Here is a 57,471-nt window from a genome sequence, read left to right as displayed (position 1 = left end):
GCACGCCCAGGCGCTTGCGCAGCCGCGACACCTGGGACTGCAGCGCGTTCGCGGTCCCCGCGGGCGGCCGCTCGCCGTACAGGCCGTCGGTCAGCCGCTCGACGGGCACGGTACGGCCCGCGTCCAGGAGCAGCAGGGTGAGCAGGGCCCGGGGCCGGGGGCCGCCCGGGTCGACGGGGTCGTCGCCGGGGGTGCGTATGTCGAGGGGGCCGAGGATGCCGAACCGCATCCGCCTGATTCTGGCAGGGCGGGACGGGCACGCGAAAAAGCCGGCCCCCGAGGGGACCGGCTTTTTCGGTAACCGGCCAGGTGGCCGCGCAGAACTACGTCAGCGCGAGACCTTGCCGGCCTTGATGCACGAGGTGCAGGCGTTGAGCCGCTTCGGCGTCCCGCCGACCACGGCACGCACGCGCTGGATGTTCGGGTTCCAGCGACGGGGCGTACGGCGGTGCGAGTGCGAGATGTTGTTGCCGAAGCCCGGCCCCTTGCCGCAGACGTCGCAGTTGGCAGCCACGGGTCACTCCAAAGACTTCAGATGCTCTTACGGTTAAACCCGGCATGCCGGGATCAGAGCGATGATCTGGGTGGCGTTGCCAGGGGAATGGCCCGATGGGTATCGGGCAACCGGAGCAGCATACAACGACTGCTTCGGTACAACGAAACTACCATGCTTCCCCCGGGGGCCGCCCCGGCCACCCCTCCCGCCCCCACCCGCCCATCGGTCTACGCTGCGTCCCATTCCGCAGTCCCGGCCGTCCGGACGCTATCTAGGAGGCGACAGTTGCCGCAGAACCTCGACGCGGTCGCGATCCGCGCGTGGAGCGCACTGGCTCTGGACGCGCTGGGACAGGCCCGCGAGGAGATCGACGCGATCAACGTCTACCCGGTCGCGGACGCGGACACCGGAACGAACCTCTACTTGACGATGGAGTCGGCGGCCCAGGCCGTCGACGCGGTGTTCACGGGCCTGGAGCCGTCCCGGCCCGCCCTGGCCGAGGCGGTGCGCGCGCTCGCGCACGGAGCGCTGATCGGGGCCCGCGGCAATTCGGGCACGATCCTCGCGCAGCTGCTGCGGGGGATGGCGCAGGTGCTCGCCGAGCGGCCCGGCGGTGGCGCACTTCACACGGAACCAGGCCCGGAGTCGGAGGGCGAGCGCCTGGCGTCGGCCCTGCGGCACGCGGCCCGGTCCGCGTACACGGCGGTCGCGCACCCGGTGGAGGGCACGGTCCTGACGGTCGCCGGGGCCGCCGCCGACGCCGCCGAGGCCGTGGGGGCGACGGACGACTGCGGCGCGGTGGCCCGCGCGGCCTACGGCGGCGCCTGCGCGGCCCTCGACGCGACCCCCGGCCAGCTGGCCGTGCTCGGCCGCGCGGGCGTGGTGGACGCCGGGGGACGCGGGCTCGTGGCGGTGCTCGGCGCGCTCGTGGGGGCGCTGTCCGGCGAAACCGTCACCCCCTGGAGCCGGGGGAGCGCCCACGCGCGCGTGGACGACGACGGGAGCACGGCGCCCGCGGCCTTCGGCGACGGGCCGGTGGCCGCGGCCGTCCCCCAGGAGTGCGCGGACACCCCCGCCGACGGCTCCGGCCCCGCCTTCGAGGTGATCTACCTCCTGGAGGCGGGCGACGACGCCGTGGCCCGGCTGCGGACCCGGCTCGACGCGCTCGGCGACTCCCTCGTCGTGGTCGGCGGCGACGGGCTGTGGAACGTCCACGTCCACGTGGACGACGCGGGCGCGGCCGTGGAGGCCGGGGTCGAGGCGGGCCGCCCGTACCGCATCCGCATCACCCACTTCGGCGTCGGCGACGCCCACGCCGCGCGCGCCGCGCGCCGCCCCCGCGAGCGCGTGCAGCGCGGGATCGTGGCGGTCGTACGGGGTCAGGGCCTCGCGGAGCTCTACGGCGAGGCCGGGGCGACCACCGTGCCCGCCCGCGCGGGGGAGCCGCCCGCCAGCGGCGAGCTCGTGGAGGCCGTGCGGCGCGCCCACGCGCGCGAGGTGGTGCTCCTGCCCAACGACGCCGAGCTGCGCCACACCGCGGCGGCCGCCGCCGAACAGGCCCGCTCCGAAGGCGTACGGGTCGCCCTGATCCCCACGCGCTCCGCGGTCCAGGGCATCGCCGCGCTCGCCGTGCACGAGCCGGACCGCCGCTTCGACGAGGACGTCGTCGCGATGACGGCGGCCGCCGGGGCCACCCGGTACGCGGAACTGGCCGTCGCCGAGCGGCAGTCCTGGACGACGGCGGGCATCTGCCAGGCCGGGGACGTCCTCGGCCTCATCGACGGCGACGTCGCGGTCATCGGCTCCGAGACCGCGGCCACCGCCGCGGCGGTCCTCGACCGGATGCTGGCCGCGGGCGGCGAGATGGTGACGCTGGTCCTGGGCGACGAGGTGCCGGACGCGGTGGCGGAAACCCTCCAGAAGCACGTACGCGACGGCCACCTGGCCGTGGACACGATCCTCTACCGGGGCGGGCCCCATGCCCCCCTGCTGCTCATCGGCGTGGAGTAGCCCTCTTCCCCGCCGAAGGTTTCAGCCCGTCCGGCGTTTGAGGACGAGGCGCGGAGCGCCAATGCGGTTGAGCGGGGGGCCGGGGGCGGCCAGCACCCGGTTCGGGAAGGGGCGGGCCTGGGGCGCGCCGCGAGGCCCCCGCAGCAGGATGTCAGTCCCGTGGTGTGCAATGGACCACGTGCCCGCGCTCCAAGAACCGCTGAAGAACGCCCTAGGCCAGGCCACCGCGAAGGTCATGGCCGAACACCTCGCCCTGCACACGGTCGGCGACCTCCTCCACCACTACCCCCGCCGCTACGCGGAGCGGGGCGAGCTCACCACCCTCGCCGACCTCCCCCTGGACGAGCACGTCACGGTCGTGGCCCAGGTCGCGACCGCCCGCGTCCTGACGTTCAACGGCGGCCGGGGCCAGCGCCTGGAAGTCACGATCACCGACGGCAGCGGCCAGCTCCAGCTGGTCTTCTTCGGCCGCGGCATCCACAAGCCGCACAAGGACCTGCTGCCCGGCACCCGCGCGATGTTCGCGGGCAAGGTCTCCGTCTTCAACCGCAAGACACAGCTCGCCCACCCCGCGTATCAGCTGCTGCACGCCGACGGCGACTCCGCGGCCGAGGCCGTGGACTCCTGGGCGGGTGCCCTCATCCCGATCTATCCGGCCACCGCCAAGCTGGAGTCCTGGAAGATCGCCAAGTCCGTGGACGCGGTGCTGCCCAGCGCCCAGGAGGCCCAGGACCCGCTGCCGCACACGCTGCGCGAGGGCCGGGGCCTGATCCCGCTCCCCGAAGCCCTCCTGAAAATCCACCGGCCGCACACGAAGGCGGACATCGCCACCGCCCGCGACCGCCTGAAGTGGGACGAGGCCTTCGTCCTCCAGGTCGCCCTGGCCCGGCGCCGGTTCGCGGACTCCCAGCTGCCCGCCGTGGCCCGCAGGCCCCGCCCGGACGGCCTCCTGGACGCCTTCGACGCCAAGCTGCCCTTCGAGCTCACGGACGGCCAGCGCCGCGTCTCCGGGGAGATCTTCACCGACCTGGCGACGGAGCACCCCATGCACCGCCTCCTCCAGGGCGAGGTCGGCTCCGGCAAGGCGCAGCCGCTCGACGCGCTGGTCCTGACGCCTGAGGGGTTTCGGCCGATGGGTGACATGAGGCCGGGAGACTCAGTCGTCGTGCCCACGGGGGAGATCGCTGTGGTCGACGGAGTGTTCCCGCAGGGCGAGCGTGACGTCTGGCGCCTGACGTTGTCGGACGGCAGTTCCGTCGAGTGCGACGACGAGCACCTGTGGATCGTCGGCACGAGCGGCGGGTGGCACCGCGGTCAAGCCCCCGAGGTCCTGACGACCAGAGAGATCCGGCTCGATCTCGTCCAGGCGGACGGATCGTCGAAGTGGTATCTCCCCGCTGCGACCCCCGTGGACCTGGGAGGCGATGAAGGGCTGCCCCTCGACCCCTACTTCTTCGGGCTTCTGCTGGGCGGCGGGTCGTTCCGGCACGATCTTCGGCTGTCCACCGTCGATGCCGAGATCCATGACGCCGCGGCGGCCGCTGTGGCGCCGGACTGCCGCTTGGCTCCCGTCGCGGGCTCTGCCTGCGACTACACGATCCAGCTCGCCCAGCGCGCCGGAGGCGTTCGCCACCCCGTCATTCAGGCTCTGCGGGACGTGGAGCTGTGGGGTGTCACATCCCACGGCACGTTCATCCCCGACGTGTTCAAGAACACGTCGGTCAAGAACCGACTGGCTCTGTTGCAGGGTCTTCTGGACACGGACGGCACGGTCGAATCGGACGGTGTGAGCATCTCGCTGTGCTCGGCCTCCCGGAGGCTCGCGGAAGACGTCGCCTGGTTCGTTCGCTCCCTGGGCGGCCGGGCACGCGTCCTGCCGAAGGAGGCGGCGTTCGACGTGTCGGTCGCCTTGCCCGCTGAGTACGCCCCTTTCCGGCTGACCCGCAAGGCCGAACGCGTCCGCGAGCGCCCGAAGTACGACACCTTCCGTCGCGCCGTCCGCAGCGTGGACTTCGTCGGACGCGAGCCGGTCCAGTGCATCAGCGTCGCGCACCCGACGCGGGCGTACATCACCGACAACTTCACGGTGACGCACAACACGATGGTGGCCCTGCGCGCCATGCTCGCCGTGGTGGACGCGGGCGGCCAGGCCGCGATGCTCGCGCCCACGGAGGTCCTCGCCCAGCAGCACCACCGCTCGATCACCGAGATGATGGGCGAGCTCGCCGAGGGCGGCATGCTCGGCGGCTCCGAGCACGCCACGAAGGTCACGCTGCTCACCGGCTCCATGGGCACGCCCGCCCGCCGCCAGGCCCTGCTCGACCTGGTCACCGGCGAGGCCGGCATCGTCATCGGCACCCACGCGCTGATCGAGGACAAGGTGCAGTTCCACGACCTGGGCCTGGTCGTCGTCGACGAGCAGCACCGCTTCGGCGTGGAGCAGCGCGACGCCCTGCGCGGCAAGGGCCAGCAGCCGCCGCACCTGCTCGTGATGACGGCCACACCCATCCCGCGCACGGTCGCGATGACGGTCTTCGGCGACCTGGAGACCTCCGTCCTCGACCAGCTGCCCGCGGGCCGCTCCCCGATCTCCACCCACGTCGTCCCGGCCCAGGACAAGCCGCACTTCCTCGCCCGCGCCTGGGAGCGCGTCCGCGAGGAGGTGGAGAACGGCCACCAGGCGTACGTGGTCTGCCCCCGCATCGGCGACACCGAGGACGGCGCCGAGACGGCCGGGGCGGCCAAGAAGGGCGCGAAGAAGAAGCCCGCCGAGGCCGCGGACGAGGCGGAGAAGCGCCCGCCGCTCGCCGTCCTCGACGTCGCCGAGCAGCTCGCGCACGGCCCCCTGAAGGGGCTGCGGGTCGAGGTCCTGCACGGCCGCATGCAGCCGGACGACAAGGACGCGGTGATGCGCCGCTTCGCCGCGGGCGAGACCCACGTCCTGGTCGCCACCACGGTCATCGAGGTCGGCGTGAACGTGCCGAACGCCACCGCGATGGTGATCATGGACGCGGACCGCTTCGGCGTCTCCCAGCTGCACCAGCTCCGCGGCCGCGTCGGCCGCGGCTCCGCCCCCGGCCTGTGCCTGCTCGTCACCGACATGCCCGAGGCGAGCCCGGCCCGCGCCCGCCTCGGCGCGGTGGCCGCCACGCTCGACGGCTTCGAGCTCTCCCGCATCGACCTGGAGCAGCGCCGCGAGGGCGACGTGCTCGGCCAGGCCCAGTCCGGCGTCCGCTCCTCGCTGCGGATGCTCGCCGTCATCGACGACGAGGAGATCATCGCCGCGGCCCGCGAGGAGGCCACCGCGGTGGTGTCCCGCGACCCCGGTCTGGAGCACCTGCCCGCGCTCCGCACGGCCCTGGACGCGCTCCTGGACGAGGAGCGCGAGCAGTACCTCGACAAGGGCTGAAGCCCCCGCACGACATATCGTGAGGGCAAGCCCCACCCCCAGCCGAAGGACGCAGAGACCCTATGACCCGCGTGATCGCCGGCGTGGCCGGCGGGCGCCGCCTGTCCGTCCCGCCGGGAGGCGGCACCCGGCCCACGTCGGACCGCGCCCGCGAAGGCCTGTTCTCCACCTGGCAGGCCCTCCAGGGCCCGCTCGACGGCACCCGCGTCCTCGACCTGTACGCGGGCTCGGGAGCCGTCGGCCTGGAGGCCCTGTCCCGGGGCTCCGCGCACACCCTGCTCGTGGACGCCGACGCCCGCGCGGTGCGCACCATCCGCGAGAACGTGAAGGCGCTCGGCCTGCCCGGCGCCGAGGTGCGAGCGGGCAAAGCCGCTCAGGTCATCCGGGACGCGGCCCCTACCGCCCCCTACGACCTGGTGTTCCTGGACCCCCCCTACGCCGTCAGCGATGACGATCTTCGGGAGATCCTGCTCACACTCCGCTCGACGGGCTGGCTCACGGACGACGCGCTCGTCACCGTTGAACGCGGTACGAGAGGCGGACCCTTCGGCTGGCCCGAGGGATTCGAGGGCCTGAGGTCCCGTCGCTACGGCGAAGGGACGTTTTGGTACGGTCGCGCCGCCTCTACGTACGACGAACAACAAGACGAACAAGAGATCGCGCCATGACCCGACCGGAGAGCGAGGGACTTCCGTTGCGCCGCGCCGTCTGTCCGGGGTCGTTCGACCCCATCACCAATGGGCACCTCGACATCATCGCCCGCGCCTCCAAGCTGTATGACGTCGTGCACGTCGCGGTGATGATCAACAAGTCGAAGAAGGGCCTCTTCGAGATCGAGGAGCGCATCGACCTGATCCGCCAGGTCACCGCCGAGTTCGGCAACGTGGAAGTCGAGTCCTTCCACGGCCTGTTGGTGGACTTCTGCAAGGAGCGCGACATCCCGGCCATCGTCAAGGGCCTGCGCGCGGTCAGCGACTTCGACTACGAGCTGCAGATGGCCCAGATGAACAACGGCCTGTCCGGCGTCGAGACGCTGTTCGTGCCCACCAACCCCGCCTACAGCTTCCTGTCCTCCTCGCTGGTCAAGGAGGTCGCCTCCTGGGGCGGCGACATCGCGCACCTGGTTCCCCCGGTCGTGCTCGAAGCCCTCAACAAGCGCCTCGCGAAGGGCTGATCAAGGGCTACAGTCGTCCCGTCCGTCTCCTCAATCCCTGTAGAGAGTGGCGAGCCAGCGGTGGACGTGCAGAAGAAGATCGACGAGATCGTCGAGGCGGTCGGCAGCGCCAAGTCCATGCCCATGTCCGCCTCGTGCGTGGTCAACCGCGCGCAGCTCCTGTCGATGCTCGAAGAGGTGCGCCAGGCTCTGCCTGGCTCGCTCGCCCAGGCCCAGGAGCTGATCGGCGGCCGCGAGCAGCTCGTCGAGCAGGCCCACCGCGAGGCCGAGAGGATCATCGAGTCCGCGCACGCCGAGCGCGGCTCGCTGATCTCCGACACGGAGGTCGCCCGCCGCTCCCAGAACGAGGCCGACCGCATCCTCGGCGAGGCCCGCGGCCAGGCCGAGGAGATCCGCGCCGAGGCCGATGACTACGTCGACTCCAAGCTCGCCAACTTCGAGGTCGTCCTCACCAAGACCCTCGGCTCCGTCGGCCGCGGCCGCGCGAAGCTCCTCGGCACCGGCCCGGGCCTCGACGGACAGGGCTACGGGGACGCCGAAGACGACGACGCCCCCGAGCGCAGCCACGACCCGGAGACGCTGCGCCGCGACGCCGACGCCTACGTCGACGCCAAGCTCGGCGCCTTCGAGGCCGTCCTCGCCAAGACCCTGGACGCCGTCGGCCGCGGCCGCCAGACGCTGCACGGCCGCGCCCCCGCCGACGAGCTGAGCGAGCTCGGCGCCCACACCGGCGCCGAGCGCACCTCGGACACCGACTTCCTCGCCGACCTCGCAGACCCGGCCAAGGCCGCCGAGCCGCCACGGCCCGCCGCCACCCCCCGCGTCCCCGCCCAGGAGCCGTACGCGCCCCCGCGCCCCGACCACCAGCCGGATCCGTACGCGTACGACCAGCAGGCGGCCTACGGCCAGCAGGCGCAGTACGGCCAGCCGGACCCGTACGCCTACCAGCAGCCCTACGGCCAGCAGGATCCGTACGGCTACCCCCAGGACCCGTACGCCTACCAGCAGCAGGGATACGGCCAGGCGCCGCAGCAGCAGGCGTACGGCCAGCACGTTCAGGAAGGCCAGCCGAGCCCCGCGCCCGCCGTGCTCGACGAGACCAGCCTCTTCGACACGACGATGATCAGCGCGGAGCAGCTGCGCCAGTACGAACAGGGGCGCTAGCCGGTCGGAAGCCGGAGCGGCCGGTTCGCTCGGCCCGGATTGGGCCGATGGCGAAAGGTCCAGTATCCTGGCTCTTCGGTCGCGCGTATGTCCGCGATCAGTGCTGCCCGCTCAGGCCTCAGTCGTGAGGCGTCCGCGTGGCGGCCCCCTTGCCTCACCCTCGGATCTCGAAAGCAGGAAACGCCCTGAGTACGCGCCTCGACCACCGCAACCCCCTCGTGTTCGACACGCACGAGCTGGGCCGGCGTCCCGGTGCCATGCAGCGGCTGACCCGGACCATCGACGCCCCCGGTGCCCCGGCGCCGTTCGGCGTCGAAGGTGTCGTCGGAGTGCCCGAGGGCGCTCCGGTGGAGCTGGAGATCCGCCTGGAGTCGGTCATGGAAGGGGTGCTTGTCACAGGCACCGCCCGTGCATCGGCCGAGGGGGAGTGCGTAAGGTGTCTGGAGCCGCTCGAGCTGGAGCTCGACGCGGACTTCCAGGAGATGTTCTCGTACCCTGACGCCGACGACCGGGGCCGCAGCGCGGAACCGGCCGACGACGCCGAGGAAGACGAGGGCAGGCTCTTTCTCGAGGACGGCATGTTCGACCTCGAGCCGGTGCTGCGTGACGCGGTGGTGCTCGCACTGCCGCTGCAGCCGGTGTGCCAGGAAGACTGTCAGGGACTGTGCTCCGACTGCGGAGCGCGGCTCGCGGACGACCCGGACCACCACCACGATGCCGTCGACATCCGTTGGGCGGCACTGCAGGGACTCGCCGAATCCGTCAAGGGCGGCGAGAAGGACAAGATGAGCGGCGAAGCGCCTCGTTCAGCACGCGCCGCCGAGAAGCAGGAGAAGTAGCCGTGGCTGTTCCGAAGCGGAAGATGTCGCGCAGCAACACGCGCCACCGCCGGTCGCAGTGGAAGGCTGCGGTCCCCAACCTGGTGTCGTGCGAGCGCTGCCAGGAGCCGAAGCTGCAGCACATCGCGTGCCCCGCTTGCGGCACCTACAACAAGCGCCAGGTCCTCGAGGTCTGAGCGGCTGGTGAGAGGCGCTGTGTCTAGCCCGAAGAAGGCGGAAGACGCCAAGATGGCAGACAGTAACAACGCGGCCTCGTCCCACACGCTTCTGGAAGGGCGGCTCGGGTATCAGCTCGAGTCCGCCCTTCTGGTGCGCGCGCTCACCCACCGTTCGTACGCGTACGAGAACGGCGGCCTGCCGACGAACGAGCGGCTGGAGTTCCTCGGGGACTCCGTGCTCGGCCTCGTCGTCACGGACACGCTCTATCGCACCCACCCCGACCTGCCCGAAGGCCAGCTGGCCAAGCTGCGGGCCGCGGTGGTCAACTCGCGTGCGCTGGCGGAGGTGGGCCGTGGCCTCGACCTCGGCTCCTTCATCCGGCTCGGCCGGGGCGAAGAGGGCACGGGCGGCCGGGACAAGGCGTCCATCCTCGCCGACACCCTGGAAGCGGTGATCGGCGCGGTGTATCTGGACCGCGGTCTGGACGCGGCGAGTGAGCTGGTGCACCGGCTCTTCGACCCGTTGATCGAGAAGTCCTCGAACCTCGGTGCGGGCCTGGACTGGAAGACCAGTCTCCAGGAGCTCACCGCGATGGAGAGCCTCGGCGTGCCCGAGTACCTCGTCACGGAGAGCGGCCCCGACCACGAGAAGACCTTCACTGCTGCCGCCCGCGTCGGAGGCGTCTCGTACGGCACCGGCACCGGCCGCAGCAAGAAGGAAGCGGAGCAGCAGGCCGCGGAGTCCGCCTGGCGGGCCATTCGCGCCGCCGCGGACGAGCGGGCCAAGGCTGACGAGGCCGCCGCCTCGTCCGCTCCCGACGCGGCTTCCGCCTGACGTTGCGTTTCCCCTGGCGCCCGCCCGGTCGTTCGTCGACCGCGGCGGGCGCTTCGGTTTGTTTCTCCCGCCCGCTCACCCGTGGCCGCGCACCGGTAACGTAGGGCCGTCGCCCACCGCGCCCCCGGAGGAACCCGCATGCCCGAGCTGCCCGAAGTCGAGGTCGTGCGGCGCGGGCTCGCCCGCTGGGTGGCGGAGCGGACCGTCGCCGACGTGGAGGTCCTGCACCCCCGCGCCGTCCGGCGGCACCTCGCGGGCCCCGACGACTTCACGCACCGCCTCAAAGGCCACCGCATCGGCGAGCCGAGCCGCCGCGGCAAATACCTGTGGCTGCCCGTCGAGGACACCGGCAGCGCCGTGCTCGCCCACCTCGGCATGAGCGGGCAGCTGCTCGTAAAGACCCAACAGGCCCCGGACGAGAAGCACTTGCGCGTCCGCGTGCGCTTCGACGACGCGCTCGGCACCGAGCTGCGCTTCGTCGACCAGCGCACCTTCGGCGGTCTCTCCGTGCACGACACCACCCCGGACGGCCTGCCCGACGTCATCGGGCACATCGCCCGCGACCCGCTGGACGAGCGGTTCGACCCCGAGGCCTTCCACCAGGCGCTGCGCCGCGGCCGCAGCACCATCAAGCGCGCGCTCCTGAACCAGTCGCTGATCAGCGGCGTCGGCAACATCTACGCCGACGAGGCGCTGTGGCGCGCCCGGCTCCACTACGAGCGCCCCACCGCCGCCTTCACCCGCCCGCGCACCATGGAACTCCTCGGTCATGTGCGGGACGTGATGAACGCCGCGCTCGCCGTCGGCGGCACCAGCTTCGACAGCCTGTACGTGAACGTGAACGGCGAATCCGGGTACTTCGACCGCTCCCTGGACGCCTATGGCCGCGAGGGCGAGCCCTGCCGCCGCTGCGGAACGCCCGTGCGGCGGCGGCCCTGGATGAACCGCTCCAGCTACTTCTGCCCGCGCTGTCAGCGCCCGCCGCGGCTGTCGTAGCCCGCCTGTGCCGCCAGGACGTCGTCCTGGCGGCTCTCCACGAAGCGGATGAGGGCAAGCAGCCGCTCGGCGACCTCCTGGCCGAGGGCAGTGAGCCGGTAGTCGACGCGCGGCGGGTTGGTGGGCTGCGCCGCGCGGTCCACCAGGCCGTCGCGCTCCAGCGCGTGCAGCGTCTGGGACAGCATCTTCTCGCTCACGCCGTCCACGCGGCGGCGCAGTTCGTTGAACCGGAACGTGCCGTCGTGCAGCGCGCCAAGGGTGAGCGCGCCCCAGCGCCCGGTGACGTGCTCCAGCGTGGTCCGCGAGGGACAGTTGCGCGCGAACACGTCGTACGCCAGGTCCTGGTCGGCGGCGTTGTCGGCGGGTGTTACGGAGTCCATGCCTAGAGCCTACTCCGGCACAGCGCTATCTGTCGGGTTGCGCTTCCTAAAAGTTAGTGCTTTCCTTTCGTGTGTCAGCCCGGCCGCCGTGCCGCGAGCACACCCGTCCCCAAGGAGCGCCCCCATGCCCAGCCCTGTTGTCGCCATCGCCTACCACTCCGGCTTCGGCCACACCACCGTCGTCGCCGAGGCCGTGCGCGCCGGTGCCGCCGAGGCCGGCGCCACCACCCACCTGATCAAGGTCGACGAGATCACCGAGGCCCAGTGGGAGATCCTGGACGGCGCCGACGCGATCGTCTTCGGCTCGCCCACCTACATGGGCACCGCGTCGGGCGCCTTCCACGTCTTCGCCGAGGCCTCCTCCAAGCGCTGGTTCACCCGCGCCTGGCAGGACAAGCTCGCCGCGGGCTTCACCAACTCCGCCTCCAAGAGCGGCGACAAGCTGCACACCCTGCAGTACTTCCAGACGCTGGCCGCGCAGCAGGGCATGCACTGGGTGAACCTCGGCCTCTTCCCGGGCTGGAACTCCACCGAGGGCTCCGAGAACGACCTCAACCGCCTCGGCTTCTTCTCCGGCGCCGCCGCCCAGACCAACTCCGACGAGGGCCCCGAGGCCGTCCACAAGGCCGACATCGCCACGGCCGAGCACCTTGGCCGCCGCGTCACCGAGACCGCGCGCGCCTTCGCCGCGGGCCGCGCGGCCGTCGCCGCCTGAGCCCCGGCCCGCGGCTTCCTCAGAAGCCGAAGTCCTGCGTCCACCAGGGGCCGCCGGGCGCGAAGTGCGCGCCGACGCCCAGGGTCTTGTAGTCGCAGTTGAGGATATTCGCCCGGTGGCCCGGGCTGTCCATCCAGGCGTCCATCACGGCCTGGGCGTCGGCCTGGCCACGGGCGATGTTCTCGCCGCCGAGGTCCTTGATCCCGGCCTTCTCGGCGCGGTCCCAGGGGGTCGCCCCGTCCGGGTCGGTGTGCGCGAAGAAGCCGCGCGCGGCCATGTCCGCGCTGAACGTCTCGGCCAGCGAGGCGAGCCGGTCGTCCGCGCGCACGGGACGGCACCCCACCTTGGCGCGCTCCTCGTTCACCAGCGCGAGGACCTGGGCCTCGGGGGAGGCGTCACCGGCGGACGGCTTCGGCCGCGTGGCCGGAGGCGTGGGCTTGGGGGTCTCGGTGCGCGGCGGGGCGGAGGCCGGCTGCTCGTCCTTGACGTCGTCGCGGTCGGCCCGGTCGCCGTCCCCGCCGCCGTCCCGCTCCTCGGGCTTCGACCGCGAAGGACCGGACGACGGCTTGCCCTCGGGCTTCTCCGAGGGGCGCGCGCTCGGCTTCGAGGGCGCCGGTGCCGGGGCGGGGCCGTCCGCGCGGCCGGGCTCCGGCGTGGCCGAAGGGCCGCCGTCGGCGGCGCCGGACTGGCCGCCTTGCGGGTCCAGGCCCGAGGGGGAGCTCGTGGAGCGGATCGCTCCGGTGTCGTCGCTCCCGCCGAAGGAGTAGGTGTCGCCACCGGGGAAGAGCCCCGAAGCGACCGCGACGGCCCCCATCGCGACCGCCGCCGAGACCCCGAGCAGACCGGTGCGCACCGGCGTGGCCGCGCGTCCCTTGCGGCGGTGCGAGCGCGCGCGAGAGCGGCCCGTGGCACCGAAATCGGCATCCGAGGGCGCTGCCGGGGCGCCGGGGTCAGTCCCGGCGGCAGGGCCGTAAGAAGCAGGGTCGTAAGAAGGGGCGGAAGGGGCGGACGGGTTCGCGTGATCGGCTCGGCCGGTGGCGGCGCGGCCGGCGGCGGAGCGTCGGTGGCGTCCCATCTCCTGGCCTTTCGTCGAGACGCCCGGTCGTGTGCCCCGGCGTCGTCCTGACGGTCCACGTGGCTCGCCCATACGGGTGAGGCGCGTCGAGTCGCGACTGTACGCGATGGCGCAAGGGGGCGAAGTGCCCCAAGAGTATTTGGCCGGTTAGCGTGCACCTTATGAACGAAGAAGTCCGGCTCACCGCATGGGTGCGGGGCCGTGTGCAGAACGTGGGATTCCGCTGGTTCACGCGGGCCAGGGCGCTGGAGATCGGGGACCTGAGTGGTTTTGCTCTCAATCTCGACGACGGCCGGGTGCAGGTCGTCGCCGAGGGGCCCCGAGCCGGGTGCCAGGCGCTGCTCGACTGGCTGCGCACGGGCGACACGCCCGGCAGGGTCGACGGCGTGACTGAGATCTGGGACACGCCGCGCGGCGGCTACGACTCGTTCGCGATTCGCTGAGGCGCCCCCGCTTCCCCGGGCCGGGACGGGTGGTCCCGCTGGGGCCCCGGCGCTCGCCCGGGACGGGAAACGCCTGGTGGTTGCCAAGAAGAGCTTGCCGTGGCAGGCTCCCGGGGTAAGGATGATCTCCACGCCCCCAGGGCCCCGCAGGAGAGACGCGACCGCGGTTCCGACCGCCGTGCGCCCCCGGGATGCCCGTCAATACGGGGCGTGATCGTGTTGACCGTCAAACTTTTTGGTGAGACGCTGGAAGCCCCGCGCATCCTCGCTGTTTGGCATGTGAGAACGGCCAAGTAAGACCCAGCAAGAACGCAGTGTGCCAAGCGCCGCGGGTGCGATTCCCTCACGACCCACACCGATTCGGTCGGTCACTCAGTGTGGAGGACCATCCATCATGGCAAAGGCGCTTCTCGGTTACGTCGGCGGCAGCGACCCGCGACTTCTCGCCGAGATGCGACGGCTCCAGCAGCGCGTCCAGGACCTGGAATCCGAGCTGGTCAGGATCCAGGCGGAGAACGACGCGCTGACGGCTGCCGCTTCTCACGAATCGCTCCTCGAGAGCCTCGACGTACCCCAGGCGGAGCCTGCGCTCACCTGACCCACGCCACGCCGGGCCCGGCACCTCGTGCGTCACCCCGACACACCCCCGCGTACCGCTCAGTACGCGGGACGTCAGCACGGCCGGACGCTCGGCACGACATGGTCAGGCTGCCCGTATCAGCCGCTTGACCCTAGAGATCTGCAAGGGACGCTTCGGCGTCCCTTTTTCTTGCCCGGACCGGCCTTCCCGCCCGGAGCCGTCCTGACCCGCCCGGACCCGCCGGGAAAACCGCTTCCGCCCGGCCCTGAACCCGTACCCAGAACGTTCCCGCCCGGACCCGGGAACGGGGCCGTTCCTTAACTCTGATGTGCCCTGCACCTTCCTCGGTGAAACAGCGCGCACGTTCCCTCCGTGAAACAGCCCGCACCTTCCTCGGTGAACTCACGGCGAAAGGTAGAGTCCAGCGGCGTGCACCTCAAGGCCCTGACACTGCGCGGCTTCAAGTCCTTCGCGTCCGCCACGACGCTGAGGTTCGAGCCGGGCATCACCTGCGTCGTCGGACCCAACGGCTCCGGAAAGTCCAACGTCGTGGACGCGCTCAGCTGGGTCATGGGCGAGCAGGGCGCCAAGTCGCTGCGCGGCGGCAAGATGGAGGACGTCATCTTCGCGGGCACCACCGGGCGCCCGCCGCTCGGCCGCGCCGAGGTCTCCCTCACCATCGACAACTCCGACGGCGCGCTGCCCATCGAGTACGCCGAGGTCACCATCACGCGGATCATGTTCCGCAACGGCGGCAGCGAGTACCAGATCAACGGCGAGACCTGCCGCCTGCTCGACATCCAGGAGCTGCTCTCCGACTCCGGCATCGGGCGCGAGATGCACGTCATCGTCGGGCAGGGCCAGCTCGACTCCGTGCTGCACGCCGACCCCATGGGCCGCCGCGCCTTCATCGAGGAGGCCGCGGGCGTCCTCAAGCACCGCAAGCGCAAGGAGAAGGCGCTGCGGAAGCTGGACGCGATGCGGGCCAACCTCGCCCGCGTGCAGGACCTCACCGACGAACTGCGCCGTCAGCTCAAGCCGCTGGGGCGGCAGGCCGCGGTCGCGCGCCGTGCCGCCGTGATCCAGGCCGACCTGCGCGACGCCCGCCTCCGGCTGCTCGCCGACGACCTCGTGCGGCTGACCGAGGCCCTCAGGACCGAGGTCGCCGACGAGGCGGCGCTCAAGGCCCGCAGGGACGCCGCCGAGGCCGAGCTGAAGGCGGCCACGGCGCGCGAGGCCCAGCTGGAGGACGAGGTGCGCCGCCTCACGCCGCGCCTGCAACGCGCCCAGCAGACCTGGTACGAGCTCTCGCAGCTGGCCGAGCGGGTGCGCGGCACCGTCTCGCTCGCCGACGCCCGGGTCACCAGCGCCACCTCCGCGCCCACCGAGGAGCGGCGCGGCCGCGACCCGGAGGACATGGAGCGCGAGGCCGCCCGCGTCCGCGAGCAGGAGGCCGAGCTCGCCGCCGCCCTGGAGGCCGCCGAGCACGCCCTGGACGACACCGTCGGGCACCGGGCCGAACTGGAGCGCGATCTTGCCGCCGAGGAGCGCCGCCTGAAGGACGCGGCACGGGCCATCGCCGACCGGCGCGAAGGGCTCGCCCGGCTCGGCGGCCAGGTCAACGCCGCCCGCTCGCGGGCCGCGTCCGCGCAGGCCGAGATCGACCGGCTCGCCCTGGCCCGCGACGAGGCACGGCAGCGGGCGGTCGCGGCGCAGGAGGAGTACGAGCAGCTCAAGGCGGAGGTCGACGGGCTCGACGCGGGCGACGCGGAGCTCGCCGAGCGGCACGAGGAGGCGCGGCGCTCGCTCGCCGACGCCGAGGCCGCCCTCAGCGCCGCCAGGGAAGCGGCCACCGCGGCCGAGCGGAAGCGGGCGGCCGTGGCCGCGCGGCACGACGCCCTCGCGCTCGGCCTGCGCCGCAAGGACGGCTCGGGCGCGCTGCTCGCGGCCCGAGACCGGCTCTCCGGAGTCCTCGGCCCCGCCGCCGAACTCCTCTCGGTGGCGCCGGGCTTCGAGGTGCCCCTCGCCGCCGCGTTCGGCGCGGCCGCGGACGCCATCGCCGTGACGACGCCCGCCTCCGCCGCGGAAGCGATCCGCCTGCTGCGCAAGCAGGACGCCGGGCGGGCGGCGCTGCTCCTCGCGCACGGCGCCGGGCAGGAGCCGGAGCAGCATGAGCCCGGAGCGCCCGGAGCGCCCGGCGGCGACGGCCCCCCGCGCGCGGCCGACCTCGTGCGCGGCCCCGCCGAGCTGCTGCCCGCCGTGCGCCGGCTGCTGCGCGGGATCGTGGTCGTCGGCACCCTGGAGGACGCCGAGGACCTGGTGTACGCGCACCCCGAGCTCACCGCCGTCACCGCCGAGGGCGACCTGCTCGGCGCGCACTTCGCGCAGGGCGGCTCCGCGGGCGCGCCCAGCCTCCTCGAGGTGCAGGCCTCGGTCGACGAGGCCGCGGCCGAGCTGGAGGAACTCGGGGCGCGCTGCGAGGAGCTCGCGCGGGAGCAGCGGGGCGCCGAGGAGCGGCGCCGGGAGTGCGCCGCGCTCGTCGAGGAGCTGGGGGAGCGGCGCCGCGCCGCCGACCGGGAGAAGTCCGCCGTCGCGCAGCGGCTCGGCGGTCTCGCGGGCCAGGCGCGGGGCGCCGCCGGTGAGGCAGAACGTTCCGCCACCGCCGCCGCCAAGGCCCAGGAGGCCCTGGAGAAGGCGCGCGAAGAGGTCGAGGAGCTGGCCGAGCGGCTCGCCGTCGCCGAGGAGATGCCCGCCGACGAGGAGCCGGACACCGGCGTGCGCGACCGGCTCGCCGCCGACGGCGCCAACGCGCGGCAGACCGAGATGGAGGCCAGGCTCCAGGTGCGGACGCACGAGGAGCGGGTGAAGGGGCTCGCCGGGCGCGCGGACTCCCTGGACCGGGCCGCGCGCGCCGAGCGCGACACCCGCGCGCGGGCCGAGCGCCGCCGGGCGAGGCTCCGGTACGAGGCCGCCGTCGCCGAGGCCGTCGCCTCCGGCGCCCGTCAGCTGCTCGCCCACGTCGAGCTCTCCCTCGGCCGGGCCGAGGCGGAGCGGGCCGCCGCCGAGCGGGCCAGGGAGGCGCGCGAGCGGGAGCTGGCCGGGGCGCGGAACGAGGGGCGCGACCTCAAGGCGGAGCTGGACAAGCTGACGGATTCGGTCCACCGGGGCGAGGTACTCGGCGCGGAGAAACGGCTGCGGATCGAGCAGCTGGAGACCAAGGCGCTGGAGGAACTCGGTGTGGAACCCGCGGGGCTCGTCACGGAGTACGGGCCCGACCAGCTCGTGCCGCCCTCGCTCCCCGCCGAGGGCGAGGAGCTGCCCGAAGACCCCGCGCACCCGCGCCATCAGCCGCGGCCCTACGTCCGCGCCGAGCAGGAGAAGCGGCTGCGGTCGGCGGAACGGGCGTACCAGCAGCTCGGCAAGGTCAACCCGCTGGCCCTCGAGGAGTTCGCGGCACTGGAGGAACGCCATAAGTTCCTCAGCGAGCAGCTCGAAGACCTGAAGAAGACCCGCGCGGATCTGCTCCTGGTCGTGAAGGAGGTCGACGAGCGCGTCGAGCAGGTCTTCACCGAGGCCTACCGGGACACGGCACGGGAGTTCGAGGGGGTCTTCAGCAGGCTCTTCCCGGGCGGTGAGGGACGGCTGATCCTGACCGATCCCGACAACATGCTCGCCACGGGCGTCGACGTCGAGGCCCGCCCGCCCGGCAAGAAGGTCAAGCGGCTCTCGCTGCTCTCGGGCGGCGAGCGGTCACTGACCGCGGTGGCGCTGCTCGTGTCGATCTTCAAGGCCCGGCCGAGCCCGTTCTATGTGATGGACGAGGTCGAGGCGGCGCTCGACGACACCAACCTCCAGCGGCTCATCCGCATCATGCAGGAGCTCCAGGAGGCCTCGCAGCTCATCGTGATCACGCACCAGAAGCGCACGATGGAGGTCGCCGACGCGCTGTACGGCGTGTCCATGCAGGGCGACGGCGTCTCGAAGGTGATCAGTCAGCGGCTCCGCTAGCCGCGCGGCCGCCGATCCCGTATCCCTTGATCAACTTTCCTTGATCGACTCTCTATAGCTTCAAGTCATGAAGCCAAGCCGTGATCGATGGGGTTCTCTTTCGTTCCTAACGAACTATTGACTTCGAAACTTGAAGGCATAGTCTCTGCAACGTTGCTTTTACCTTCAGGTGGTGGGCGGCGTGAAGTTGTGCGCCACTTGAAGAGCTCGCCCCCACCCCGGCAGCGACGCCGGTGGCCCGAGGAGTACACGTGACCAGCACAGCGGCACCCGATTCCGGCGCCCGAGACGCCCAGCCCGATCACCTCGGGCACGTCATCTTCATCACGGCCGCCGCCGCGATGGGCGGCTTCCTGTTCGGCTACGACAGTTCCGTGATCAACGGGGCGACCGTGGCCATCAAGGACCGGTTCGACGTGGACGCCAACCTGCTCGGCTGGATCATCGCGACCGCGCTGCTCGGCTGCGCGGTCGGCGCGGCCGTCGCCGGACGCATCGCCGACCGCATCGGCCGCATCCGCTGCATGCAGATCGCCTCGGTCCTCTTCGCCGCCAGCGCCGTCGGCTCGGCCCTGCCGTTCGCCGCCTGGGACCTGACGGTGTGGCGCCTGATCGGCGGCGTCGGCATCGGCATGGCCTCGGTCATCGGCCCGGCCTACATCGCCGAGGTCGCGCCGCCCGCCTACCGGGGCCGCCTCGCCTCCTTCCAGCAGGCCGCCATCGTCATCGGCATCGCCGTCTCCCAGCTGGTCAACTGGGGCATCCTGAACATGGCCGACGGCGACCAGCGCGGCAAGCTCGCCGGCCTGGAGGCCTGGCAGTGGATGCTCGGCGTCATGGTCGTCCCGGCGGTCCTCTACGGCCTGCTGTCCCTGGCGATCCCCGAGTCGCCGCGCTTCCTCATCTCCGCCGGGCGCTCCACCGAGGCCCGCACGGTGCTCGCCGAGGTCGAGGGCACGGACGTCGACCTGGACGCCCGCGTCGCCGAGATCGAGCAGGGCATGCGCAGGGAGCACAAGTCGTCGTTCAAGGACCTGCTCGGCGGCAAGTTCGGCTTCCTGCCGATCATCTGGATCGGCATCGGGCTCTCCGTCTTCCAGCAGCTCGTCGGCATCAACGTGATCTTCTACTACTCGAACCAGCTGTGGCAGTCGATCGGCAAGGACCCGTCCAGCTCGTTCCTGTACTCCTTCGAGACCTCGATCGTGAACATCGTCGGTACGGTCATCGCGATGGTCCTGGTCGACCGCATCGGCCGCAAGCCGCTGGCCCTGATCGGCTCCGCGGGCATGGCCGCGGCCCTGTTCACCATGGCCTGGGCGTTCTCGTACCGGACCGGCTCCGGTGACGACGTCTCGCTGCCGCACGCCCAGGGCCTGACCGCGATCATCGCCGCCAACGCCTTCGTGCTCTTCTTCGCGCTCTCCTGGGGCGTGGTGGTCTGGGTGCTGCTCGGCGAGATCTTCCCCAACCGCATCCGCGCCGCCGCGCTCGGCGTGGCCGCCTCCGCGCAGTGGCTCGCCAACTTCGCGATCACCAAGACCTTCCCGAGCATGTCCGAGTGGAGCCTGACCGGCTCGTACGTCATCTACGGCGCCTTCGCGACCCTCTCGATCCCCTTCGTCATGAAGTTCGTCAAGGAGACGAAGGGCAAGGCCCTGGAGGAGATGGGCTAAACCCCGCTGCCCCCTCCTCCCGCGGGAAGCTGCCCCGGCCCAAGGCGTCAGTCCTTGAGCCGGGGCAGTACCTTTTCGCCGAACAGGCGCAGGCCGCGCCACCCCTCGTCCAGCGGCATGCCACCCGCCAGCGGATGCAGTACGAGGCTGGGGGCGCCGCCGCGCGCGTACGCCACACACTCGTCCGGCGTGAGGATCCGGTACACGCCCTCCGCGCGCAGCTCCGCCACCGTCGTGGCCGCCGACCGCACCGCCGAGCGGACGCCACCGGACTGCCAGGAGGCGTAGGTGCGGGCCTCGTGCAGGAAGTGCTCGCCGCACACCGCCCAGGCGCGGTCCGGGTCCTCGGCGATGTGCAGCAGCGGGGTCTCAGCCGCTGGCATCGTCGTCCAGCCCTCGGTGCCGTACTCCGCGAGTCGGCTCCGGTAGTAGGCCTCGAGATCCGGCAGGTGCGCGCTCGGGAAGAACGGCAGGCCGAGCCGCGCGGCACGCCGGGCCGCCGCCTTCGACGAGCCGCCCACCAGGAGCGGCGGATGCGGCCGGGTGCCCGGGCGCGGCGTGACGCGCACGCTGCGGCCGCGGAAGGTGAACTCCTCGCCGGTCCAGGCCTTCAGGAGGGTCTCCAGGAGCTCGTCCTGCAGCGCGCCGCGCCGCGACCAGTCGACGCCGAACGCCGCGTACTCCTCGGGCCGGTAGCCGATCCCCGCGACGGTGACCAGGCGGCCGCCGCTCAGCAGGTCGAGGACGGCGATCTCCTCGGCCAGGCGCAGCGGGTCGTGCAGCGGCCCGATCACCGCGGACACGGTGACCGCGATCCGCCGGGTGGCGCCGAACACCGCGCCCGCGAAGGTCAGCGGCGCGGGCAGCCAGTTGTTGGCGGCGCCGTGGTGCTCCTCGGTCTGCACGGTGGTGACGCCGTGGTCGTCGGCGTACGCGGCCATCTCCAGGGCGGTGCGATAGCGCGCGCCGAGGGCCGAACCCTCGGGGTCGACGAGGTTGAAGCGGACGACTGTGACGGGCATGGAAACGTCCCCCTTCACCGGGACGGCGGACCGTGAACGGCGAAGGGGGACGTTAGTTGACGATGCGTCAGATGAACAGGGGCAGGCGGCGGGCCGCCGCCCTCACGCCTTGGCGGCGGCGGGCTCGGCCTCGGCGACGCGGGCCGCCGACGCGGCCTCGGGGAGCGGCTGCCGCGGCAGGAAGGCGTACAGCGCGGCGGCGACCAGGATGGTGACGAGCCAGCCGAGGCCGTTGCGCCCGATCCAGGAGGTCGCGAGCGGGCCGCTGAACCAGTCGACCTTGGTGAACAGCAGACCCACGACGAGCGCGACGCCCCAGGAGGCCATGGCCTGCCAGGCGAAGCCCGCCTTGTACCAGTAGGCGCTGGTGCGGGTGGTGTCCATCAGGGCCACGCCGTCGTACGTCTTGCGGCGCAACATGTCGATGCCGAAGACACCGATCCAGGCGGAGAAGGCGACCGCGAGCAGCGTCAGGAAGGAGATGAAGGAGCCCATGAAGCTGGTGGCCACGTTCATCAGGAGGTAGCCGAAGATCAGGCTGATGATCGCGTTCACGCTGACCGCCCACGCGCGCGGGACCTTGATGCCGAGCGTCATGGCGGTGAAACCGGCCGAGTACATCGACATCGAGTTGATCAGGAGCATGCCGATCAGGGCCATGATCAGGTACGGCACCGCGATCCAGGTCGGCAGCAGGTCGCCGAGGAAGGCGACCGGGTCCTGGGCGGAGGACAGGCCCGGCGTGGAGACGGCCATGACGGCGCCCATCAGGACCATCGGGACCACCACGATGGCGGCGCCGCCCACGGCGTGGCCGACCAGCGGCTTGTTCGGCGCCGTGCGCGGCAGATAGCGGGTGAAGTCCGGCCCGGTCGGCACCCAGCTGATGCCGCCCGCGGCGATCGTGCCGATGCCCGCGATCATCATCGCGGTGGAGCCCGCGGGCTGGTCGAAGACCTTGGACCAGTCGGTGTTCGTCAGGAGGTAGGCCAGGACCAGGATGCTGAACGCGCCGAAGAGATACGTCGACCACTGGCTGCACACGTGCAGCACCTTGCGGCCGAGGCCCGAGATGAGGAACGTGGCGGCGACGAAGGCGAGGAGCGTGATGACCTTCAGGGCCGTGTTCGACTTCACGCCGAAGCAGATGTCGAGCACCGTGAGGATCGCGTACGCGCCCGTGACCGCGTTGATCGTCTCCCAGCCCCAGCGCGCGACCCAGATCAGCGAGCCGGGGAAGAGGTTGCCGCGCTGGCCGAAGACCGCGCGCGAGAGCGTCATGCCCGGCGAGCCGCCGCGCTTGCCCGCGATGGAGACCAGGCCCACCAGGCCGTAGCTCAGCACGGGGGAGACCAGGGCGACGACCAGGACCTGCCAGAAGTTCAGCTCGTTCGAGACGATGAGGCCCGCGCCCATCGTGAGCAGCAGGACGCTGATGTTCGCGGCCACCCAGGTGGGGAACAGCTCACGGGTCCTGCCGTGGCGCTCCGCGTCGGGGACCGGTTCCAGGCCCCGGGTTTCCAGGGCGCCTTCGTGCTCGGAGGTTTCGGCGGTGGTGCTCATGAGGGGTGGTTCCGTGCCTCTCGCTCGGCGTGCGTCGACGTTGTCGCAGCCGGTGGGGGTTTTCTTCGGATGGGACTCTACGCGCGTTGACGCAGCCTCTTCCATCGTACTTTAGTCCGAGTAATCCCGGCTAGTGGCCTATGTCTTTTGGGGGATCGCACAAAACAGGGTGTGCACGGCCCACACCAATGGGCCGTGCACACCCTGGGTACGTCCTCTGCGTACCGACGCCCTCTCGCCGCATACTGGGGGCGTTGTGACTCCGCCCTACGGGGCTTCCCGCCGACACAAATGGCCGACGGCGGACCAGCCCGGCCCGCAGGGCTAGGCCCTGTAGAGGCAACGCGCTAGCCGGCCTGAGGTCACGTCATACTTGGGGCGTTATGGAAATCCTCATCCTCGCTGTAGTCATCGCCGTGGTCGTCGTCGGCGCCATCGGCGGGCTCGTCGTCGGCAGCCGCAAGAAGCAGCGGCTGCCCGGTGGCCAGGCCCCGTCGAGCACGCCCACCATCACCGCGCCCCCCGCCGAGCCGCACGTCGGCGACGAGGCCGAGGCGCCGCGCGACGAAGCGCGCCGCACGGTCGAGGAGGTGGACCTGCCGGACGCCGAGCCGTCGGCGTCCGCACCCGTCGCGGTCGAGGAGCCCCCGGCTCCCGAGGCCCCACAAGCTCCCGAGGTCGAGACCCCCGAGCCCACCGCGGGCCGCCTGGTGCGCCTGCGCGCCCGCCTCTCGCGCTCCCAGAACGCGCTCGGCAAGGGCCTGCTCACCCTGCTGTCCCGCGAGCACCTGGACGAGGACACCTGGGAGGAGATCGAGGACACCCTCCTCACCGCCGACGTCGGCGTCGCCCCCACCCAGGAGCTCGTCGAGCGGCTGCGCGAGCGCGTGCGGGTGCTCGGCACCCGCACGCCGGACGAGCTGCGCGCGCTGCTGCGCGAGGAGCTCCTGACGCTGGTCGGCACGGACTTCGACCGCGCCGTGAAGACCGAGTCCGGCCTGGAGACCCCGGGCATCGTGATGGTCGTCGGCGTGAACGGCACCGGCAAGACCACCACTACCGGCAAGCTCGCCCGCGTCCTCGTCGCCGACGGCCGCTCCGTGGTCCTCGGTGCCGCCGACACCTTCCGCGCCGCCGCCGCCGACCAGCTCCAGACGTGGGGCGACCGCGTCGGCGCCCGCACCGTGCGCGGGCCCGAGGGCGGCGACCCCGCCTCGATCGCCTACGACGCCGTCAAGGAGGGCATCTCCGAGGGCGCCGACGTCGTGCTCATCGACACCGCGGGCCGCCTGCACACCAAGGCGGGCCTGATGGACGAGCTCGGCAAGGTCAAGCGCGTCGTCGAGAAGCACGCCCCGCTGGACGAGGTCCTGCTCGTCCTGGACGCCACCACCGGCCAGAACGGCCTGGTGCAGGCCCGCGTCTTCGCCGAGGTCGTGGACATCACCGGCATCGTCCTCACCAAGCTCGACGGCACCGCCAAGGGCGGCATCGTCGTCGCCGTCCAGCGCGAGCTGGGCGTGCCGGTGAAGCTGGTCGGCCTGGGCGAGGGCGCGGACGACCTCGCGCCGTTCGAGCCCGAGGCGTTCGTGGACGCGCTCATCGGCGACTGAGCCCCCGAGCCCGCCGGGTGCGTCGAGCGCCGGACGGCGCGGGCGTACGCCCGCGTGGACGTGCCGTGCGCTCGCGTGCGTGCCCCGGCCCCGCAGAAGTGCCCCGACCCCAGGGTGCAGCTGGGGCCGGGGCACTTCCGTATCCGGAGCCCCGGGGCCGGGCCGTGTCCGGCGGCCCCGGGGCCTTCGCGCTCCCGGCTTCGGCCCGGCTCACGCCGGTGAGCGGTGGGCCACGTACGCCAGGATGCCGAGCAGGAGACGGGCGTGCGGCGGGTTCGTCGCCGAGTCCGGGTCGGGGGCGCGCAGCCAGCGCACCGGGCCGAGGCCGCCGCGGTCCGACGGCGGGGCGGTGATGTGGCTGCCGGGGCCGAGGGCGCCCAGGTCGAGCGCCGCGTCGTCCCAGCCCATGCGGTAGAGCAGCTGGGGGAGTTCGGTGGCGGCGCCGGGGGCGACCAGGAAGTGCGTGCGCCCGTCCGGCGTGGCCGACACCGGGCCAAGCGGCAGGCCCATCCGCTCCAGGCGGACGAGCGCCCTGCGCCCCGCGGTCTCCGCGACCTCGATGACGTCGAACGCGCGGCCCACCGGCAGCATCACCGCGGCCCCGGGGAACTGCCCCCAGGCGTCGGTGACCTCGTCCAGGGTGGCCCCGGCCGGGACCTCGGGGGCGAAGTCGAGGGGGTGGGCGCCGGGTGCCGGGCAGGCGCTCGCGCCGCAGGAGCAGCGGCCGTCCTGGGCGCGGGCGCCTGGCACCGCGGCCCAGCCCCACAGGCCCGTGTACTCGGCGACCGCGGTGCACTCCGAGGCCGCCGCGCCGCGGCCGCGCCGCCGGGGCGCGGGCCGGGTGTCCTTGGCGTCTTTGGCGTCCTTGGTGTCCCTGGGCTGCTTCGCGCGGCCGCTGTCCCGGTCGGCGGCCCCGCGCTCCGCCCCGGCCGGTTCCGCCTCCCCCCGGATCGCGGGGTCCCTTGCCCCGCGGACACCGGAACGGGGCTCTTTGGTCCCCCGGATGCCGCCGATCGTGAAGCCCATGCCCCCTCCAACGGGTCGAGTGCGCCGTGGTTACGTGGCGGATTCGGATCGTGACGCTCTGCCGTAAGCTCTGTCCTGAGCTGCCGTGAGGGCCGCTCTGCCGCGAGAGCCGGTGGGACCGCCTTGGGCCGACTTGGACCGTCCGGACGCCCCAAACTGACTCTCGCTGACTTTTGCCGACTTCCGCCGCCAGGTGTGGGCGGCGCTCGGGGGATTCGGGGGTGGTGCACCCCGCGTCCCGCGCCCCTGTGTGCTTCGCTCCGCCCGCTCGCGGTTGTTCTGTGTCAAGTGAATCGCGTGCGGCGGGCCGGGAGTTCATTCGAAGGGGTGGCGAATGGTGGCGTTTCCGGGATCGCCCTCGCCGGAGGGGTGATCGTAGGATTACTTTCAGTGCATGAGGTCCGGAGGAATGTGCGCTTGCGGGTATGCCGGAGGCAAGTCGGCTTCCCGTTCGATGGGTGACATTCCCGGGACGCGCGGCCGCGAGACGCGGCATTCTGTTAGGGCTTGACGAGGACCGCGTACAAGTGTCTTGAGGGATGGGGGCGTTCCAGTGGGCGGCAGTAGCGGTGGCGGTGCGAACGCCGAGAAGCGCCCGAATGAGATGCTCAGCTCCTGGTTCGTGCGCAGCGGCTGGTCGAAGGGCGAGCTGGCGCGCCAAGTGAACCGCAGAGCCAGGCAGTTGGGCGCACACCACATCTCCACGGACACCTCGCGCGTGCGCCGCTGGCTCGACGGGGAGAACCCGCGCGAGCCCATCCCGCGCATCCTCTCGGACCTGTTCTCCGAGCGCTTCGGCTGCGTCGTCGCCGTCGAGGACCTCGGCCTGCGCGCCGCGCACCAGTCGCCCTCGGTCTCCGGCGTCGACCTGCCGTGGACGGGCCCGCAAACGGTCGCGCTCATCAGCGAGTTCAGCCGCAGCGACCTGATGCTGGCCCGGCGCGGCTTCCTCGGCACCTCGCTCGCCCTCTCCGCGGGCCCCTCCCTGATCGAGCCCATGCAGCGCTGGCTGGTGCCGGGGACGTCCGCCGCGCCCGCCGCCGCGCCCGAGCCCGCGCAGCAGCTCGCCGCCCGCCGCCCCGGCCGCCTGTCCGTGCCGGAGATGGACCTGCTCGAGTCCACCACGGTGATGTTCCGCCAGTGGGACGCCCAGTGCGGCGGCGGCCTGCGCCGCAAGGCCGTCGTCGGCCAGCTGCACGAGGTCACCGACCTGCTCCAGGAGCCCCAGCCCGAGGCCACCTCCAAACGCCTGTTCAAGGTCGCGGGCGAACTCGCCGAACTCGCCGGGTGGATGAGCTACGACGTGGGCCTCCAGCCCACCGCCCAGAAGTACTTCGTCCTCGCCCTGCACGCCGCCAAGGAAGCCGGCGAGAAGTCCCTCGGCTCGTACGTCCTGTCCAGCATGAGCCGCCAGATGATCCACCTCGGCCGCCCCGACGACGCCCTGGAGCTCATCCACCTCGCGCAGTACGGCAGCCGCGACTGCGCGAGCCCCCGCACCCAGGCGATGCTGTATGCGATGGAGGCCCGCGCCTACGCCGGAATGGGGCAGCCGGGCCGCTGCAAACGGGCGGTCCGCATGGCCGAGGACACCTTCGCCGACGCGGACGACTGGGACGAGCCCGAGCCCGACTGGATCCGCTTCTTCTCCGAGGCCGAGCTCAACGGCGAGAACGCCCACTCCTACCGCGACCTCGCCTATGTGGCGGGCCGCAGCCCCACCTACGCCTCCCTGGCCGAGCCGGTCATGGAGCGCGCCGTCGAGCTCTTCGGCAAGGACCCCGAGCACCAGCGGTCCTACGCCCTCAACCTGATCGGCATGGCCACCGTCCACCTGCTCCAGAAGGAACCCGAGCAGAGCACCGAGCTCGCCAGGGAAGCCCTGGGCATCGCCAAGAAGGTGCGCTCCGAGCGGGTCAACACCCGCCTGCGCAAGACCGTCGACACCGCGGTCCGCGACTTCGGCGACGTGGCGGAGGTCGTCCACCTCACCGAACAGCTCGTCCAGGAGATGCCGGAAACCGTGGAGGCCGTCTGACGGCCCCCGGCGCAGCCGGTCCGCCGCCCCGGACCCCCGTCCGGAGCCCCCAGGACTCCGGCCGCGGCAGCCCATCCGGAACAGTCCGACTCGGCTCCCCCACGCCAGGTCATCCGGATGGCTCCGCGGCCGGTCACCTGCCGCCGCGGCCCGTGCTGCCGCCGTATTCCCGCCGCGTCGCGCCACCCCGTCGGCGCGGGAATTCGGGAGGATATGTCTCCCCGGCCGCCCGCCCCGTCGAATTCATGCACGCGTAACACGCGCGACGTCTTCGTCACTGCCGCGAAACATCGGGCGGCACTGGCCGAAACCGCGCTGCGCCAACCTCGTGCCGCATAACCGGCCCACCGTCCTCGCACCGCCGAGGCACCGCCCGCACGGGCCGGATCCGACGACGAGGAGACTGCGATGCCCCCAGGCATCACGCTTGCCGCAGACGCCCCGGAGCTGTCTGCCGCCAACACCGGGTTCATGCTCATCTGCTCCGCCCTGGTGATGCTCATGACGCCGGGGCTCGCCTTCTTCTACGGAGGCATGGTCCGCGTCAAGTCCACCCTGAACATGCTGATGATGAGCTTCATCAGCCTAGGGATCGTCACCGTCCTGTGGGTGCTCTACGGCTTCTCCGTCGCCTTCGGCACCGACCACGGCAGCCTCATCGCCTGGGACTCCGACTACGTCGGCCTCAGCGGCATCGGCCTCACCCAGCTGTGGGACGGCTACACGATCCCCGTCTACGTCTTCGCCGTGTTCCAGCTGATGTTCGCGATCATCACGCCCGCCCTGATCAGCGGCGCCCTCGCGGACCGCGTGAAGTTCACCGCCTGGGCACTGTTCGTCACGCTCTGGGCGACGGTCGTGTACTTCCCCGTCGCCCACTGGGTCTGGGGCACCGGCGGCTGGGCCTTCGAACTCGGCGTGATCGACTTCGCGGGCGGCACGGCCGTGCACATCAACGCCGGTGCCGCGGCGCTCGGCGTGATCCTCGTCATCGGCAAGCGCGTGGGCTTCAAGAAGGACCCCATGCGGCCGCACAGCCTGCCCCTTGTCATGCTCGGCGCGGGCCTGCTGTGGTTCGGCTGGTTCGGCTTCAACGCCGGTTCCTGGCTCGGCAACGACGACGGCGTCGGCGCGCTGATGTTCGTCAACACCCAGGTCGCCACCGCCGCCGCCATGCTCGCCTGGCTGGTCTACGAGAAGCTGCGGCACGGCGCGTTCACCACCCTGGGCGCCGCTTCGGGCGCCGTCGCCGGACTCGTCGCCATCACCCCCTCCGGCGGCTCCTGCTCCCCGCTCGGCGCCATCGCCATCGGCGCGATCGCCGGACTGCTGTGCGCCATGGCCGTCGGCCTGAAGTTCCGGTTCGGCTACGACGACTCGCTCGACGTCGTCGGCGTCCACCTCGTCGGCGGCATCGCGGGCTCCCTCCTCGTCGGCCTCTTCGCGACCGGCGGCGGCCAGTCCACGGCCCAGGGCCTGTTCTACGGTGGCGGCCTCGGACAGCTCGGCAAGCAGGCCGCGGGTGTCGGCGCCGTCCTCGCGTACTCCTTCCTCGTCTCCGCCCTGCTCGCCCTCCTCGTGGACAAGACGATCGGGATGCGGGTCCCCGAGGACGAGGAGGTCGGCGGCATCGACCAGGTGCAGCACGCCGAGACGGCGTACGACTTCAGCGGCGCCGGCGGCGGCACCGCCCCGCGCACCGCCGTGCCGGGCCCGGTCCTGGACACCGCCTCCGCGGGATCCCCGACGAAGGCGCAGACCAAGAAGGTGGACGCATGAAGCTCATCACCGCGGTCGTCAAGCCGCACCGGCTCGACGAGATCAAGGAAGCCCTCCAGGCCTTCGGCGTACAGGGCCTGACCATCACCGAGGCCAGCGGCTACGGCCGCCAGCGCGGCCACACCGAGGTCTACCGCGGCGCCGAGTACACCGTCGACCTGGTGCCGAAGGTCCGCATCGAGGTCCTCGTCGAGGACGACGACGCCGACCCGGTCGTCGACCTCGTCGTCAAGGCCGCCCGCACCGGCAAGATCGGCGACGGCAAGGTGTGGACCGTCCCCGTCGAGTCCGCCGTGCGGGTGCGCACCGGCGAACGCGGGCCCGACGCGCTGTAGCCGCGGAACATCGACGAGACGCCCAGACAGGAGCCGCCGGGTGACGAGCGTGGACGTGACTGGCAACAGCGAGCACACCGAGCACAGCGAACACACTGAGCACACCGAGAACACCGGACCCGGCGGCTACGCGGCGGCCCGGCTGCGCCTCCTCCAGGACGAGGCGCGGTCCGGGCCGCCGCGCCGCACCGCCCTCGCCGCGCTCACCGACACCTGGCTCGGCGGCCTGTTCGCCGCGGCCGCCGCCGACCTGAAGGCCCCGCACGGCACCGCCCTCGTCGCCGTCGGCGGCTACGGCCGCGGCGCTCTCTCCCCGCGCAGCGACCTGGACCTGCTGCTCCTGCACGACGGCGGCGCGGACCCCGGCGCCGTCGCCTCGCTCGCCGACCGCGTCTGGTACCCGGTGTGGGACCTCGGGCTCGCCCTGGACCACTCGGTGCGCACCCCCGCCGAGGCCCGCAAGACCGCAGGGGACGACCTGAAGGTCCAGCTCGGCCTCCTCGACGCCCGGCACATCGCCGGGGACCGCGGCCTCACCACCGCCCTGCGCGCCACCGTCCTCGCCGACTGGCGCAACCAGGCCCCCAAACGGCTGCCCGAACTCCGCGAGCTGTGCGCCGAACGGGCCAGCCGCCAGGGCGAGTTGAGCCACCTCCTGGAACCCGATCTGAAAGAGGCGCGCGGCGGCCTGAGGGACGCCACCGCCCTGCGCGCCGTCGCCGCCTCCTGGCTCGCCGACGCGCCCCGCGAGGGCCTCGCCGACGCCTGCCGGGCCCTGCTCGACGTACGCGACGCCCTGCACCTGGCCACCGGCCGGGCCACCGACCGGCTCGCCCTCCAGGAACAGGACCAGGTCGCCGCCGCCCTCGGCCTCCTCGACGCCGACACGCTCCTGCGGCAGGTGTACGAGGCCGGGCGCACCGTCGCCTACGCCAGCGACGTCACCTGGCGCGAGGTCTCGCGCGTGCTGCGGGCCCGCGGCGCGCGGCCCCGGCTGCGCGGACTGCTCGGCGGCGCCAAGGCCGCGGCGGCCGCCGAGCGGGCCCCGCTCGCCGAGGGCGTCGTCGAACAGGACGGCGAGGTCGTCCTCGCGCGGGCCGCCCGCCCCGAGCGCGACCCGGCGCTGCCGCTGCGCGTCGCCGCGGCCGCCGCGCAGGCGGGCCTGCCGCTGTCCCGGCACGCCGTGCGCCGCCTGGCCGAGGCGGCAAGGCCGCTGCCCACGCCCTGGCCCGCCGAGGCCCGCGAGCAGCTGGTGACGCTGCTCGGCGCCGGGCGGCCGACCGTGCAGGTGTGGGAGGCGCTGGAGGCGGAAGGCCTGGTCACCCGGCTGCTCCCGGACTGGGAGCGGGTGCGCTGCAGGCCGCAGCGCAACGCCGTGCACACCTGGACCGTGGACCGGCACCTGGTGGAGACCGCCGTGCGCGCCTCCGCCCTGACCCGCCGCGTGGGGCGGCCCGACCTGCTCCTGATGGCCGCCCTGCTGCACGACATCGGCAAGGGCTGGCCCGGCGACCACTCCATCTCCGGGGAGATCATCGCGCGGGACGTCGCCGCCCGCGTCGGCTTCGCCCCCGCCGACGCCGCCGTGCTCGCCACTCTCGTACGCAACCACCTGCTCCTCGTCGAGACCGCCACCCGCAGGGACCTCGACGACCCGGCCACCGTGAAGACGGTCGCCGAGGCCGTGGGCTCCCAGGGCACCCTGGAGCTGCTGCACGCGCTGACCGAGGCGGACGCGCTCGCCACCGGGCCCGCCGCCTGGTCCTCGTGGCGCGACGCGCTGGTCACCGACCTGGTCCGCAGGGTGGCCGCCGTGCTCGCGGGCAACGAGCCGAGCGAGCGGGCCGAGCCTCCGGCGTCGGCGGCGCACGAACGGCTCGCTGTCGAGGCGTACCGCACCGGCGGGCCCGTCGTGTCCCTGCGCTCCCAGGCCGAGGAGCCCTCCGAGGGGCTCGGCGTGGAACTGGTCATCGCGCTGCCGGAGCGGCCCGGGGTGCTCGCGGCGGCGGCCGGGGTGCTCGCCCTGCACCGCCTGACCGTGCGCACCGCCGAGCTGCGCGTACACGAACTGCCCGAGGAACTCGGGGACGCCGGGCGCCCGGGGGGCGCGGTGCTGCTGCTCGACTGGAGGGTGGCCGCCGAGTACGGCTCGCTGCCGCAGGCGGCCCGGCTGCGCGCCGACCTCGTCCGCGCCCTCGACGGCTCCCTGGACATCGCGACGCGCCTCGCCGAGCGGGACGCGGCCTACCCCCGGCGGCGCGGGGTGCTCGCCCCGCCGCCGCGCGTCGCCGTCGCCTCGGCGGGCTCCCGCCGCGCCACGGTCATCGAGGTCCGCGCCCAGGACGCGCCGGGCCTGCTCCACCGCATCGGGCTCGCCCTCGAGGCGGCGGGGGTGCGGGTGCGCAGCGCGCACGTGTCGACGCTGGGGGCGAACGCGGTGGACGCGTTCTATGTGACCGGGGCGGGCGGGGGGCCGCTGGCGGGGGAGGAGGGGGCCGCGGTGGCCCGGAAGGTGGAGGGGGCGCTGCTTTCAAGCCCGTCCGGCGTTTGAGGACGAGGCGCGAAGCGCCAAGCAACGGGGGTCCGGGGGCCGAGCCCCCGGTTTCGGGAAGGGGCGGGCTTGGGGAGCCCCCGGCGCAGGACCGCCCCCCGGGCCGAACCGGCTGCCGACGGGCGGGGACGCTGGGCTTGCCGGTCCGGATACCCTGGGGGCGACGCAAACCTGCTCCCGACTTCGAGGACCGACGCCGCCGTGTTCGACACTCTCTCCGATCGCCTCGCAGCCACCTTCAAAACCCTCCGGGGCAAGGGCAGGCTGTCCGAGGCGGACATCGACGCCACGGCGCGCGAGATCCGTATCGCCCTCCTTGAAGCGGACGTGGCGCTGCCGGTCGTCCGCGCGTTCATCAAGCAGGTCAAGGAGCGCGCGGCCGGCGTAGAGGTCTCGCAGGCCCTGAATCCCGCGCAGCAGGTCATCAAGATCGTCAACGAGGAGCTCATCGGCATCCTCGGCGGCGAGACCCGTCGCCTCCGCTTCGCCAAGACCGCGCCGACCGTCATCATGCTCGCCGGTCTCCAGGGTGCCGGTAAGACCACGCTCGCCGGAAAGCTCGGCCACTGGCTGAAGGCGCAGGGGCACTCGCCGCTGCTCGTGGCCTGTGACCTCCAGCGCCCGAACGCGGTCAACCAGCTCTCCGTGGTCGCCGAGCGCGCGGGCGTCGGCGTGTACGCGCCGCAGCCGGGCAACGGCGTGGGCGACCCGGTCCAGGTCGCCAAGGACTCGATCGAGTACGCGCGGACGAAACAGTACGACCTCGTCATCGTCGACACCGCCGGTCGCCTCGGCATCGACCAGGAGCTGATGCGGCAGGCCGCGGACATCCGCGACGCGGTAAGCCCGGACGAGGTCCTGTTCGTCGTCGACGCGATGATCGGTCAGGACGCGGTCAACACGGCCGAGGCCTTCCGCGACGGCGTCGGCTTCGACGGCGTGGTGCTCTCCAAGCTCGACGGCGACGCCCGCGGTGGTGCCGCCCTGTCGATCGCGCACGTCACCGGCCGCCAGGTCATGTTCGCGTCGAACGGCGAGAAGCTGGACGACTTCGACGCGTTCCACCCGGACCGGATGGCGTCCCGCATCCTCGGCATGGGCGACATGCTCACGCTGATCGAGAAGGCCGAGCAGACCTTCTCGCAGCAGGAGGCCGAGAAGATGGCCTCCAAGCTGGCCTCCAAGAAGGGCCAGGACTTCACGCTCGATGACTTCCTGGCCCAGATGGAGCAGGTCAGGAAGATGGGGTCGATCTCCAAGCTCCTCGGCATGCTCCCCGGCATGGGTCAGATCAAGGACCAGATCAACAACCTCGACGAGCGGGACGTCGACCGCACGGCCGCGATCATCAAGTCGATGACGCCGGTCGAGCGCCAGGACCCGACGATCATCAACGGCTCGCGCCGCGCCCGTATCGCCAAGGGCTCCGGTGTCGAGGTCAGTGCGGTGAAGAACCTGGTGGAGCGGTTCTTCGAGGCGCGCAAGATGATGTCCCGGATGGCCCAGGGCGGCGGCATGCCGGGGATGCCCGGGATGCCGGGCATGGGCGGTGGCCCGGGCCGGCAGAAGAAGAAGCAGAAGCAGGCCAAGGGCAAGCAGCGCTCCGGCAACCCGATGAAGCGCAAGCAGCAGGAGCAGGAGGCCGCCGACCGGCGTGCCGCCGTCGAGGAGGGCGCGGCGGGCGGCGCGTTCGGGCTGCCCGCCGGTCAGGGTGGCAAGGACTTCGAGCTGCCGGACGAGTTCAAGAAGTTCATGGGCTGAGCTTCAAGAAGTTCATGGGCTGAGCTTCGAGAAGGTCATGGGCTGAGCCTGACTGGCTGTGTTTGTGCGCTGGGGCGCCTCTCCGTGAGGAGGGGCGCCCCAGGCGCGTTCGGCGGGAATGCCATGCTGGTTTTTGTGACGTAACGTCCGGATATGAGCAACCCCGTGCCGCCGCGCGACAAGCCCGACCAGCCGTGGCGCTCCGAAGGCGCGCCCGAGCCCGAGCCGGGGCCGCCGCCGAAGCGGAAGATGCCCGGCGGCTGGATGGGGCTCATCCTCACCGCCCTGATCGTGTATCTGATCGCCAACATCGTCCTGTCCTTCTTCAATGAGGGCGACGAGCCGACGATCTCGTACACCGAGTTCAGCAGGCAGGTCGACGACGGCAACGTGTCGAAGCTGTACTCCAAGGGCGACGCGATCCAGGGGCAGCTGAAGAAGGAGCAGAAGGACCCCGACGGCGACGGGAACTACACGAAGTTCAAGACCCAGCGGCCCGCCTTCGCCGACGACAAGCTGTGGGAGGACCTGACCAAGAACAAGGTCACGGTCACTGCGGAGCCGGTGGTGCAGGAGCGCAGCTTCCTGTCGAACCTGCTGATCTCGCTGGCGCCGATGCTGCTCCTGGTCGTGCTGTGGATCTTCATCGCGCGGCGGATGGCGTCGGGGATGGGCGGGGCGGGCGGGATGCTCGGGCGCAAGCAGCCGCCGAAGCCGGTGGAGCTCGAACCGGGCAAGAAGCGGACGACGTTCGCGGACGTGGCGGGGATCGACGAGGTCGAGGGCGAGCTGAACGACGTCGTCGACTTCCTGCGGAACCCGGAGGAGTACCGGAAGATGGGTGCCCGGATGCCCGGTGGTGTGCTGCTCGCGGGACCTCCGGGCACGGGCAAGACACTCCTCGCGCGGGCGGTGGCGGGGGAGGCGGGGGTGCCGTTCTTCTCGGCGTCGGCCTCGGAGTTCATCGAGATGATCGTGGGGGTCGGCGCCTCGCGGGTGCGGGAGCTGTTCGCCGAGGCCCGCAAGGTGGCGCCCGCGATCATCTTCATCGACGAGATCGACACGATCGGCCGGGCGCGCGGCGGCGGCAGTGGCATGGGCGGCCACGACGAGCGCGAGCAGACCCTCAACCAGATCCTCACCGAGATGGACGGCTTCTCCGGTTCGGAGGGCGTCATCGTCATCGCGGCGACGAACCGGGCCGACATCCTGGACCCGGCCCTGACGCGGCCGGGCCGCTTCGACCGGGTGGTGCACGTCTCGCCGCCCGACCGGGGCGGCCGCGAGGCCATCCTCACGATCCACACCCGGGCGATCCCGCTGGCGGACGACGTCGACCTCGCGCAGGTCGCGCGTACCACGCCGGGCATGACCGGCGCCGACCTCGCGAACCTGGCCAACGAGGCGGCCCTGCTCGCGGTCAAGCGCAAGCAGTCGGCCGTCACCCAGGCCGACCTCTCCGAAGCCCTGGAGAAGGTCCAGCTGGGCGCCGAGCGGCCGCTGGTGATGCCCGACGAGGAGCGGCGCCGCACGGCGTACCACGAGAGCGGGCACGCGCTGCTCGGCATGCTGCAGCCGGGCGCCGACCCCGTCCGCAAGATCACCATCGTGCCGCGCGGCCGCGCCCTCGGCGTCACGCTCTCCACCCCGGACTCCGACAAATACGCGTACACCGAGGAGTATCTGCGCGGCCGCATCATCGGCGCGCTCGGCGGCATGGCGGCCGAACACGTCGTCTACGGGGTCATCACCACGGGCGCCGAGAACGACCTGGAGCAGGTCACCAACATCGCGCGCGGGATGGTCGCCCGCTGGGGCATGAGCGAGCGGGTCGGCCGTCTGTCGGCCCTGCCGAACGACGCCCAGCAGGCCTACGGCCTCGCCGCGGCCCCGGGGACCCTCGACACCATCGACGGCGAGATGCGCCGGATCGTCGACGAGTGCTACGAGAGTGCCTGCCGCCAACTCCGCGACCACCGCGCCCAGCTGGACGCCCTGGCCGCGGCCCTCCTGGAGAGCGAGACGCTGGAGGAAGCGGACGCCTATCGGGTGGCCGGGATCACGCGGCTGCACAAGGACGGCTGACACCTAGGCGCACGGTTCGCGCGCTACGGAACCCAGGGAGCCGCCCGCTGTCTACGTAGTCGTACGGCCCCTACGGAGAGGGGTGTCAGGGCGTCCGCGCGATCAAGTAGCGGAAGACGTTCGGCATCCACACCGTGCCGTCCCCGCGTCGGTGCGGGTGCAGGGCCTCGGTGAGCTCCTTGTCGACCTGCGCCTGGTCCGTCGCGCCGATCGCCGCGTCGAACAGGCCCGTGGACAGCAGCCCGCGGACGGCGCTCTCCATGTCGGCGTACCCGAAGGGGCACGCCACGCGGCCCGAGCCGTCGGGCCTGAGGCCCGCGCGCTGCGCGACCTCCTCCAGGTCGTCCCGGCACGCCGCGCGCCAGCCGCCCGTGCCGCGCAGGGGGTCGGCGAGCCGCGTGGCCACCCGGAGCACCGCCGACGTCGTGCACCGCTCCGGCGGGCCCCATCCGGCGAGGACCACCGGCGCCCCGCGCGCGGCCAGCGGCGCCCCCGCGCGGAGCAACTCCGACAGGTCGTCGCAGTCGCCCGCGGCGCAGCCGATCGGCTGGAAGGCGGTCACCAGGGTGTACGCGGGCGTGTCCGGGCCGCCGACGTCCCTGGGGGAGCCGTCGACGAGCCGCGTGCCCGTGCGGGCGCCCAACCCCCCGTCCGGCGTGAGGCGTTCCCGGGCCAGGGCGAGCCGCTCGGGTGCCGACGGCTCCACTCCGGTCACCGCGGCCCCGCGCGAGGCGGCCATCAGCAGCGCGAGCCCGGAGCCGCAGCCGAGGTCGAGCAGCCGGGTGCCGGCGCCCACTTCGAGCCGGTCGTACACCGCTTCCATGAGCGGGACCAGCATCCTCTCCTGGATCTCCGCCCAGTCACGCGCGCGTGCGCACCGGTCCACACGAGGGCGTGCACCCGCGCGCGGGAGGTGTGAGTGCACGAGCGTAGGTGTCATCGAAAGCGCCCCAATCCGCCGAGTTGTCGAGCTGGTTCCTGCGGTTCGTCCGCCCCCACGACGTGCGGTCGCTCTTCCCCCGTATGCCAGAGAACTCCGCTTCCGTCGTGGCGTCCAGGGGTTGTCCGGCAATGCTTGCGTGCCACCGTCGTGCGCCCCCTGAAGGCGGTGGTGCCCGGCACTCCAGGCGCCCCGGACGTACCATGCGCGCCATGGCAAAGGCACCCGTACTCACGCCCCGCGCGGACGACTTCCCCCGCTGGTACCAGGACCTGATCACCAAGGCCGAGCTGGCCGACAACGGCCCGGTGCGCGGCACCATGGTGATCCGGCCGTACGGGTACGGCCTGTGGGAGCGGATGCAGCGGGACATGGACGCGCGCATCAAGGAGACGGGGACGCAGAACGCGTACTTCCCGCTCCTCATCCCGCAGTCGTACCTGACGCGGGAGGCCGAGCACGTGGAGGGCTTCGCCCCGGAGCTCGCGGTCGTCACGCACGGCGGCGGCAAGCAGCTGGAGGAGCCGGTCGTGGTCCGGCCGACGTCGGAGACCATCGTCAACGAGTACTTCTCGAAGTGGGTGCAGAGCTACCGCGACCTGCCGCTGCTGATCAACCAGTGGGCCAACGTGGTGCGCTGGGAGCTGCGGCCCCGGCTCTTCCTGCGCACCTCGGAGTTCCTGTGGCAGGAGGGCCACACCGCGCACGCGACGTACGAGGACGCGCGGGACTTCGCCGCCCGGATCCACCGGGACGTGTACGGCGCCTTCATGCGGGACTTCCTCGCCATGGACTTCGTCCTGGGCCGCAAGACCGCCAAGGAGCGCTTCGCCGGAGCCATCAACACCCTCACGCTCGAAGGGATGATGGGCGACGGCAAGGCCCTCCAGCTCGGCACCAGCCACGAACTCGGCCAGAACTTCGCGCGCGCCTTCCACACCCGGTACCTGTCCAAGGAGGGCACCCAGGAACTGGTCTGGCAGACCTCCTGGGGTGCCACGACGCGTCTGGTCGGCGCCCTGGTGATGACGCACGGCGACGACCACGGCCTGCGCCTGCCGCCGCGTCTCGCGCCGGTGCAGGCCGTGGTGCTCGCCGTGAAGGACGACGACGCGGTGCTCGCCGAGGTCCGCGCGGTCGGCGAGCGGCTCGCGGCGGCGGGCGTGCGCGTCCAGGTCGACGACCGTACGGACGTGCCCTTCGGGAGGCGAGCGGTCGACTGGGAGCTCAAGGGGGTGCCGGTGCGCGTGGAGATCGGCCCGCGCGACCTGGCGAACGGCACCGCGACGCTCGTGCGCCGCGTCGCGGGCGGCAAGGAGCCGGTGCGTCTCGACGCGCTCGAAGCGCTGCTGCCCGCCGCCCTGGAGGCCGACCAGGAGCTGCTCCTCACCCAGGCCCGGGAGCGGCGGCTTTCCCGTACGAGCGAGGTGAGCGGCGTGGCGGAGGCCGTGGAGGTGGCGGCGGCGGGCGGCTGGGCGCGGGTTCCGTGGGCGGCGCTCGGCGCGGCGGGCGAGGCCAGGCTCGCCGAGCACGGCGTGACCGTACGGTGTCTGGTCACGGAGGACGGGGCGGTGCCGGACGCCGAGGACGCACCGGGTAACGTCGCTCTCGTGGCACGCGCGTACTGAGATCCGGCATTCCGGTCGGAGCGGCTCGGCGGCGTGCCCGGGCGCCTTCACGAGGTGTTCGCTGACGCCCCGGCAACAGGGGTCCCGGCGCGAGGAGTTGACCTAAGCGCCGGGGCGTACGCGCCGCTACGTACCGGCTTGATGCGAGCTGTGAGGCTTCTCCGCAGATCAGCGCACCCGCCCTCGTCCGGACGCATCAACGGCAACTGACGGGTAAGTGCAAAATATTTGAGATGCCCCGGAATGGAACCCGGAGGCACCTCGGCTCGTTGTCACGACGTGAGCACGACACCACCTGTTCTCGCCGCAGAGCTGGCACAGGCGTGGGCCGATATTCAGCGGCACCACCCTGAGCTGCCGGACCTAGCCGCGCCCGAATCCCTGATCGGAGAGTCGTCGTCCGCCTGTGGCGCCGAGCTCTCCTTCGAGCGACTGCTGCATGAAGCAGTCCACGGCATCGCCGCGGCCCGCGGCGTACGCGACACCTCGCGCGCGGGCCGCTACCACAACCGCAGATTCCTAGCGATCGCCGAGGAGCTGGGCCTGGACCACCCCGAGGAGCCACATCCGAGCAGCGGCTTCTCCCTGGTCACACTCAACCCCGAGGCCAAGAAGCGTTACCGCCCCACCATGGACCGGCTGCACCGCGCCCTGAAGGCGCACACGGCCGCGACCACGGCGGACACCTCACGCACCTTCCGCGGCCCGGCCGCCCGGCACGGCTCGTCGGGAGGCGGCGTGCGCGTCAAGGCCGTCTGCGACTGCGGGCGCAACGTCCGCGTCGTGCCGTCCGTGCTCGCCCAGGCCCCCATCATGTGCGGCGGCTGCGGCAAGCCCTTCCGCATCCCGGAGGTCGTGGGCGTGGGAGCGGCGGCGGGATAGCGCCCCCTCGACGAGAGCGGGCCCGCCGCGACCCCGTGAGGCGGCGGGCCCGCCCGTCGTGAGCTGGTGGGGGCACGGCTCCGGATTCGGCCGCCCCGGTGGCGTGTGGCACAATGGCAAGCTGTACTCGACAGCCGCACAGGACCCCTCTCTCCTCCGGCTGACGCGTCCATCGGGCCACTCGGGTACCGCAACCCCACGCGGCATCTCAGCTGTGTCCCACCACGTCAAAACCAGGAGAGTCCACTCCCGTGGCAGTCAAGATCAAGCTGAAGCGTCTGGGCAAGATCCGTTCGCCTCACTACCGCATCGTCGTCGCCGACTCCCGTACCCGCCGTGACGGCCGGGCCATCGAGGAGATCGGTCTGTACCACCCGGTGCAGAACCCGTCGCGCATGGAGGTCAACGCCGAGCGCGTCGCGTACTGGCTCTCCGTCGGCGCCCAGCCGACCGAGCCCGTTCTCGCCATCCTGAAGAAGACCGGCGACTGGCAGAAGTTCAAGGGCGAGCCCGCCCCGGCGCCGCTGCTGCAGCCCGAGGTCAAGGCCACCCGCCCGACCTTCGAGGCCGTCAGCGCCGAGGACGAGCCCAAGGGCGAGGCCATCACGCAGAAGGCCAAGAAGGCTGACAAGAAGGCGGACGAGGCCAAGGCTGACACCTCGGCCGCCGCCGAGTCGACCGAGGCCTGAGCATGCTCGAGGAGGCTCTCGAGCACCTCGTGAAAGGCATCGTCGACAACCCCGACGACGTACAGGTCGCCTCGCGCAACCTGCGCCGCGGGCGCGTCCTGGAAGTCCGGGTCCACCCGGATGACCTGGGCAAGGTGATCGGCCGCAACGGCCGCACCGCGCGCGCCCTGCGCACCGTCGTCGGTGCCATCGGCGGCCGTGGCGTCCGCGTCGACCTCGTCGACGTCGACCAGGTTCACTGAACCACAGGCAGCACCGGCTCGGGCCGGGGAGGGCTTCAGAGCCGTCCCCGGCCCGAGCTCGTTTTGGGGCCGAGACCCCGTCGCAGGCAGGGACAGGAGAGACAGCAGTGCAGCTCGTAGTCGCGCGGATCGGCCGCGCCCACGGCATCAAGGGCGAGGTCACCGTCGAGGTGCGCACCGACGAGCCGGAGCTGAGGCTCGGCCCCGGCGCCGTGCTCGCCACCGACCCCGCCGGGCGGGGACCGCTGACCATCGAGACCGGCCGGGTGCACAGCGGCCGTCTCCTGCTGCGCTTTGCGGGCGTACGCGACCGCACGGGCGCCGAGGCGCTGCGCAACACCCTGCTGATCGCCGAGGTCGACCCGAGCAGGCTGCCCGAGGACGAGGACGAGTTCTACGACCACCAGCTGATGGACCTCGACGTCGTCACCCAGGACGGCACCGAGGTCGGCCGGATCACGGAGATCTCGCACCTGCCTTCGCAGGACCTGTTCATCGTGGAGCGCCCCGACGGCAGCGAGGTGCTGATCCCCTTCGTCGAGGAGATCGTCACCGAGATCGACCTGGAGGAGCAGCGGGCGGTCATCGACCCGCCCCCGGGCCTCATCGACGACCAGGCCGAGATCGCCTCGACCCGGGACGCCGAGACCTCCCCGGAGGGCGACGCCTGATGCGGCTCGACGTCGTCACGATCTTCCCCGAGTACCTGGACCCCCTGAACGTCTCGCTCGTCGGCAAGGCACGCGCGCGTGGCAGCCTGGACGTCCACGTGCACGACCTGAGGGAGTGGACGTACGACCGGCACAACACGGTCGACGACACCCCCTACGGCGGCGGCCCCGGCATGGTCATGAAGACCGACCCCTGGGGCGCCGCCCTCGACGAGGTCCTCGCCGACGGGTACGAGGCGGGCCGGGGCGCCCCCGCCCTGGTCGTCCCGACGCCGAGCGGGCGCCCCTTCACGCAGGAGCTCGCCGTCGAGCTCTCCGAGCGCCCCTGGCTGGTCTTCACGCCCGCGCGCTACGAGGGCATCGACCGCCGGGTCATCGACGAGTACGCGACCCGGATGCCCGTCTACGAGGTCTCCATCGGCGACTACGTCCTCGCGGGCGGCGAGGCCGCCGTACTCGTCGTCACGGAGGCCGTGGCCCGGCTCCTTCCGGGCGTGCTCGGCAACGCCGAGTCCCACCGCGATGACTCCTTCGCGCCCGGCGCCATGGCCAACCTCCTGGAGGGCCCGGTCTACACCAAGCCCCCCGAGTGGCGCGGCCGCGGCATCCCGGACGTCCTGCTCAGCGGCCATCACGGCAAGATCGCCCGCTGGCGCCGGGACGAGGCGCTGCGCCGTACGACCGCCCACCGGCCGGACCTGATCGAGCGCTGCGACCCGGCCGCGTTCGACAAGAAGGACCGCGAGATGCTCTCCATCCTGGGCTGGGCGCCCGAGCCCGGCGGCCGATTTTGGCGCAGGCTGGAAGACGTGGAAGAATAAGCAGCTGCTGTGCGTCCAGCGTGCGCCCCTGCCACAGGGGGACACGACGTCCGCCCGACGCGACCAGCGGCCTCCGTACCGCGAATCCCTCGCGTACGGAAGCATCCGAACCTCATCCCGACATACCGCTGATGACCTGTGGCATCAGCGAGGAAGCAGACGATCATGTCTCACCTGCTCGACTCCGTCGACTCCGCATCGCTGCGCAGCGACATCCCGGCCTTCCGCCCGGGTGACACCGTCAACGTCCACGTCCGCGTCATCGAGGGCAACCGCTCCCGTGTGCAGCAGTTCAAGGGCGTAGTCATCCGCCGCCAGGGCGCCGGTGTCCGCGAGACCTTCACGGTCCGCAAGGTCTCCTTCTCCGTCGGCGTCGAGCGCACCTTCCCGGTGCACACCCCGATCGTCGAGAAGATCGAGCTCGTCACCCGTGGTGACGTGCGCCGCGCCAAGCTGTACTACCTGCGCGACCTGCGCGGCAAGGCCGCGAAGATCAAGGAGAAGCGCGACAGCTGATCGCGCGCTCGGCCCTCGGGCCGAGCTCCCGCAGGGGTCCACAGCCGGGCCGGATAGCATCTGGCCCCGATGGACACCGAAGCACAGCACACGGAGCGCGACCGCTCCTCCTCCCCTTGTGAACCCGACTCCCCGCGCGCGGACGAGCCGGACGCCGAGGGTGCGGAGGAGGAGCGGTCGCGCTCCGTTTTCGCGTCCTTCGTAGCCTGGCTGCCCGGCGGCCGCCTCACCCTGAGCGCCCTGCTGACCGTGGGCGCCCTGCTGCTCGTCAGCACCTTCGTGATGCAGCCCTACGAGATCCCGAGCGGCTCCATGGAGCCCACGTTCCGGGTCGGGGACCGGATACTCGTCAACAAATTGGCGTACCGTTTCGGATCCGAGCCACAGCGCGGGGACGCGGTCGTCTTCGACGGCAGCGGGTACTTCGGCGACGCGGACTACGTGAAGCGGGTCGCGGGCGTCGGGGGTGACCGCGTGGTCTGCTGCGACAAGCGGGGGAGGATCACGGTGAACGGCCAAGCGGTCGACGAGCCCTACCTCTTCCCCGGCGACAAGCCCTCCACCGTCCCCTTCGACGTCGTCGTGCCCGACGGCACGCTCTTCGTCCTCGGCGACCACCGCAGCGACTCCAGCGACTCCCGTGACCACCTGGGCTCCCCGGGCGGCGGCATGATCCCCGTGGACGACGTCATCGGCAGGGCCGACTGGATCGCCTGGCCGCTCAGCCGCTGGACCTCCCTGAAGCGCCCCGACGTGTACGCGCGCGTGCCCGCGCCCGGCGGCGCCCATGGGTAACCGAGGCCGTGCGAAGACCCCGCACCGGGCCGACGCCCCGCTGCCCACCGGCACCCGGCCGACGACAGGGCCCGTGCTGCCCGGCCGGGCCGACCGGCGCAAGCTCGCGCGGAAGGTCAAGCGCCGCAGGCGCCGCTCCGCGATCAAGGAGATACCTCTCCTCATACTCGTCGCCCTGCTCATAGCCCTGGTCCTGAAGACCTTCCTGGTGCAGGCCTTCGTGATCCCCTCGGGCTCCATGGAGCAGACGATCCGCGTCGGGGACCGGGTCCTGGTCGACAAGCTCACGCCGTGGTTCGGCAACAAGCCCGAGCGCGGCGACGTCGTCGTCTTCAAGGACCCCGGCAACTGGCTGGAAGAGGAGCGGGGCGAGAAGAAGGCCGACCCCGTGGTGATCAAGCAGGTCAAACAGGGCCTGACCTTCATCGGGCTGCTGCCGTCCGACGACGAGCGCGACCTGATCAAGCGCGTCGTGGGCGTCGGGGGCGACACCGTGAAGTGCTGTGACAAGAACGACAAGGTCACCGTCAACGGCGTACCGCTCGACGAGCCGTATCTGCACCCGGGAAACAAGCCCTCCGAGTTCGCGTTCGAGGTGAAGGTCCCCCAGGGCAGGCTCTTCGTCATGGGCGACCACCGCGCGGACTCCGCGGACTCGCGCTTCCACCGGAACGAGAAGTTCAGCGGCACCGTCTCCGAGGAGGAGGTCGTCGGACGGGCGCTCGTCATCGCCTGGCCGTTCGGTCACTGGCGCGAACTGGACGCTCCCGGCACCTTCGCGTCCGTACCCGACGCGCCCGGCGGGTCGGACGCGTCCACAGGTGCGTCGCATAGGGTGGCCCCCGGCGATCGCAATGCTATGACCGGGCTCCCGACCCCTGCGGAACTCCCGCTCGTTATGGGAGTAGTGGGCCTGCGTCGCGTACGGGGCAGGCAGCGGCACGGACTGAGGAGTGGATGTGGGGGATGTGGCGGTCGGCGCACGATCCGGACACGAGGGGCCCGAGGAGCGGCCCGGGCACTCCGAGGAGCCCGCGCCCGCGCCGTCGGTGGGCGGCGTGAGCGCCGCTTCTGACGCCCCGACCACCGGGGACGCCAGAACGCCCGGCGAGCCCGGCACACCGGTCCAGGCGCCCGGCGAGACGGGCGGCGAGCCGCCCGAGCCTCCCAAGCCGGCGAAGGCCAAGAAGCCCAAGTCGTTCTGGAAGGAGCTGCCGCTCCTCATCGGCATCGCGCTTGTCCTGGCCCTGATCATCAAGACGTTCCTGGTCCAGGCCTTCTCGATCCCGTCGGACTCGATGCAGAACACGCTCCAGAAGGGCGACCGGGTCCTGGTCGACAAGCTGACGCCGTGGTTCGGCTCCGAACCCGAGCGCGGCGAAGTCGTCGTCTTCAAGGACCCCGGCCACTGGCTGGACGGCGAGCCCACTCCGGAGCCGAACGCGGTCCAGAAGGTGCTCGGCTGGATCGGCCTGATGCCGTCGGCCGACGAGAAGGACCTCATCAAGCGCGTCATCGGCGTCGGCGGCGACACCGTGGAGTGCAAGGGCACGGGCCCGGTGACGGTCAACGGCAAGGCGCTCAACGAGCCGTACGTCTACCCGGGCAACACCCCCTGCACCGACGACGACCAGGGCGGCCAGTTCAAGATCAAGGTGCCCAAGGGCAAAATCTGGGTCATGGGCGACCACCGGCAGAACTCGCTGGACTCCCGCTACCACCAGAACCAGCCCGGTGGCGGCGCCGTGCCCGTCGACAACGTCGTGGGCCGCGCGTTCGTGATCGCCTGGCCTCCCACCCGCTGGTCGACGCTGCCGGTCCCGGACACCTTCGACCAGCCGGGCATCAGCCAGGCGATGAGCGCGGCACCGGCCGCGCTCGGCCTCGCGGGCGCCGTGCCGCTGGTGCTGTGGCGCCGCCGCCGCGCGGCCGCGGCCGTGGAGTCCCCGGGCGCCAGCAGGGTTTCTGGCGGGGGTACCGCCGGGTAGTCTGCCGTCCCAGATCGCCGATCATCCGCGGTCCGGCCCGCCCGGGCGTCCGCCGATCCCGCCCTTCGGCCCGCCGCCGGGCGGCCGGAGCCGCGGGATCGTCTCTGAGCCGGGGGAGCACTGGGAATGAGCGCAACAGGTCGTACGGACGAGGGCCACGGACACCTCGGCAGCGTGCTGTCGGGAGTCGCCGTGGCCCTCGGCTGTGTCCTCTTCCTCGGCGGATTCGTCTGGGGCGCCTTCGTCTACCAGCCGTACACCGTCCCCACCGGCTCGATGACGCCGACCATCGACGCGGGCGACCGGGTGCTCGCCCAGCGGATCGACGGCGACGACGTGCGCCGCGGTGACGTCGTCGTCTTTAGGCAGAAGAGCTGGGGCGACCTGCCGATGGTGAAACGGGTCGTCGGCGTCGGCGGCGACCGGGTCGCCTGCTGTACGGACGGCAGGCTGACCGTCAACGGCAAACAGATCGAAGAACCGTATCTCCCCAAGGGGGAAGGCGCCGCGGTCACCGGCATCCCGTCCCTCACGGTCCCCAAGGGGCGGCTGTTCCTGCTCGGTGACGAGCGCGGCGGCTCCCTGGACTCCACCGCGCACCTGGACGAGGTCGGCCGCGGCTCTGTGCCGCGGAGCGCCGTGAAGGGCCGCGTCGACGCCGTCGCCTGGCCGCTGGACGGCATGATCGGCCGCGCCACGGGCTTCGACGACCTGCCGGGCGGCACCTCCGAGCCCGGACCGCTGCCCCTGATGGTCACGGCGGTCGTGGCGGGGGCGGTCCTTGTGCTCGGCGGGGCCGCGTACGGGCCGATCGCCAAGCGGGTGCGCGGGCGCGGCCGCGGCCCGAGCGCGGCCCCGGAGGCGGCCGGTGTCGGCTGAGGGAGCGGTGGCGGGCGGCGGCCCCGGCGAGGGCCATGGCGCGGCGCGCGCCGACGCGCTGGCGGGACGGCCGCTGCGCAGGGTGGCCCGGGTCGTGCTGCTCGACCCCCAGGACCGGATCCTGCTGATCCACGGCCATGAGCCGGACGACCCGGCGGACGACTGGTGGTTCACGCCGGGCGGCGGCCTGGAGGGCGACGAGACGCGCGAGCAGGCCGCGCTGCGCGAGCTCGCCGAGGAGACCGGCATCACAGACGTCGTACTCGGCCCGGTGCTGTGGCGGCGGGTGTGCTCCTTCCCGTTCGCAGGGAGCCGCTGGGACCAGGACGAGTGGTACTACCTAGCACGTACGTCCGAGACGGCGACGCGCGCGGTGGGCCTGACCGACCTGGAGCGGCGCAGTGTCTCCGGAGCGCGTTGGTGGACGTGCCGGGAACTGGCCCTGGCGCATGAGACGGTGTATCCGACCAGGCTCGCCGAGCTGCTCCGCAAGCTGCTCGACGAGGGTCCTCCGGCCCGGCCCGAGACCCTGGACACGGAAATCGTGTAGGGGCTGCCGGGGCTGTCGCACAATAGGGGGACGCACGGCTGAAGGGGAACATGCCATGAGCGCCGAGGACCTCGAAAAGTACGAGACCGAGATGGAGCTGAAGCTCTACCGGGAGTACCGCGACGTCGTCGGTCTGTTCAAATACGTGATCGAGACCGAGCGGCGTTTCTACCTCACGAACGACTATGAGATGCAGGTGCACTCCGTCCAGGGTGAGGTGTTCTTCGAGGTCTCCATGGCGGACGCATGGGTCTGGGACATGTACCGGCCGGCGCGGTTCGTCAAGCAGGTGCGGGTGCTCACGTTCAAGGACGTGAACATCGAGGAGCTTAATAAGAGCGATCTGGAGCTTCCGGGCGGCTGAGGCCGTGAGGCCGGGGGTGGGGGTGGGGGCGGGGGCGGCTGAGTCGGTGCAGGCGGTCGGCCTGGTGCGGGTGTTCGGACTCGTGTGGGCGTTCGGCCTCATGCGGGTGTTCGGCCTCATGTGGGCGTTCAGACTCGTGTGGGTGATGGAGTTGTCCACAACCGGTCGGTAACGCACCAAGATCCACAACGTTCGGCCCGCCTCGCGACCGTGGGTGTCGGAGGTGGTGCCGACATGAACGCACGAGGCGCACTCGGCAAGTACGGCGAACAGCTGGCCGCCCGGCGGCTCGCCGAAGCCGGTATGACGGTCCTGGAGCGCAACTGGCGCTGCGGCAGGACGGGAGAGATCGACATCGTCGCCCGGGACGGCGACGCCCTGGTCGTCTGCGAGGTGAAGACCCGCAGGGCCGCGGCCTTCGAACACCCGATGGCGGCGGTCACGCCCGCCAAGGCTGAGCGGCTGCGCGGCCTCGCCGAGCGCTGGGTCCAGGAACACGGCGGCGCCCCACCGGGCGGCGTGCGGATCGACATCGTGGGTGTCCTGCTGCCGGAGCGCGGCGCACCCCTGGTCGAGCACGTGCGGGGGGTGGCCTGATGGGATTCGCGCGTACGTGCTCGGTGGCGCTCGTCGGCGTCGAGGGCGTCGTCGTCGAGGTGCAGGCCGACCTGGAGCCGGGCGTCGCCGCGTTCACACTGGTGGGCCTGCCCGACAAGAGCCTCACGGAGAGCCGCGACCGAGTCCGGGCCGCCGTGGTGAACTCGGGCGGCGAGTGGCCCCAGAAGAAGCTCACCGTGGGCCTGAGCCCCGCGTCCGTGCCGAAGGGCGGCAGCGGCTTCGACCTGGCGGTGGCCTGCGCGGTCCTCGGCGCCTCGGAGCGCATCGACCCCCGGGTCCTCGCCGACATCGTCATGATCGGCGAGCTGGGCCTCGACGGCCGGGTGCGCCCGGTGTGCGGCGTGCTGCCCGCCGTCCTCGCGGCGGCCGACGCCGGGTACGAACAGGTGGTGGTCCCCGAGTGCACGGCGGCCGAGGCCGCCCTGGTGCCGGGGGTCTCCGTGCTCGGCGTGCGCAGCCTGCGCCAGCTGATCGCGGTGCTGACCGACGAGCCCGTGCCGGAGGAGCCGCCGGACCACGGCGGCCGCCCCGACTCCCTGCTCGCGGGCCTCGGCCTGGCGGGAGCCGTGCTCGGCGTGGACATGGGCGGCGTCGGCGCGGCGGACCCGGGTCACGACCTGGCGGACGTGGTGGGCCAGCTCTCGGCGCGCACGGCGATGGAGGTGGCCGCCGCCGGGGGACACCACGTCTTTCTCCAGGGCCCGCCGGGCGCGGGCAAGACGATGCTCGCCGAGCGGCTGCCCGCGCTCATGCCCCGCCTCACCAGGGAGGAGTCGCTGGAGGTGACGGCGGTCCACTCGGTCGCCGGCCTGCTGCCACCGGGCAAGCCCCTGGTGGACACCCCGCCGTTCTGCGCGCCTCACCACTCCTCGACGATGCAGTCGCTCGTCGGCGGCGGCCGCGGCATCGCCCGCCCCGGGGCGGTGTCGCTGGCCCACCGGGGTGTGCTGTTCCTGGACGAGGCGCCGGAGTTCAGCGGGCACGCGCTCGACGCGCTGCGGCAGCCGCTGGAGTCGGGGCACGTCGTGATCGCCCGGAGCGCGGGCGTGGTGCGGCTGCCCTCGAAGTTCCTGATGCTCCTGGCGGCCAACCCCTGCCCGTGCGGCCGCTTCAGCCTGACGAGCGACGCGTGCGACTGCTCGCCCAACAGCGTCCGGCGCTATCAGGCCCGCCTCTCCGGCCCCCTGCTCGACCGGGTGGACCTGCGGGTCTTGGTGGATCCGGTGACACGCTCCGAGCTGACGGCACAAGGGGCGCGCGGCGAGAGCACGCGCGTGGTGGCGGCGCGAGTGTGGGAGGCCCGCGAGCGGGCGGCCAGGCGCTTCACGGGCACCCCCTGGCGCGCCAACGGCGACGTGCCCGGCCATGAGCTGCGCACCCGCTGGCCCGCGCTGCCCGGCGCGATGGTGGAGGCGGAGCGCTGCCTGGAGCGGGGCCTGCTGACGGCCCGGGGCCTGGACCGGGTGCTGCGGGTCGCGTGGACCATCGCGGACCTGGCGGGCCACGACCGCCCCGACGAGCACGATGTGGGCCTCGCCCTGCAACTGCGCACGGGGGTGCCCCGTGGGGCGCCCATGGTGGTGGGGGCACAGCCATGAGGGGCGGCCCGGACCACGCGAACGACCCACCACCGGCCACCGCGCCGGGCGCCTTGCCTCCGGCTGCCGTGCCGGGGAACCCGGCTTCGGCTTCAGGGCTGGGTGCCCCGGCTTCGGCTTCCTGGTCGGATGCCCCGGCTTCGGGCACTGTGCCGGGCGCCGCGCCCTCGGCTGCCGTGCCGGGCGCCCCGCCACCGGCCACCGTGCCGGGCGCCTCGCCTTCGGGCACCGCGCCAGGCCCCCCGTCCCTGGCCGCCGGATCGGGCGGCGCCCCACCCCCGGCCGCTGAACCAAACGCGGTGCCCCCGGCCGCTGAACCCGGCGCCCCGTCCCCGGCCGCTGAACCCGGCGCCCCGTCCCCGCCCGCCGAACCCGGCCCCCCGCCCCCGCCCGCCGAACCTGGCGCCCCGCCCCCGCCCACCGATCCCCTCCCCCCGCCCCCAGCCGCCGAACCCCACGCCGTCCCCCCGCCCGTCGCCCCCGACGAGGAGTGGCTCGCGCGGGTCGCTCTGACGCGGGTGATCGAGCCGGGGGACACCGTGGGGGGCTGGTGGTTGCGGGAGTGGGGCGCGGCGGCGGTGCTGCGGCGGCTCGTGGGCGGTGAGGCGATGCTGCCGGGGGTGAGCCCCCAGCGGTGGGAAGGGCTGCGGGCGCGGGCCGCGCGGGCGCGGGCGCCGCGGGATCTGGAGGTGGCCGCGGCGGCCGGGGCCCGGTTCGTGGCGCCCGCGGACACCGAGTGGCCCGCGCAGCTGGACGACCTGGGGGACGCGCGGCCCGTGGGGCTCTGGGTGCGAGGGCGGCCCTCGCTGCGGATCTGGGCCCTGCGGTCGGTGGCGGTCGTGGGCGCGCGGGCGTGCACGGAGTACGGGGCGCACATGGCGGCGAGCCTCGGCGCGGAACTCGCCGAGCGCGGGTGGGTCGTGGTGTCGGGCGGCGCGTACGGCGTGGACGGCGCCGCGCACCGGGGTGCCCTGGGCGCCGGGGGCGCGACCGTGGCGGTGCTCGCCTGCGGAGTCGACCGGCCCTATCCGCGGGGGCACGCGCGGTTGATCGGGCGGATCGCGGAACAGGGGCTCGTCGTGGGGGAGTTGCCGCCGGGCGACCATCCGACGCCGAGCAGATTCATCCTGCGGAACCGAGTGATCGCCGCCCTCACCCGCGGCACGGTCGTCGTGGAGGCCGCCTATCGCAGCGGTGCGCTGGTCACGGCGCGCAGCGCGCGGGAGCTCGGGCGGTTCACGATGGGGGTGCCGGGCCCGGCCACGAGTGGTCTGTCGGCCGGGGTGCACGAACTGCTGCGCGGGGAGGCGGTCCTGGTCACCGACGCCGCCGAAGTCGTGGAGCTGGTCGGTGACATGGGGGAGCTGGCCCCGCGGCGGCGCGGCCCTGTCGTGCCGCGCGATCTGCTCGACCCCGGCGCGGCCAGGGTGCTCGCCGCGCTCCCGGCCCGCGGCGGCACGCCGGTCCACGACATCGCGCGCGCCGCGGGCACCAGCGCGGACGACGCGGTCGCCAGGTTGTACGAACTTCGCTCACTGGGCTTTGTCGAACGACAGGGCGACGGCTGGCAGTTGACACGCCAGGCGATTCAGCCGGTCTTTAAGGAGGGGGGTGATACGTGACTGTGCGTGTTCCGCCGTATGGATGACGGCCCGTCTCGCGCCTGACACCCCAGGGAATCCGCGCAGTTGGCGCCGTAGATCCATTACGGAGAGCGACGGTAGCGGACCGGTCGGAGGTAAAGCGGAACGTATCTGCGTACGCGCGATCCCATACTCTTCGCTCACCGCGACACTTCAGTCACGCTACGCTCACGACGAATCCGGTGCAGACAGGCAATCAGACGGACAACCTCATTCACTTCACGCAAACCCACAACCGCACTAGTTCCGGCAACCTCCCAGGTTCACGGCAGAACGGCTCAAGGCGACGCATGCCCCAGCACACCTCCGGGTCCGACCGGGCGGCAGCTCCCCCCGCCGCCCGTAGCGGCGAGCAGGAGCGGCCCCCCGCGCCCTCGTCGCTGGACGAGCTGTGGCGGTCGTACAAGGCGACCGGTGACGGACGGCTGCGCGAGCAGCTGATCCTGCACTACTCACCGCTGGTCAAGTACGTCGCGGGCCGAGTCAGCGTGGGCCTGCCGCCCAACGTCGAACAGGCGGACTTCGTCTCCTCGGGGGTCTTCGGGCTCATCGACGCGATCGAGAAGTTCGACATCGAGCGCTCGATCAAGTTCGAGACGTACGCGATCACCCGCATCCGCGGGGCGATGATCGACGAGCTGCGGGCGCTCGACTGGATTCCCCGGTCGGTGCGGCAGAAGGCCCGCAACGTCGAGCGGGCCTACGCGACCCTCGAGGCGCGCTTCAGGCGCACGCCCTCCGAGGGCGAGGTCGCCGCCGAGATGGGCATCGCGGTGGAGGAACTGCACGCGGTCTTCAGCCAGTTGTCGCTCGCCAATGTCGTCGCCCTGGAGGAGCTGCTGCACGTCGGCGGCGAGGGCGGCGACCGGCTGAGCCTGATGGACACCCTTGAGGACACCGCCGCCGACAACCCGGTGGAGGTCGCGGAGGACCGCGAGCTGCGACGGCTGCTCGCCCGCGCCATCAACACGCTGCCCGAGCGCGAGAAGACCGTGGTGACGCTGTACTACTACGAGGGCCTCACGCTCGCCGAGATCGGCCATGTGCTCGGTGTCACCGAGAGCAGGGTCAGTCAGATCCACACCAAATCCGTGCTCCAGTTGCGGGCGAAGCTGGCCAGTTTTGGGCGCTGAACGCGCTGAATCGTCCCTCCCTCGCGCCCTTCTCCCGCCTCGCCGCGCCCTCGCTGCCAGGCCGAACGCCTGCCTGGCGGGCTCCCCTGGCGCGGACCGCGTCCGTAAAGTGGAGGCGTGCCAAGGATTCGAGCGGCCTCTGTGGCCGAGCACCGGTCGATGCAGCGCGGCGCCCTGCTGGACGCCGCGCGCACCCTGCTGTCCGAAGGCGGGACGGAGGCGCTGACGTTCCCCGCGCTCGCCGAGCGCACGGGGCTCGCGCGGTCGTCCGTCTACGAGTACTTCCGCTCGCGCGCGGCGGTCGTGGAAGAGCTCTGCGAGGTCGACTTCCCCGTCTGGGCGGCGGAGGTCTCGGCGGCGATGGAGCGGGCCACGACGCCCGAGGCGCAAGTCGAGGCCTATGTCCGCCAGCAGCTCGCGCTGGTGGGGGACCGGCGGCACCGGGCCGTGGTCGCCATCTCCGCGAGCGAGCTGGACGCCGGGGCGCGGGAGAAGATCCGGGCCGCGCACGGCGGCCTCGTGGCCATGATCGTGGAAGCCCTTGAGGCCCTCGGGCACCAGGAGCCGAGGCTGGCCGCCATGCTGCTCCAGGGCGTCGTCGACGCCGCCGTGCGGCGCATCGAGCTCGGCGTCGCCGAGGATCCCGCCGCGATCACGGAGGCGGCGGTCGCCATGGCGCTGGGAGGAGTGCGGGGCTGAGCCCCGGCCCCGGCCCCAGCCCCGGCCCTGGCCGCAGCTCCAGCCCCAGCCCTGGCCCCAGTCCTCGCAGGAGCGGCGGCAGCGGCGCCCGGGCCACCGGCAGCAGCCGGGACGGCCCCCGGCCAAGGAGCCACGGTGGCAGCAGGCTCAGAGGGTTCAGATAGGCGTCCGCCCTGCGCAGGCCCCAGTGGAGGCACGCCGTGGGGCAGTGGTAGCGGGCCGCCGCCTCCACGGTGCCTAGGACCTCGCCCGCCGCGACGCGGGCGCCCTTGCGCACCGTCGCCCTGACCGGCTCGTACGTCGTCCGCAGAGGTGGGTCGCCGGTGCCGTCCAGCTCCACCGCGAGCACGCCCCGGCCCGCCACCCGGCCCGCGAAGGACACCCGGCCCGGCGCCGCCGCCCGCACCGGGGCGCCCGGGGGCGCGGCCAGATCGACACCGCGGTGGCCCGGGCCGTAGGCCGACGCGGGAGGCTCCCAGCCGCGCACCACCACCGGGCGCGGCCCCAGTGGCCAGGAGCCGCCCACGGCGGGCACGGGATCGGCCGCCCGGGCGGCCAGGGGCGCCGCCAGGAGCAGGGCCGCCACCAGCGCGGCCGTCGTCATGATTCGTCGCACGCAAGACATGCGAGAACGGTCCCGCACCGCCCCGGGCCGTGCGGATCATGGCCGGGAACTGTGGACTACCAGCCGGTTGTGGACAGCGGCGTCACCCGGCACCCCGCGGGTCCCGTACACTTCATGTGGCGATCCGGGTCACCGGGTCGACTTCGCACGCCCCGGCACCGAGCTCTCGCAGCCACCGGTGTCAGCGCCTTTCGGTCCCGCACGCGAGTGCGTGGCACGGCGCGCGGCTGGGCGTCAGGACACAACCGAGAACACCAAGGAGTACGGCCATGGCCGTCGTCACGATGCGGGAGCTGCTGGAAAGCGGCGTCCACTTCGGTCACCAGACCCGTCGTTGGAACCCGAAGATGAAGCGCTTCATCTTCACGGAGCGCAACGGCATCTACATCATCGACCTTCTCCAGTCGCTGTCGTACATCGACCGCGCCTACGAGTTCGTCAAGGAGACCGTCGCCCACGGCGGCACGGTCATGTTCGTGGGTACGAAGAAGCAGGCGCAAGAGGCCATCGCCGAGCAGGCCACCCGCGTCGGCATGCCCTTCGTCAACCAGCGCTGGCTGGGCGGCATGCTCACCAACTTCTCGACCGTCTACAAGCGCCTGCAGCGCCTCAAGGAGCTTGAGGCCATCGACTTCGAGGACGTGGCCGCCTCCGGCCTCACCAAGAAGGAGCTGCTCGTCCTCTCCCGCGAGAAGGCCAAGCTGGAGAAGACCCTCGGCGGTATCCGCGAGATGTCCAAGGTGCCCAGCGCCGTCTGGATCGTGGACACCAAGAAGGAGCACATCGCGGTCGGCGAGGCCCGGAAGCTCAACATCCCGGTCGTCGCCATCCTCGACACCAACTGCGACCCCGACGAGGTCGACTACAAGATCCCGGGCAACGACGACGCGATCCGCTCCGTCACCCTGCTCACCCGCGTGATCGCCGACGCCGTCGCCGAGGGCCTCATCGCCCGTTCCGGCGTCGCCACCGGTGACTCCAAGCCGGGCGAGAAGGCCGCGGGCGAGCCGCTCGCCGAGTGGGAGCGCGACCTGCTCGAGGGCGAGAAGAAGGCCGACGAGGCCCCCAAGGCTGACGAGGCCAAGGCCGAAGAGGCCCCCAAGGCCGACGAGGTCAAGGCTGACGAGGCCCCCAAGGCCGAGGACAAGCCCGCCGAGGCCCCGGCCGCGGACGCCGAGCAGGCCTGACGCGTAAGCGTGGGCAGCACCTGCTGCTGCTGACGGCGGGGGCCCGTGCCACGAGCGCGGCCCCCGCCGTTCACCCGTAGATCTTCGACTGCGAGAAAGACTTTCGAGAATCATGGCGAACTACACCGCCGCTGACGTCAAGAAGCTCCGTGAGCTCACGGGCGCCGGCATGATGGACTGCAAGAAGGCGCTGGACGAGGCCGACGGCAACGTCGACAAGGCCGTCGAGGCGCTGCGCATCAAGGGCCAGAAGGGCGTCGCCAAGCGCGAGGGCCGCTCCGCCGAGAACGGCGCGATCGTCTCCGTCATCGCCGACGACAACTCCACCGGTGTCATCGTCGAGCTGAAGTGCGAGACGGACTTCGTCGCCAAGGGTGAGAAGTTCCAGGCCGTCGCGGGCGCGATCGCCGCCCACGTCGCCAAGACGAACCCGGCCGACATCGAGGCCCTGCTGGCCTCCGAGATCGAGGCCGGCAAGACCGTCCAGGCGTACGTCGACGAGGCCAACGCCAACCTCGGCGAGAAGATCGTCCTGGACCGCTTCGCGCAGTTCTCCGGCGGCTACGTCACCGCGTACATGCACCGCACGATGCCCGACCTGCCCCCGCAGATCGGTGTTCTCGTCGAGCTCGACAAGCCGAACGCCGAGATCGCCAAGGGCGTCGCCCAGCACATCGCCGCCTTCGCGCCGAAGTACCTCACCCGTGAGGACGTTCCGGCCGAGGTCGTCGAGACCGAGCGTCGCGTCGCCGAGGAGACCACCCGCGCCGAGGGCAAGCCCGAGGCCGCGCTCCCGAAGATCGTTGAGGGTCGTGTCAACGGCTTCTTCAAGGACGCCACTCTTCTGGGTCAGCCGTACGCCCTCGACAACAAGAAGTCCGTCGAGAAGGTCCTGCAGGAGGCCGGTGTCACCCTGAAGCGCTTCTCGCGCATCAAGGTCGGCATCTGAGTCCGTACCACGATCGACGGTGGACACCGCTAGGGTCTACCGCGGTCGCCCGCGTACGCAGCGGCGTACGCGATGGGCGTGACGTCGCGCGCGGGGCCCGTGCCGGGAACGGGACCACGGGATCCTCGTACGCGACGGACGACCGCAAGATCTGACGAGGAGGCCATTGCCGCGCATGGGATGAACACCACCCACCGGCAATGGCCTCTTCGTATGTGCACCACAAGGAGAACTCCATGACCAAGGCCGACACCAAGACTGACGACGGCAAAGTAGCCGGGCGCTTCCTGCTGAAGCTCTCCGGCGAGGCGTTCGCCGGAGGCGGCGGCCTCGGCGTCGACCCCGATGTGGTGCACAAGATCGCCCGGGAGATCGCGGCCGTCGTGCGTGACGGCGCCCAGATCGCCATCGTCATCGGCGGTGGCAACTTCTTCCGCGGCGCCGAGCTCCAGCAGCGCGGCATGGACCGGGCCCGCTCCGACTACATGGGCATGCTCGGCACGGTCATGAACTGCCTCGCCCTCCAGGACTTCCTGGAGAAGGAGGGCATCGACTGCCGCGTGCAGACCGCCATCACCATGGGGCAGGTCGCCGAGCCGTACATCCCGCTGCGCGCCGTGCGCCACCTGGAGAAGGGGCGCGTGGTCATCTTCGGCGCCGGTATGGGCATGCCGTACTTCTCCACCGACACCACCGCCGCCCAGCGCGCTCTGGAGATCGACGCCGAGGCCCTGCTCATGGGCAAGAACGGCGTCGACGGGGTCTACGACTCCGACCCCAAGAAGAACCCGGACGCGGTGAAGTTCGACTCCCTCGGCTACGGCGAGGTCATCACCCGCGACCTGAAGGTCGCCGACGCCACCGCCGTGACCCTGTGCCGGGACAACAAGCTGCCCATCCTGGTCTTCGAACTGCTCGCCGAGGGCAATATCGCCCGGGCGGTCAAGGGTGAGAAGATCGGCACGCTGGTCGGCGACCAGGACTCCCGGGCCTGAGCCGAGGACGCCCCCGCTGAGGCGCCCGGGCGGGCTCCGTGGGGCTCCGCGGGGGCTCTGTGGGGGCTCCGTGGGGGCTCCGTGGGGATAGACAAAGCCCTGCCGGTCGGACACCGTGCAGGAAAGAGACGCGACGCAGCCGGCCGATCCGTGGAAGCCGGGCCTACTCAAGACACGCAGGAGCAAGTGGTGATCGAAGAGACCCTCCTCGAGGCCGAGGAGAAGATGGAGAAGGCCGTCGTGGTCGCCAAGGAGGACTTCGCCGCGATCCGCACCGGCCGTGCGCACCCGGCGATGTTCAACAAGATCGTGGCCGACTACTACGGCGCGCTGACGCCGATCAACCAGCTGGCCTCGTTCTCGGTGCCCGAGCCGCGCATGGCGGTGGTGACCCCGTTCGACAAGAGCGCGCTGCGCAACATCGAGCAGGCCATCCGCGACTCCGACCTCGGCGTCAACCCGAGCAACGACGGCAACATCATCCGGGTGACGTTCCCCGAGCTCACCGAGGAGCGCCGCCGCGACTACATCAAGGTCGCCAAGGCCAAGGCCGAGGACTCGAAGGTGTCGATCCGCTCCGTGCGCCGCAAGGCCAAGGACCTCCTCGACAAGGCGATCAAGGACGGTGACATCGGCGAGGACGAGGGCCGCCGCGCCGAGAAGGAACTCGACGACCTCACCTCCAAGTACGTCGCCCAGGTCGACGAGCTGCTCAAGCACAAGGAAGCCGAGCTGCTCGAGGTCTGACCCCGTGGGGTCCGACCGAGTCGAGCGACGTCTGATCTAGGTCTGAGGAATCCGATTCCGTGAACGACACTTCCTGGGGGGCGCCGTCCAGAGCCGGGTACTGGGGGGCGCCTGACCAGGGGCCGGTCCAGGGTGCTGCCCCGCTGGGTCCCGCACACGATGCGCACGCGCTGAATCCGTCAGAGACTCAGCCCATGCCCATCGTTCCCGACGTAGCCGCGAGCGGCGGACACCAGGACGACGACCGGGGGGCTGCTCAGCCGAGCGGCCCCCTGTTCCGTGACGAGCCGCAGCCCGCGCAGAAGCCGCAGGAGCCCATGACCGGCGCACCACAGCCCGCCCCCGCCCCGCAGAAGAAGAGCGCGGGCCGCGACCTCGGGGCGGCCATAGGGGTGGGCGTGGGCCTCGGTGCGGTGATCCTGGCGTCCCTGTTCATCCAGAAGGCCGTGTTCGTCGGCGTCATAGCGGTCGCCGTCGTGGTGGGCCTGTGGGAGCTCACCTCGCGCCTGCAGGAGCGCAAGGGCATCAAGGCCCCCCTCGTGCCGCTCGCGGTCGGCGGGGCGGCGATGGTCGTCGCCGGG

The 57,471-nt window shown here is 72.1% G+C and carries 53 protein-coding genes (2 of these 53 only partly in view); 44 read left to right on the top strand and 9 right to left on the bottom strand.

All coding sequences use genetic code 11. From position 1 onward, the window contains the following. On the bottom strand, nt 1–229 hold the start of the coding sequence (locus tag AC07A4_RS29020; RefSeq protein ID WP_478603995.1) for an AfsR/SARP family transcriptional regulator. The gene continues 2,861 nt to the left of window position 1, outside the view; the window shows 229 of its 3,090 coding nt (coding positions 1–229); the start codon lies at nt 227–229; its stop codon lies off the left edge, out of view. A gap of 99 nt (nt 230–328) precedes the next feature. Further along, the gene (gene rpmB / locus AC07A4_RS29015) at nt 329–514 is read right to left on the bottom strand and encodes a 50S ribosomal protein L28 (RefSeq protein ID WP_030195073.1); all 186 of its coding nucleotides are present in this window, start codon (nt 512–514) and stop codon (nt 329–331) included. A 267-nt stretch (nt 515–781) separates the two neighbouring features. Between rpmB and AC07A4_RS29010 the strand changes: the two genes are divergently transcribed. From AC07A4_RS29010 to mutM, 9 genes are all read left to right on the top strand, one after another. Beyond that, nucleotides 782–2,506, top strand: a complete 1,725-nt coding sequence (locus AC07A4_RS29010) for a DAK2 domain-containing protein (RefSeq protein WP_478603993.1) — start codon at nt 782–784, stop codon at nt 2,504–2,506. 169 nt (nt 2,507–2,675) lie between these two features. Then, nucleotides 2,676–5,915 (top strand): helicase-related protein, encoded by a 3,240-nt coding sequence (locus tag AC07A4_RS29005; RefSeq protein ID WP_478603991.1) that lies wholly within the window; start codon nt 2,676–2,678, stop codon nt 5,913–5,915. 62 nt (nt 5,916–5,977) lie between these two features. Continuing rightward, nucleotides 5,978–6,583 (top strand): 16S rRNA (guanine(966)-N(2))-methyltransferase RsmD, encoded by a 606-nt coding sequence (gene rsmD, locus AC07A4_RS29000; protein ID WP_478603989.1) that lies wholly within the window; start codon nt 5,978–5,980, stop codon nt 6,581–6,583. 26 nt (nt 6,584–6,609) lie between these two features. Continuing rightward, nucleotides 6,610–7,089, top strand: coding sequence for a pantetheine-phosphate adenylyltransferase (coaD, locus tag AC07A4_RS28995; RefSeq protein WP_478604337.1), 480 nt, complete (start codon nt 6,610–6,612; stop codon nt 7,087–7,089). Nucleotides 7,090–7,149: 60 nt separating this feature from the next. After that, nucleotides 7,150–8,253 (top strand): ATP synthase F0 subunit B, encoded by a 1,104-nt coding sequence (locus AC07A4_RS28990; RefSeq protein ID WP_478603987.1) that lies wholly within the window; start codon nt 7,150–7,152, stop codon nt 8,251–8,253. A gap of 164 nt (nt 8,254–8,417) precedes the next feature. Continuing rightward, nucleotides 8,418–9,092, top strand: a complete 675-nt coding sequence (locus AC07A4_RS28985) for a YceD family protein (RefSeq protein ID WP_478604334.1) — start codon at nt 8,418–8,420, stop codon at nt 9,090–9,092. A 2-nt stretch (nt 9,093–9,094) separates the two neighbouring features. Continuing rightward, a complete protein-coding gene (gene rpmF / locus AC07A4_RS28980) occupies nt 9,095–9,268 on the top strand; it encodes a 50S ribosomal protein L32 (RefSeq protein WP_363196444.1) in 174 nt (57 codons plus the stop codon). 7 nt (nt 9,269–9,275) lie between these two features. Continuing rightward, complete coding sequence (gene rnc / locus AC07A4_RS28975) at nt 9,276–10,085, top strand: ribonuclease III (protein ID WP_478603984.1); 810 nt, start codon at nt 9,276–9,278, stop codon at nt 10,083–10,085. Between the two features lie 138 nt (nt 10,086–10,223). After that, nucleotides 10,224–11,081 carry a bifunctional DNA-formamidopyrimidine glycosylase/DNA-(apurinic or apyrimidinic site) lyase gene (gene mutM, locus AC07A4_RS28970; protein WP_478603981.1) on the top strand — a complete coding sequence of 286 codons (858 nt, stop codon included), beginning with the start codon at nt 10,224–10,226 and terminating at the stop codon, nt 11,079–11,081. Here the strand turns inward: mutM and AC07A4_RS28965 are convergent. After that, nucleotides 11,057–11,461, bottom strand: coding sequence for a winged helix-turn-helix transcriptional regulator (locus tag AC07A4_RS28965; protein WP_478603979.1), 405 nt, complete (start codon nt 11,459–11,461; stop codon nt 11,057–11,059). The genes mutM and AC07A4_RS28965 overlap by 25 nt on opposite strands. 124 nt (nt 11,462–11,585) lie before the next feature. On the opposite strand from AC07A4_RS28965, the gene AC07A4_RS28960 reads away from it, so the two are divergent. After that, on the top strand, nt 11,586–12,176 hold the full coding sequence (locus tag AC07A4_RS28960) for a flavodoxin family protein (RefSeq protein WP_478603977.1): 591 nt from the start codon (nt 11,586–11,588) through the stop codon (nt 12,174–12,176). A 19-nt stretch (nt 12,177–12,195) separates the two neighbouring features. Here the strand turns inward: AC07A4_RS28960 and AC07A4_RS28955 are convergent, their stop codons facing one another. Further along, on the bottom strand, nt 12,196–13,029 hold the full coding sequence (locus AC07A4_RS28955; protein WP_478603976.1) for a CAP domain-containing protein: 834 nt from the start codon (nt 13,027–13,029) through the stop codon (nt 12,196–12,198). A gap of 383 nt (nt 13,030–13,412) precedes the next feature. Between AC07A4_RS28955 and AC07A4_RS28950 the strand changes: the two genes are divergently transcribed. From AC07A4_RS28950 to AC07A4_RS28935, 4 genes are all read left to right on the top strand, one after another. Next, nucleotides 13,413–13,694 carry an acylphosphatase gene (locus AC07A4_RS28950; protein ID WP_478603973.1) on the top strand — a complete coding sequence of 94 codons (282 nt, stop codon included), beginning with the start codon at nt 13,413–13,415 and terminating at the stop codon, nt 13,692–13,694. Between the two features lie 394 nt (nt 13,695–14,088). After that, nucleotides 14,089–14,292, top strand: a complete 204-nt coding sequence (locus AC07A4_RS28945) for a hypothetical protein (protein WP_478603971.1) — start codon at nt 14,089–14,091, stop codon at nt 14,290–14,292. A gap of 411 nt (nt 14,293–14,703) precedes the next feature. Further along, nucleotides 14,704–18,282, top strand: a complete 3,579-nt coding sequence (gene smc, locus AC07A4_RS28940) for a chromosome segregation protein SMC (RefSeq protein ID WP_478603968.1) — start codon at nt 14,704–14,706, stop codon at nt 18,280–18,282. 251 nt (nt 18,283–18,533) lie between these two features. After that, nucleotides 18,534–19,958 (top strand): sugar porter family MFS transporter, encoded by a 1,425-nt coding sequence (locus tag AC07A4_RS28935; RefSeq protein WP_478603965.1) that lies wholly within the window; start codon nt 18,534–18,536, stop codon nt 19,956–19,958. Between the two features lie 47 nt (nt 19,959–20,005). Here the strand turns inward: AC07A4_RS28935 and AC07A4_RS28930 are convergent, their stop codons facing one another. Together AC07A4_RS28930 and AC07A4_RS28925 are read right to left on the bottom strand one after the other, a co-directional pair. Further along, nucleotides 20,006–20,980: an LLM class flavin-dependent oxidoreductase gene (locus AC07A4_RS28930; protein WP_478603963.1), complete on the bottom strand. Its 975-nt coding sequence runs from the start codon at nt 20,978–20,980 to the stop codon at nt 20,006–20,008. Between the two features lie 102 nt (nt 20,981–21,082). Beyond that, nucleotides 21,083–22,543: a purine-cytosine permease family protein gene (locus tag AC07A4_RS28925; RefSeq protein ID WP_478603960.1), complete on the bottom strand. Its 1,461-nt coding sequence runs from the start codon at nt 22,541–22,543 to the stop codon at nt 21,083–21,085. 383 nt (nt 22,544–22,926) lie between these two features. Between AC07A4_RS28925 and ftsY the strand changes: the two genes are divergently transcribed. Continuing rightward, nucleotides 22,927–24,156, top strand: coding sequence for a signal recognition particle-docking protein FtsY (gene ftsY, locus AC07A4_RS28920; protein WP_478603958.1), 1,230 nt, complete (start codon nt 22,927–22,929; stop codon nt 24,154–24,156). Between the two features lie 210 nt (nt 24,157–24,366). Here ftsY and AC07A4_RS28915 read toward each other — a convergent pair whose 3' ends face one another. Next, nucleotides 24,367–25,182 (bottom strand): bifunctional DNA primase/polymerase, encoded by an 816-nt coding sequence (locus tag AC07A4_RS28915; protein WP_478603955.1) that lies wholly within the window; start codon nt 25,180–25,182, stop codon nt 24,367–24,369. 553 nt (nt 25,183–25,735) lie between these two features. On the opposite strand from AC07A4_RS28915, the gene nsdA reads away from it, so the two are divergent. The 6 genes from nsdA to ftsH all read left to right on the top strand — a co-directional run bounded on the left by nsdA (nt 25,736) and on the right by ftsH (nt 35,731). Further along, nucleotides 25,736–27,220, top strand: a complete 1,485-nt coding sequence (nsdA, locus tag AC07A4_RS28910; protein WP_478603953.1) for a transcriptional repressor NsdA — start codon at nt 25,736–25,738, stop codon at nt 27,218–27,220. A gap of 408 nt (nt 27,221–27,628) precedes the next feature. Further along, a complete protein-coding gene (locus tag AC07A4_RS28905; protein WP_478603950.1) occupies nt 27,629–28,999 on the top strand; it encodes an ammonium transporter in 1,371 nt (456 codons plus the stop codon). Beyond that, a complete protein-coding gene (locus tag AC07A4_RS28900; RefSeq protein ID WP_478603948.1) occupies nt 28,996–29,334 on the top strand; it encodes a P-II family nitrogen regulator in 339 nt (112 codons plus the stop codon). The genes AC07A4_RS28905 and AC07A4_RS28900 overlap by 4 nt, the downstream gene beginning before the upstream one ends. A 49-nt stretch (nt 29,335–29,383) precedes the next feature. Further along, nucleotides 29,384–31,885, top strand: a complete 2,502-nt coding sequence (locus tag AC07A4_RS28895) for a [protein-PII] uridylyltransferase (protein ID WP_478604331.1) — start codon at nt 29,384–29,386, stop codon at nt 31,883–31,885. A 201-nt stretch (nt 31,886–32,086) separates the two neighbouring features. Then, nucleotides 32,087–33,646: a signal recognition particle protein gene (ffh, locus tag AC07A4_RS28890; RefSeq protein ID WP_478603945.1), complete on the top strand. Its 1,560-nt coding sequence runs from the start codon at nt 32,087–32,089 to the stop codon at nt 33,644–33,646. A gap of 153 nt (nt 33,647–33,799) precedes the next feature. Then, entirely contained in the window at nt 33,800–35,731 is a 1,932-nt protein-coding gene (ftsH, locus tag AC07A4_RS28885; RefSeq protein ID WP_478603943.1) for an ATP-dependent zinc metalloprotease FtsH, read from the top strand. Between the two features lie 85 nt (nt 35,732–35,816). Here ftsH and AC07A4_RS28880 read toward each other — a convergent pair whose 3' ends face one another. Next, nucleotides 35,817–36,671: a class I SAM-dependent methyltransferase gene (locus AC07A4_RS28880; protein ID WP_478603941.1), complete on the bottom strand. Its 855-nt coding sequence runs from the start codon at nt 36,669–36,671 to the stop codon at nt 35,817–35,819. 212 nt (nt 36,672–36,883) lie between these two features. Here AC07A4_RS28880 and proS point away from each other — a divergent pair, with 212 nt between their 5' ends. The 18 genes from proS (at nt 36,884) to AC07A4_RS28790 (ending at nt 52,387) form a co-directional block, all read left to right on the top strand. Then, nucleotides 36,884–38,299 (top strand): proline--tRNA ligase, encoded by a 1,416-nt coding sequence (gene proS / locus AC07A4_RS28875; protein ID WP_478603939.1) that lies wholly within the window; start codon nt 36,884–36,886, stop codon nt 38,297–38,299. Between the two features lie 243 nt (nt 38,300–38,542). Further along, complete coding sequence (locus AC07A4_RS28870) at nt 38,543–39,181, top strand: hypothetical protein (protein WP_478603937.1); 639 nt, start codon at nt 38,543–38,545, stop codon at nt 39,179–39,181. A gap of 251 nt (nt 39,182–39,432) precedes the next feature. Next, nucleotides 39,433–39,870, top strand: coding sequence for a 30S ribosomal protein S16 (rpsP, locus tag AC07A4_RS28865; protein WP_478603935.1), 438 nt, complete (start codon nt 39,433–39,435; stop codon nt 39,868–39,870). A 2-nt stretch (nt 39,871–39,872) separates the two neighbouring features. After that, complete coding sequence (locus tag AC07A4_RS28860) at nt 39,873–40,112, top strand: RNA-binding protein (protein WP_030361979.1); 240 nt, start codon at nt 39,873–39,875, stop codon at nt 40,110–40,112. Nucleotides 40,113–40,219: 107 nt separating this feature from the next. Further along, nucleotides 40,220–40,783 (top strand): ribosome maturation factor RimM, encoded by a 564-nt coding sequence (rimM, locus tag AC07A4_RS28855; RefSeq protein ID WP_478603933.1) that lies wholly within the window; start codon nt 40,220–40,222, stop codon nt 40,781–40,783. Beyond that, nucleotides 40,783–41,604 (top strand): tRNA (guanosine(37)-N1)-methyltransferase TrmD, encoded by an 822-nt coding sequence (gene trmD, locus AC07A4_RS28850; protein WP_478603930.1) that lies wholly within the window; start codon nt 40,783–40,785, stop codon nt 41,602–41,604. Before rimM ends, trmD begins: the two co-directional genes overlap by 1 nt. Nucleotides 41,605–41,769: 165 nt before the next feature. Beyond that, on the top strand, nt 41,770–42,120 hold the full coding sequence (rplS, locus tag AC07A4_RS28845; protein WP_454406885.1) for a 50S ribosomal protein L19: 351 nt from the start codon (nt 41,770–41,772) through the stop codon (nt 42,118–42,120). Between the two features lie 69 nt (nt 42,121–42,189). Then, nucleotides 42,190–42,915 (top strand): signal peptidase I, encoded by a 726-nt coding sequence (gene lepB, locus AC07A4_RS28840; RefSeq protein WP_478603928.1) that lies wholly within the window; start codon nt 42,190–42,192, stop codon nt 42,913–42,915. Beyond that, the gene (gene lepB, locus AC07A4_RS28835; RefSeq protein ID WP_478603926.1) at nt 42,908–43,990 is read left to right on the top strand and encodes a signal peptidase I; all 1,083 of its coding nucleotides are present in this window, start codon (nt 42,908–42,910) and stop codon (nt 43,988–43,990) included. The genes lepB (AC07A4_RS28840) and lepB (AC07A4_RS28835) overlap by 8 nt, the downstream gene beginning before the upstream one ends. Beyond that, nucleotides 43,974–44,903 carry a signal peptidase I gene (gene lepB, locus AC07A4_RS28830; RefSeq protein WP_478603923.1) on the top strand — a complete coding sequence of 310 codons (930 nt, stop codon included), beginning with the start codon at nt 43,974–43,976 and terminating at the stop codon, nt 44,901–44,903. Before lepB (AC07A4_RS28835) ends, lepB (AC07A4_RS28830) begins: the two co-directional genes overlap by 17 nt. A gap of 126 nt (nt 44,904–45,029) precedes the next feature. After that, nucleotides 45,030–45,782 carry a signal peptidase I gene (gene lepB / locus AC07A4_RS28825; RefSeq protein ID WP_478603920.1) on the top strand — a complete coding sequence of 251 codons (753 nt, stop codon included), beginning with the start codon at nt 45,030–45,032 and terminating at the stop codon, nt 45,780–45,782. Beyond that, nucleotides 45,772–46,332 carry an NUDIX hydrolase gene (locus AC07A4_RS28820; RefSeq protein ID WP_478603917.1) on the top strand — a complete coding sequence of 187 codons (561 nt, stop codon included), beginning with the start codon at nt 45,772–45,774 and terminating at the stop codon, nt 46,330–46,332. The genes lepB (AC07A4_RS28825) and AC07A4_RS28820 overlap by 11 nt, the downstream gene beginning before the upstream one ends. 55 nt (nt 46,333–46,387) lie before the next feature. Continuing rightward, a complete protein-coding gene (locus AC07A4_RS28815) occupies nt 46,388–46,696 on the top strand; it encodes a DUF2469 domain-containing protein (RefSeq protein ID WP_003965949.1) in 309 nt (102 codons plus the stop codon). Nucleotides 46,697–46,930: 234 nt separating this feature from the next. Then, nucleotides 46,931–47,293, top strand: coding sequence for a YraN family protein (locus tag AC07A4_RS28810; protein ID WP_478603909.1), 363 nt, complete (start codon nt 46,931–46,933; stop codon nt 47,291–47,293). Next, the gene (locus AC07A4_RS28805) at nt 47,293–48,912 is read left to right on the top strand and encodes a YifB family Mg chelatase-like AAA ATPase (protein ID WP_478603907.1); all 1,620 of its coding nucleotides are present in this window, start codon (nt 47,293–47,295) and stop codon (nt 48,910–48,912) included. The genes AC07A4_RS28810 and AC07A4_RS28805 overlap by 1 nt, the downstream gene beginning before the upstream one ends. A gap of 509 nt (nt 48,913–49,421) precedes the next feature. Continuing rightward, nucleotides 49,422–50,534 carry a DNA-processing protein DprA gene (dprA, locus tag AC07A4_RS28800; protein WP_478604328.1) on the top strand — a complete coding sequence of 371 codons (1,113 nt, stop codon included), beginning with the start codon at nt 49,422–49,424 and terminating at the stop codon, nt 50,532–50,534. Between the two features lie 311 nt (nt 50,535–50,845). After that, nucleotides 50,846–51,688 carry an RNA polymerase sigma factor WhiG gene (whiG, locus tag AC07A4_RS28795; RefSeq protein WP_478603906.1) on the top strand — a complete coding sequence of 281 codons (843 nt, stop codon included), beginning with the start codon at nt 50,846–50,848 and terminating at the stop codon, nt 51,686–51,688. 141 nt (nt 51,689–51,829) lie between these two features. Beyond that, on the top strand, nt 51,830–52,387 hold the full coding sequence (locus tag AC07A4_RS28790; protein WP_478604325.1) for a TetR/AcrR family transcriptional regulator: 558 nt from the start codon (nt 51,830–51,832) through the stop codon (nt 52,385–52,387). On the opposite strand, the gene AC07A4_RS28785 is transcribed toward AC07A4_RS28790, so the two are convergent. After that, a complete protein-coding gene (locus AC07A4_RS28785) occupies nt 52,341–53,003 on the bottom strand; it encodes a murein hydrolase activator EnvC family protein (RefSeq protein WP_478603904.1) in 663 nt (220 codons plus the stop codon). The two genes, AC07A4_RS28790 and AC07A4_RS28785, sit on opposite strands and share 47 nt — an antisense overlap. 278 nt (nt 53,004–53,281) lie before the next feature. Here AC07A4_RS28785 and rpsB point away from each other — a divergent pair, with 278 nt between their 5' ends. From rpsB to AC07A4_RS28760, 5 genes are all read left to right on the top strand, one after another. After that, on the top strand, nt 53,282–54,199 hold the full coding sequence (rpsB, locus tag AC07A4_RS28780; protein ID WP_478603902.1) for a 30S ribosomal protein S2: 918 nt from the start codon (nt 53,282–53,284) through the stop codon (nt 54,197–54,199). 112 nt (nt 54,200–54,311) lie between these two features. After that, nucleotides 54,312–55,148, top strand: coding sequence for a translation elongation factor Ts (tsf, locus tag AC07A4_RS28775; protein WP_478603901.1), 837 nt, complete (start codon nt 54,312–54,314; stop codon nt 55,146–55,148). Nucleotides 55,149–55,384: 236 nt separating this feature from the next. Further along, entirely contained in the window at nt 55,385–56,143 is a 759-nt protein-coding gene (pyrH, locus tag AC07A4_RS28770; RefSeq protein ID WP_478603898.1) for a UMP kinase, read from the top strand. Between the two features lie 189 nt (nt 56,144–56,332). Beyond that, nucleotides 56,333–56,890, top strand: coding sequence for a ribosome recycling factor (gene frr / locus AC07A4_RS28765; protein WP_478603896.1), 558 nt, complete (start codon nt 56,333–56,335; stop codon nt 56,888–56,890). Nucleotides 56,891–56,949: 59 nt separating this feature from the next. After that, nucleotides 56,950–57,471, top strand: the start of a protein-coding gene (locus AC07A4_RS28760; RefSeq protein ID WP_478603893.1) for a phosphatidate cytidylyltransferase. 591 nt of this gene lie beyond the right edge of the window; only the first 522 of its 1,113 coding nucleotides appear in the window; the start codon lies at nt 56,950–56,952; its stop codon lies off the right edge, out of view.

The organism is Streptomyces sp. NPDC043996 (genome assembly GCF_056435225.1).
Note: the sequence above shows the minus strand (reverse complement) of the source record. Positions and strands in the feature narration are given on the sequence as shown.

Bases quoted from the DNA above. Each gene is read 5' to 3' on its own strand.
- AC07A4_RS28900 (WP_478603948.1), top strand. From the start codon at position 28,996: ATGAAGCTCATCACCGCGGTCGTCAAGCCGCACCGGCTCGACGAGATC.
- proS (WP_478603939.1), top strand. From the start codon at position 36,884: ATGGCAAAGGCACCCGTACTCACGCCCCGCGCGGACGACTTCCCCCGC.
- AC07A4_RS28915 (WP_478603955.1), bottom strand. From the start codon at position 25,182: ATGGGCTTCACGATCGGCGGCATCCGGGGGACCAAAGAGCCCCGTTCC.
- ftsH (WP_478603943.1), top strand. From the start codon at position 33,800: ATGAGCAACCCCGTGCCGCCGCGCGACAAGCCCGACCAGCCGTGGCGC.
- AC07A4_RS28860 (WP_030361979.1), top strand. From the start codon at position 39,873: ATGCTCGAGGAGGCTCTCGAGCACCTCGTGAAAGGCATCGTCGACAAC.
- AC07A4_RS28880 (WP_478603941.1), bottom strand. From the start codon at position 36,671: ATGACACCTACGCTCGTGCACTCACACCTCCCGCGCGCGGGTGCACGC.
- AC07A4_RS28870 (WP_478603937.1), top strand. From the start codon at position 38,543: ATGGAACCCGGAGGCACCTCGGCTCGTTGTCACGACGTGAGCACGACA.
- lepB (WP_478603928.1), top strand. From the start codon at position 42,190: ATGGACACCGAAGCACAGCACACGGAGCGCGACCGCTCCTCCTCCCCT.
- AC07A4_RS28965 (WP_478603979.1), bottom strand. From the start codon at position 11,461: ATGGACTCCGTAACACCCGCCGACAACGCCGCCGACCAGGACCTGGCG.
- AC07A4_RS28930 (WP_478603963.1), bottom strand. From the start codon at position 20,980: ATGCCCGTCACAGTCGTCCGCTTCAACCTCGTCGACCCCGAGGGTTCG.
- AC07A4_RS28950 (WP_478603973.1), top strand. From the start codon at position 13,413: ATGAACGAAGAAGTCCGGCTCACCGCATGGGTGCGGGGCCGTGTGCAG.
- AC07A4_RS28810 (WP_478603909.1), top strand. From the start codon at position 46,931: ATGAACGCACGAGGCGCACTCGGCAAGTACGGCGAACAGCTGGCCGCC.
- AC07A4_RS28945 (WP_478603971.1), top strand. From the start codon at position 14,089: ATGGCAAAGGCGCTTCTCGGTTACGTCGGCGGCAGCGACCCGCGACTT.
- pyrH (WP_478603898.1), top strand. From the start codon at position 55,385: ATGACCAAGGCCGACACCAAGACTGACGACGGCAAAGTAGCCGGGCGC.
- ftsY (WP_478603958.1), top strand. From the start codon at position 22,927: ATGGAAATCCTCATCCTCGCTGTAGTCATCGCCGTGGTCGTCGTCGGC.
- AC07A4_RS28815 (WP_003965949.1), top strand. From the start codon at position 46,388: ATGAGCGCCGAGGACCTCGAAAAGTACGAGACCGAGATGGAGCTGAAG.
- AC07A4_RS29005 (WP_478603991.1), top strand. From the start codon at position 2,676: ATGGACCACGTGCCCGCGCTCCAAGAACCGCTGAAGAACGCCCTAGGC.
- AC07A4_RS28925 (WP_478603960.1), bottom strand. From the start codon at position 22,543: ATGAGCACCACCGCCGAAACCTCCGAGCACGAAGGCGCCCTGGAAACC.
- tsf (WP_478603901.1), top strand. From the start codon at position 54,312: ATGGCGAACTACACCGCCGCTGACGTCAAGAAGCTCCGTGAGCTCACG.
- AC07A4_RS28905 (WP_478603950.1), top strand. From the start codon at position 27,629: ATGCCCCCAGGCATCACGCTTGCCGCAGACGCCCCGGAGCTGTCTGCC.
- rsmD (WP_478603989.1), top strand. From the start codon at position 5,978: ATGACCCGCGTGATCGCCGGCGTGGCCGGCGGGCGCCGCCTGTCCGTC.
- whiG (WP_478603906.1), top strand. From the start codon at position 50,846: ATGCCCCAGCACACCTCCGGGTCCGACCGGGCGGCAGCTCCCCCCGCC.
- lepB (WP_478603920.1), top strand. From the start codon at position 45,030: ATGAGCGCAACAGGTCGTACGGACGAGGGCCACGGACACCTCGGCAGC.
- trmD (WP_478603930.1), top strand. From the start codon at position 40,783: ATGCGGCTCGACGTCGTCACGATCTTCCCCGAGTACCTGGACCCCCTG.
- rplS (WP_454406885.1), top strand. From the start codon at position 41,770: ATGTCTCACCTGCTCGACTCCGTCGACTCCGCATCGCTGCGCAGCGAC.
- AC07A4_RS28960 (WP_478603977.1), top strand. From the start codon at position 11,586: ATGCCCAGCCCTGTTGTCGCCATCGCCTACCACTCCGGCTTCGGCCAC.
- AC07A4_RS28805 (WP_478603907.1), top strand. From the start codon at position 47,293: ATGGGATTCGCGCGTACGTGCTCGGTGGCGCTCGTCGGCGTCGAGGGC.
- rpsB (WP_478603902.1), top strand. From the start codon at position 53,282: ATGGCCGTCGTCACGATGCGGGAGCTGCTGGAAAGCGGCGTCCACTTC.
- lepB (WP_478603926.1), top strand. From the start codon at position 42,908: ATGGGTAACCGAGGCCGTGCGAAGACCCCGCACCGGGCCGACGCCCCG.
- mutM (WP_478603981.1), top strand. From the start codon at position 10,224: ATGCCCGAGCTGCCCGAAGTCGAGGTCGTGCGGCGCGGGCTCGCCCGC.